Genomic DNA, 57,671 nt, shown 5'->3' with positions numbered 1-57,671 from the left:
TACTCTCAGAGTATCAAAAAAGTACTTGTTGGTTATATTGTAACCAAGTTGCTTTAAACCTTCTGCCAGGGTAACAGTATGTTGGTGAATTTCTAATGCGATCACTTTTAATCCAGCAGCACCATGATATACAGCATACATGCTTGCAATAACTGCCAATAGTACTTGAGCTGTACAAATGTTACTGGTGGCTTTCTCTCGGCGAATGTGTTGTTCTCGTGTTTGTAACGATAGGCGATATGCGATATTCCCATGAGTATCTTTTGATACCCCCACGACCCTCCCTGGAACCTGACGTTTATACTTTTCCTTGGTAGCAAAATAACCAGCATGGGGTCCACCATAGCCCATAGGAGAACCAAAACGTTGGGTACTTCCCACAGCAATATCTGCACCGAATTCACCAGGAGGCTCCAACAAAGTTAAACTCAGAGGGTCGGCTGCTACCGTTACTAATGCACCTTCAGCATGGGCTTGCTCAATAAAAACATGGTACTTATAAATAGAGCCATCACTGGCGGGATATTGTAAGACTGCACCAAATATCGGCTGTGAAAAATCAAAAGTAATATGATTGCCAATTATAATGTTAATCCCTAAAGGTCTGGCACGAGTTTGTAATACGTCAATAGTTTGGGGATGACAATCTTGGGAGACAAAGAAATTATGAGTTTTATGTTTAGTTGCACCATAACTCATGTTCATAGCTTCTGCTGCTGCTGTCCCTTCATCTAGTAAGGAAGCATTAGCAATTTCCAAACCAGTTAAATCAATAATCATAGTTTGGAAATTCAATAAAGCCTCTAGTCTGCCTTGGGCAATCTCTGGTTGATAGGGTGTATATGCAGTATACCAACCAGGATTTTCCAAAATATTACGCTGAATAACTGCGGGGATAATACATTGGTAATATCCCATCCCAATAAATGAACGAAATACCTGATTCTGGGCAGCTATATTTTTTAAATTTCCTAATGCTGCATACTCACTTAACGCTGTGGGTAATTGTAAAAAACGATTCAACCGAATGTTTGGCGGTATAACTTTGTCGATCAAGTCATCCAAAGTTTTCACCTCCAAAACACCCAGCATTTTCTTAACATAATGGGAATCAGGGCCAATATGACGTTGTTTAAAGGTCAAACTTTGTGCACTAAAATTACCATCTGTAGACTGACTACTGCTGCACTCAGGATAAAGAGCTTGCGATGCCACTAAGTTACTCTCCAAATACGACTATTTAATATTTTGCAACAAATAAATTTGGGGTTTTCCTATACGATGATTTGTCCATGTCCTTTTTATTTAGAGAGGAATTAATAAGTGCTTAATACAAGAAGGCAAACTTTTTGTCCATATCCATTCAGTTGAATTTGTCTCTTCTTTCACTCTCCCTCAACCTTAGCGCTATAATCTGCTGCATTCATAGCATCATTTATTTCACTGAGGTCACTCACCTTCACCTTAATCAACCATCCTTCTCCATAAGGATCTTCTGCAATTTTCTCTGGTGAATTCATTAAGGCATCATTGCGTTCAACCACAACACCAGTTACAGGAGATTTCAAATCTTCCACAGCTTTAACCGATTCGATAGAACCAAAACTTTCCTTATTACTCACAGAAACATTAACTTCTGGTAATTCTAAAAAGACAATATCTCCCAATTGCTCCACTGCAAAAGCAGTAACACCAATAGTAGCAATGTCCCCATCTAAACGTATATATTCATGAGTGTCCAGATATTTTAAATATTGAGGATAATTTGACATATTACTTACCTTTTCAAGACAAAACAATTAATTTAAATATCTCCTAGGTGAAGGAGATCAAAATGATGCTAAACCGGTAGATTTCTGTAGAAGTTTTAGATATTATTAGCTAGTCAGGCGGCTTGTAGATCGATAGAATGGCTTTTTGACAACTACTGCTGGATAGTATTTACTGCGGATTTCCACCTCTAACTGCTGCCCCACTTGGGCTATATCTTTGGGTAAATAGGCTAAAGCTACAGGATACCCAAGAGTAAGAGAAATATTTCCGCTAGTAATTTTTCCAACAACTTCTCCTGAGGATAATACTGGATATCCATGACGAGCAATACTACGTCCTTGCATTTGTAGGCCTACCAATTTATGGGTAATACCCTGAGATTTTTGCTGTTCTAAAACTTCACGCCCAATAAAATCACCTTTAGTATCTAGATGAATTAGCCACCCTAATCCTGCTTCAAATGGGGTGGTGCTATCATTAATATCTTGCCCATATAGTGCCATGGATGCTTCCAAGCGCAGAATATCCCTAGCGCCTAGTCCACAGGGAACTACTCCCACGCTGAGCAACTTTTGCCATAGCTCTACTCCTGCCTCGGGATTTATCATAACTTCAAAACCATCTTCTCCAGTATAACCAGTACGAGCAAGAAAAGCTGGCTGATTAAATATACTGGCTCCCAAGTGTCCAAAGGCCTTAATAGAGTTTAAATCTACAGAAACAAATTTCTGTAGGATACCAGTGGCTTTTGGCCCTTGAATAGCTATTAATACCTTATCCTGGGAAATGTCTTGAAACTCGATTTTACTAGTGCCTATATATTTCAGTATCCATGTACGATCCTTGGTAGTAGTGGCAGCGTTTACAATTAATACCCCTCCCTGATCACCATTATTATTTGTGCCTTGGTAGTAAAAAATAATATCATCAATGATGCCACCATTCTCATTTAGTAAAACACTATATTGTGATTCTCCTGGTTGAAGACGGCTGAAATCTGATGGAACTAATCTCTGCAGCTGATCTACTACATTTTTTCCTTGAAATACAAACTTACCCATGTGTGAAATATCAAACATTCCTGCATGATTTCTTACAGCCTCATGTTCTTTGATAATACTGCCAAATCGCACAGGCATTTCCCAAGTGCCAAAGCAAGTAAATCGAGCCTTTAACTCTTGAGCAAGAGGAAACAATGGCGTACGCGTAAGAGATTGGGTAGTTTCTACTAAATGTGCCACAGTATAGTTTTTATATCAGAGCTTAACATATAATTATATATTATTGACTCTTAAGACATGAGATAGAGTAAAAATCATGGTTACCATACTGTATAACCAAACACTAGTTATTATATTAATTACCAATTGAAGCTACTAAAACTTACAAAATTAAGTCCACAGTAACTACACAATATTAGTTATAAAATCACAATAACTAAAATACCTACCCCATATTTGACGAAGTTTTCCAGCGTGAAATGAAAGCATATTTGTGGCAGATATTTACAAGTATCTCTAAATACTTTATTAACTATTTTATGGTAAATACCGGCATGATTTATTTCTTGAAAAATAACTCAGGGGTTAAGTTAAAATTCTGAAAACTCCATTACCTATGAAGTATATTCTATACCGTCAATAAATGAGAGTTCCACAAGCTATTAGCAGTGATATTTCAAAAAGTCAAGTATCATAATACCCACATGGGCTATGATAAAGTACGCTTATAAAACTTGATTATTTCAATGTAATGAGGGTTTAAGAAACTATACATAATTGATTCAAAATTGAATGCTTATTATTTTAATATTATCTTGATTAAATTTAGTACTTTTAGCTCTTACTTAATATTATTTATGAGGATATTACCGTGGGAATTTCCGGTTAACAAAGACCTCAAGCCTTTTTCAATCAGAATGGGACTCAGTGAATCTGCTCATATATTTTCAGGGTTATGAGACTTGTGTTATAAACTTCTTTGAAGTTAACCTTACTAAAAATCAAAATCTCTTTGCTTTGATTATATTTTGGAATAGTATATCCAACTATTTCACTCCAATTAATAATAAATTTCATGATTATATACCAATACTCAATAGGCTGTGCTATTCACTTTTTTTACTTTATATTTTTACAAAATTATCTTCCTATATCAGGTATATTGTAATAATTCCTTATAATTCATAATATATATATTATGATATTTATTTTGATAGCCTTGAAGATCTTTCTGTAAAATTCTTAATTACTTGTATAGGTTACTCTTAGTTCAATACTGAGTATTAAGTAAATACTTTGAGCATCTGATTAATAAATTCATATTAACTATTATTTTGCAACACATTGACTAAAAAAATTGATAATTAGGTTGATATAGATAATCATCGGATAGCCAAAAATCATAGAATATTTAATAAACAGGGTAATATAATAACAAAAAAATAGATAAAATCAGGACAAGTAAAAATTTATATAATCATGTTTTTTCGGAATGTACAGATAAACAACCTAACACCATAAATTTCTAACAATGTAACTTTGTGAAAGTATATTGCCGGTGTTTTAATTGAAAATAAATAGTTTTTTGTTGAGTTAATAAAACTATGATCTAGATTCCAGTTATTTCTCCCAAGAATAAACACATAAATATCTTAATACAGAAATGTACTGCTGCATCTTGACTAAGCATAATTTATATATGTAATGACATGATTTTTTTGCCATTATTTCCTACCCTTATATATACTATCAACTCTTATCAATTATTTTACTGGGAGATATTACTAAAAGGCTCATGATTTTTTAGAAAATAGCAATTATAAAATGCCGCATAATTTTATTGTGTAATAAGATTTAAAGTTTAAATAAATAGATAATACCCCATATTAATTATTGTTTTCTTACTTTTTAATTATGTATACGTTGTCAATCTGCTGAAGACTGCTATAAAATCGGTCCTAATAGATTAGTTTGTATAGTTGATACTCTTGACATGATTGTAAGGGTGATAAGCAAATTTGCCTAGACCTCTTGGCTCATTACTAAAATTTAGCTCTAAATCCTTGTAGTAAAAAGTCATAGTTAGTATGACTTATTGTTATGAAAACTTATGCAAACAATAATAGGTTAGTTATTATAAGAAATAAATATTTATCCTCTTCTCTCATCTTTTTCACTTCCCACCTGTACCCTTGCAATGGATATATTTTGTTTTAGGCAGAATCTCACAAAACAAAATATCAATTTTCTCATACAACTACTTTTATTAAGTAATAGTTACGGATAATATATGATCTCGTTCCGAATTTTACAGGAATTATAATCTTTGCACTACCACCTATAGTAGGATAATGCATTAAATATCAAGAGCTCGATATTCCTGTAATCTCTCCAGTGTAGAATATACCTTCGGGATATACTTAGAGGCTTAATAAAACTCACCTGAACTCAAATTAAAGCCATTTACAGTTTGGCAAATGCTTGCAAACGAAACAAATAAAAATATGCTGTTTTAGCAATTTAGTAATACGGGTTGCCTTTTTTTTCTCTGGATAAGTTGTGCCAGCTATACCTTCATCAGTACAGCGAAATCAGAATACTATGTAAGAGATGAGGAAGGTCTATTGAAACGTAATACCAAGGGTACAAGATGGGAAAACTTTTCCGGTTCTATTTATCATCCTCGGCAACGTTGGTTGATAAATCATCCTCTTGGTAAAGCTGTATTTCTCATAGATAGATTCTCTAACAAGCAGAATTTTGCAAAAATGCCAGTTCTTGCATTCGATTTAGGCAATCCTATGGTGGATCATCTAGAGCCAACCTTTTTGAATAAGTTCCTTACCCTTATTCACCGAGGACAAGAAGAATAAGGCCATCCCTTGATTATTAACTATTACCCTTCTTCCTGACTCTCGTTGTCCGGAAGCATATAACAATTGAGAAACTATAATGGTTACTGTTTCTTCTATAGTGAAAAGTTTGCAATGGCAAAAAATGAGACCGGATAATTCTCGCACTATTATGTTTTTATCAACTATCTTGTCCAATCTCAACTTGTATATTTTATGTCATTACTTACGATGTTCTGGTTGGTGTTCCTACCATAATACTGATAAACCTATACAAATAAGTGGTTATATATTGATGTTCAAACAGAATAAAGAGTAACTATTTTTGACTAAACATGCCTACAATGATTGTTTACTCCTGGTAGATTTTGTCATCACAATAGCAGGAACTGCTACAGAACAATTTATAAGTTCAGGCAAACCAGCTATTATAATTCCTGGTAAAGGTCCACAATTTAATTTTAGGTTTGCGGAAGCTTCAAGCCTATATCTAGGATATTTTGTAATTTTAGTACAACGATCAGAAAATGTATGCAATCGCCCTGATAAGCTTCACCTGATTTTCCAAAATGAAGTGCAGAGAATGGGATAAACAAGAGCAGCAAAGAAAATAGCTAAATATCTGAAACAAAAAATATTTTTGTAATAACAATTAAAAATTGCAAAGTCAAAAAGTTAGAAGTTATATATTTTGCTCCTAAAATCCTGAAAAATTGGCCGAATGGAAAAGAAGAAACTAATTAATGCTGTCGTAAGATACTCATCTAAGTTACAAGTAAATTATCTGGTTAATAATAACTATTTAAAAAAAATTATAAGTAACTGATTTATCCTGCTTCTTTGATATGATTCTCATCAGCATACATGAGTAATTAGAAAAGATTACGAATAGCAATATCAATAATATAAACATACTACTAGAAACCTAGACTTTAAGTCATAAAAAGGTTTGGTAAAAAGTTAAAAAAATGAGGGTGCTATATGAATAATAGATTTTGTAATATTTTTCCTATAGATATTATAAAAAATTGTAAGATAATTGTATTTAGTTGATGTTAATCATTGATTGTTCTATAATAAAATCCCTTAAAAAAATGGTTTAGTGATAAAGCATTAGAACTTGATCAAAATACTATTTAGAAAAAATAATTACTCTGAGGCTTTATATGTTAGGTTGGCAATATATTACAGGAATCATTAAAAATAATGGGGATTTTAATTGGCATAATAATATCAGCTAAAATCCAAGTAGCTAAAATTATGAAGATGTCACTATACAAGATTTTGAGCATACATAGTTAAGACTCAAGAGCCATGATTTCTAATCAAGGTTTGTTAATGATGAATCCTTATGGATATCAAGAAATTATCTAGATATTCAGCTGATTATCCATGAAAATTATTATCTGTATAATAAGCTATTTTATAACTCAAAATTACTAGGGTAGTTCGAGTAATGCCTTACTTTAATATTCTACTATACTATCTATTTTCTAAAAAGTTAATTTATTGTTTGTTTAAATCCAGAAAAATATTATTATACTTCATTTACATCTTAGTTTATCAACACAAAAATGTTCATTCTTTATATATTAGAGTTGATTATTAATTAAATAACCATATAGATTGACTTGTTATGATTATACAGGTTTTTGCATATTCATTCTCATATAAATATCATGAGACACTGAAGAAAACATATGATATATCAGAATAAATGCTAAACATCAAAACTATCAATAAAAATATGCTGAATACTTACACTAAATAATGCTTTACTCTCTATTAGAATAACTGCCATATTCCATATTAAAAAACATGTGAGTTAATTATCTGCTAAGTGATTAATAATAACAATAAAATGATAGGTTGCAATTAATAAAATGATTGTAAGATATAAAGAAACAAACAAATAAGTTAAACAAATGCCTACAATATCTATAAAGTTATCCTTAAATTTTGAACAGTCTAGCCTCTAGTGGCCTGCAGGAAAAATTAGAGATTATAAGACATTAGTAAAAAAAGTTGTTTAATGTCTCAGTGGACTGAGTATTGGCTTTATAATTAATCTCTAACATCATGTAATATTTTAAGAATAATGAACAGAAAATTTTCTTTGGCTCTACTGCAAATTAAAGGTTATTTGAGAGGTTCTCAGAACTTAGAAGAGGATTTCAAATCTAAAGTGGATTCTTTAAAACAAGAGTATCCTAATGAATTTAATGTCGAACACATGTACCATATAGCAGCAGCTTTAGGTATTAATCAACCAGAAAAGTTATGGGAAGAAGAAAAAGAGGGTAATATTAATTTTCAACATCAAGACTATCTCCAGGGTTTGGCCGAAGCCATGGTGGGGGTAGATTGGATGAATGGTGATGAAATTGGACAAACCTTAGATGCAGCTTATGATGATTTATCTGCTAGCTTGAAATCATATTGGACAGATAATAAAACATTCAGAGAAGCAGTAAAATCTAAGATTAGGGATATGGGTCTAGTCAAAGAATTAGCGAATAGAATTAGCAAACCTTAGTATAAAGTGCTGAGGAGTAGCTCTATGACAAGAAGCCGACATTCATAGTATTTGTTATAAAATACTGAAGTTATAACTTGGCAAGATATGTTTTAATTATTTTTTTAAACCTACTCTTAAAATATAGTTGTTTTAGTCTCGCATAATTTATCTCACTAATTGATATTGCATCATCCTGATTATTGTCAAAAAAAATGTTAATTTCTTCTAAGATAGATTGCATTTTTTTAATAATATTTTGCTTTCGGTATTCTGAAAATAACCCTTCTGAAATATTTAAATACTGCCATTTATCTATTACTGCTGTAATTCGCTGAATATCAAATAGGCAAGAATGAGCAGCAATTTTATAACAGTTAAATCCCGGATCTAAATAATCTGCAAGTCCACCATTAACACTAGAAAATACTTGACATCCACAAGCAAGTGCTTCTAATGGTTGCAAACCAAAACCTTCGCTTATACCTCTTTGTGCCCAATATTCAGCAGAATCATAAATATAGATTTTAGCTTGATTAAACAATCTTGGTAAATTATCAACATAGGAGTTAATTATAACTACCTTAAAACGTTGTTGTAATTCAGGGATCAATTTTTTGATTAAATATGTGGATGACTTACGGGCTAAAACTAAAATATCAATATTTCTAGGCTGTCGATAATTATAAAAATCATCAGAAATTTGATTAGGTAAATAATAAATCAACGAATTGGGTGACTTGCTTCCCCAATATCCCATAGAGTTACGGCTAACAGTAATAATGGGAATACTAGTGGGCAAACTAAAACCATAACCTGTTGTATGGGCATGATAAATTACGTTGAGTCTAAATCTTTTTAATTTTACTGAAAGTCTCGGTGCATCAAATCCCCAACTAATTACGAATGCACAATCATCCTGTTGCTTTGTTTGAAGTAAATCATCTAAAAATAGTTTGTCTTTTTCCCTTTTACGATAAGTAACAACCTCAGTACTACAAACCTTTTTTGCCAATTCTATAGTTTTCAATTCTGCCCACAATCCACCGCAAGCAAATTTATCACCAGTACCAGGAATCAAAAAATATAATTTTCTCATAATGAGATAATCTTCCAAGCAACTAATTATCAAACGGAAATATCTATTATAAATAGTAAATTTACTAGAATACGATTACACTTACAAAATCTGAACTTTAGACTAGCTCAATATTGTTACAAACTTGTAGTGCTGACGTATATTTGCCATATTACTCCAATAAACTTCAAATATTTTTGTATATATGTTGTGAATATATACAAGATAATTATCTTCAGTAATTGCCATAAGGTGATAATATGCTTACAAGATTTTTTAAAATTTTCATAGTTTAAAACCTACTCAAATTCGACAAAAAACATTATAGAGAAAGGCTTTCTTAAATATATGTAAATGCTTTGTGAGGTTGACTCATTGACTTCACAATTCATTGATTGATGAGTAGGTTTATGTTTAACCAAAAGGCATAGCGTATACTCTGAAAAAGTTAAAATTTTTCTGTATTGGCTTGTAATTAGCCTATTTTATAAAAATTAAATTTCTCTAGTTAAATATTAGATTTGGATAATGACTATTTCACTGCTATGTAATCGGATAATAGTTAATTAGGAAATATATTAGCAATATTGAGTACTACTATCTATGAGCAACATTTTTTTATACCATAGTAATATACTTCATATAATAGAGATAAACTATATAATAAAATCCCTAAAGTGAAAATTATTTAATATTCCATATTAATTCACATTTTATCTAACCTTTATTTTAGTTCTAGGTTTTGCTCAATCAGTCTACTATTTTATGAACAAATTGCAAGGAGCTATAAAATATACTTTAGACAAGTAATATTACCAGAAGATAAATAAAATAGTACGGAATAATTGAATGAGTATTCTTATAAAGCGAAGCAGGTGATGATTGATAGATTTAGAAGTTCTACTCAACTTAGTAAATATCTAGAAAAATAAGAATTCGACTCTTCTATATGAAAGAATAGGAATCATTACAAGCATTTTCTTCGATTCAATCAAAGGAAAGAAATATCAGTTTTAACAAAGGTAAATCAAGAGAAAAGTTATAATACAGGGTTATATCAATATACAATTATTGAATTAAGTTTACCTGATATTATACTAATGATAAATAATTTATAGCTTCTTAAAGTTGAAAAAATAGTAAATTAACTCCTCAATACCTCTTATTGAAACCACAAAGTGCTTCTATTGTCCTAAGAATAAAAGAATAAACATCGTAATTGAATCAAATATGGTTAGTTTAATATCATTGAATTTAGAGCATTTATCATTTAATACTTAACAACAATGGGAATTTTGTCATATTGCAGTGGAAAAGAGATTTCATAAGTAAATGAGGTGAATTATTTTCAATGCTAACCCCAAATTACTACTTAAAGAACCCAGGCTTCAATTCTATCAAGAATTTAACTAAGTGAATATATGGTGAATTGTATAAATTCCAATGAATCATTAAAGTTTATGTAATGAAAGAGTAAAGTGTATCTATGTAAACACCATTGTCCAACAGTGATCAATTACTTGTTATAGGAGTAGATTAAACCAACTCATCCTAAAGATTTAAAAAATTGATTATTCATGATATTCACTGAAACTACTCTTCAAGGCGCGTTCATTATTGACTTAGAGAAAAGACCCGATCATCGGGGCTTTTTTGCACGGACTTTCTGTGGTAAGGAGTTTGAAGCACATTCTTTAAAGCCTGTGGTTGCTCAATGTAATACATCTTATAACCATAAAAAAGGTACTTTACGGGGTATGCATTATCAAATTCCTCCAGTTGCAGAAACTAAATTAGTCCGTTGTATTCGCGGAGCTATATATGATGTAATCATCGATATGCGTTCTGAATCTCCTACATTTCTTTCCCATATAGGAGTAGAATTATCTGCCGATAACAGCCGTACTTTATATATTCCAGAAATGTTTGCTCATGGTTATCAAGCACTAACTGATGATAGTGAAGTAATCTACCAGGTGAGTGAATTTTACCAGCCAGGATATGAAAGAGGTTTACGTTATGACGATCCTTTTTTTAAAATTAATTGGCCATTAAAGGTAACAGAAATTTCTCAAAAAGATAGTAATTGGCCTTTGTTAAGAATGATGAGTGTAGGTAGTGGCTATCCTAGATAAAAAATTATAAAACTCCGGAAGGTAAAAGAAAAGATATTAATCCATAATCTAAAACTGAATGTGTAGGGAATTAAGTCATGATTATTATTGATCGCGCTTTAGAAGCCCGTGCTGCATCTGGTAAGACTATTAAGGTAGGAATGATCGGTGCTGGATTTATGGGTCAAGGTATTGCTAATCAAATTATTAATTCATTCCCAGGAATGGAGTTAGTAGCTATTTCTAACCGACATATAAATGCTGCCCATCAAGCGTATATACGGGCAGGTATAGAAGATGTACAGGTCGTTAAGACAAAAAACGAATTGTCTACCGCAATCGCCACTGGCAAATATGCAGTAACAGAAGACCCAATGATACTATGCCATGTGGCTGAGATTGATGCCTTAATTGAAGTTACTGGTGCGGTAGAATTTGGAGCTCAAGTTATTATGGAAGGTATTGCCTACCGCAAACATATTGTAATGATGAATGCGGAACTTGACGGAACTATTGGACCAATTTTGAAAATTTATGCAGATAAGGCAGGGGTAGTACTGACAGCCTGTGATGGTGATCAACCAGGGGTACAGATGAATCTTTATCGCTTTGTCAAAAGTATTGGTTTAAAACCTTTATTATGCGGCAATATCAAAGGATTACAAGATCCTTATCGAAATCCTACTACCCAAGCTGACTTTGCACAAAAATGGGGTCAGAAGGCTCATATGGTGACTAGTTTTGCCGATGGGACAAAAATTTCCTTTGAGCAGGCAATTGTTGCTAACGGAACAGGAATGAAAGTTGCCAGACGAGGGATGTTGGGATATGAATTCAAGGGTCATGTTGACGAACTAACAAAAATGTATGATGTAAATGAACTTAAGGAATTGGGAGGTATAGTTGATTATGTAGTTGGTGCTCAACCCAGTCCAGGAGTATTCATATTTGCTACACATGACGATCCCCAGCAATGTCATTATCTAAAATTATATAAATTAGGTGAAGGTCCTCTCTATAGTTTTTATACTCCTTATCATCTTTGTCACTTTGAAGTTCCCATATCTGTAGCCCGTGCAGTTATCTTCAAAGATTATGTACTTGCACCTTTAGATGCGCCTATGGTTGATGTTGTAACTACAGCAAAAATTAACCTGAAAGCTGGAGAAACTATCGACCCAATCGGCTATTACATGACTTATGGACAATGTGAAAATGCTGATATAGTTTATAAACAGAATTTACTACCTATGGGTTTGGCAGCAGGGTGTTGCTTGAAACGTGATATTCCTAAAGATAGTGTTATTACTTATGATGATGTAAGATTACCTTTAGGTAGAGTTTGTGATCGTTTACGTCATGAACAAAGTTCATACTTCCATGCTAGCAAAACTTTAGTCGCAGCAAAACAGTAAAAAGAATATTTTTTAATTATTAACCCCTATTTTTTAGTCGTGAGTAGAGGTGGTTGCATCCTCATCTCAGTTCACGACTCGCTCTTATCTATAAGTTTTACTAATAACTAAGAATGAAAGTTCATCTGGTTTTTCAGATTAATGTAATTTATGAACATATAGTTAATCAGCAGTTTAGTAAAATTCTCATTTAGAAAAATTAGTTCTAATTCATTTGCTAAATTCATAAATGTAATTCTAGGGTTAAATAGGTTAATTTGTATTCATAATAGTTATTAGTAAGCGCAATGAATTATTAGGTTATCAAATAATATGTGGCAGATAAATAGATCTTTACTATATAGGTGATCTGTTTAATAAAACTACTTATTTTTTTATAAACTTCAGGCCAATCTAAGAAAATGTCATGAAAATAGCTCTAGTCCATGATTACTTAACGCAACGAGGGGGGGCAGAGCGAGTGTTTGAATTGCTTTGTAAGCGGTATCCACAAGCAGATATTTTTACGTCCTTATATGCTCCACAACATACTATTAATTTGAATCAGAGGTTAGTTAAAACTACATTTTTACAAAACATTCCTGGAGCAATAAAATTTTTTAGATTAATAGCACCACTATATTTTCCTGCATTCCGTGCCTTAAATTTACAAGATTATGATTTAATTATTAGTAGTAGTTCAAGCTTTGCAAAATCAGTTCAGAAAAGAGATGGGGCACGCCATATTTGTTTTTGTCATAATGTTACCAGATTTTTATGGGATACTGAAACTTACTTGAGAGAATATAAAGATTATAAATTATTTGCTCCTTTTATTAATAAAGTATTTGCATACATGAGAGCAGTAGATATAAAATACTCCCAAGGACCTGATTTATATATTGCAAATTCTCATGTTGTTTCTAAGAGAATTCAAAATATTTATGGTAAACCAACTATTGTTATCAACTTTCCTATTGATACAAGTAAATTCATCTTTTCTGAGAAGAAAGATGAATATTACTTAGCTGCAGCAAGAATGATTAGTTATAAAAGGCTTGATATAATAGTTGAAGCTTTTAATTGGTTAGGATGGCGATTATTAATATCTGGTAATGGTCCAGAAAAGGAAAGATTAAAATCGAAGGCATTAGGAAATATTGAATTTTTAGGGCATACGACTGATGATAAACGTGCTCAATTATTTGCTCATGCAAAATCTATCATTGTTACAGCTTTAGAAGATTATGGGCTAGTTCCTATTGAAGCCAATGCGAGTGGAACACCAGTAATTGCTTATGGGAAAGGTGGTGTTTTAGATACTCAAATACCAGATAAAACAGGGGTTCTATTTTCGAGACAAACCCCTGATTCTTTGCAAAATGCCTTGCTAAGAGGCAAAGCAATAAACTGGGATTACCAGCAAATTCGTAACCATGCTGTAGCTAATTTCTCCGAGGAAAAATTTTTTCGAACAGTAGAACAAGTAGTAACAAGTACTTGTAGGTAGATAAGTTCAACATAAATCATTAGTCATTAAGAGACAAGAACGTGCTGACACAAAATTTTAATTCTCAGATAAATATAGAAACAGAAAAAGAGCCTAATTATGGACAGCTATTTGATGTTTTGATTCGTAGATTACCTTGGCTATTAGTTGTATTTATAACTTCTATTGGAATTTCTGCCATCATGACTTTAGTCACAAAACCCACCTATAAAAGCTCTATGCAAATATTAGTAGAGTCTAATTATCAAGGGAAAGGACAGCTAGAAGGATTTGGCAAGCAAAAAGAGTTTACTGACTCTTACTTTATTGTTGATACTATTACTCAATTGAATTTAATGCGGACTTCCAAATTAATTCAAAAAGCAATTATAAACTTAAAAGATGATTATCCTAATTTAAGTTTAAAAGAAATGCAGCGTTCTTTTTCTTTAACTCAAATTAAGGATAAAGATGATAGGGTAGCAACAAAAATTTTTTTAGCAGAATATTCTGCTAATGATCCAATTAAAACCCAGAAAGTTCTAGAAGCTTTACGTAAAGTTTATATTAACTATAATAAAGAGCAACAAGAACAACGATTGAAAAAAGGTTTAAAAGTTATTAGAGAGCAATTAAAAAAAGTTGGTAAAGAGGTAAGAATTACGGAAGCTAACTTACAAAAATTTCGTAGAAGTAAAAATTTAATAAATCCAGAATCCCAAGCACAGGCTCTAGAAGAATCTCGAAATAAAATTCAGGAAGAACGAAGAAATGCCCGCTCTCAATATGAAGAGGCAATTGCTCGTTATAATTCTTTACAAGAGCAGTTGAAACGTACACCCCAAAATGCCCTGGTTTCTTCTCGTTTAAGCCAGTCTAACCGTTACCAAGCATTACTCAATGAAATCCAAAAAACAGAATTATCTTTAGCTCAGGAAAGATTACGTTTTACAGACGATACCCCTCAGATAACTAAGCTAATTCAACGAAGAAATAGTCAGGTAAAACTATTACAAAAAGAGGTTTTTCGGACTTTAGGAGGTACAACTACCAAAAATGCCAAGAGTGATATCCTTCAGCAAGGACAATTAAGTGAAATTGATCTTAACCTTGCAAAGGAATTGGTAGAAACACAAACCAACATACTAGCCTTGCGGGTGAAAGATGAAAGTTTAGTCAAGAAAGAAAAGTTTTTACGAGAACAAATTAAACAGTTTCCTGCCATTTTAGCTGAGTATAGTAGATTAAGTCCACAAGTCAAATTAAGCCGAGATAGATTCAAACAACTTTTGCAGGCAGAGCAAGAACTTAGACAAGAACTTTCTAAGGGAGGATTTGATTGGCAGGTGGTTGAAGAACCACTAGTAGGGTCAAAAATAGGTCCCAATCTCAGACAAAATTTATTATTAGGGGGAGTTGTAGGATTAGTTCTAGGAACCATAATTGCTTTTATTAGAGATGCATCTGATTCTGCCGTGCGAACCACGGCGGAGATAGAAACAAATATTTCTATCCCAGTATTAGGAACAATACCCAAAACAAGCCTTAAACAATCTCAAAATTTATTGACACAGCTGACTGACAATAACTCCTTAGAAAAATCATCGCAAGCAATTCAAGTATTACAACCTACCATCCATTGGGAGTCATTGGATTTGCTTTATAAAAATATTGAAATGATGAGCCTTAGTTCCAAATCTAAATCTTTAATGATTACTGCAGCCATTGAAGATAGAGGGAAATCAACTATGGCTTTAGGATTAGCTATGAGTGCAGCTCGTTTACATAAAAGGGTTTTACTCATTGATGCAAATCTGCGTTTCCCTAGTTTACATAAACAGTTAGAGTTACCAAATGAGAAAGGACTGTCAACTTTATTAACTGCAGAAGTAACATCGCCAATTCAAATTAGTATTCCTTCTTCTAGCTCATCTTACATTGATATTGTAACTGCGGGACCTATTCCCACAGATCCCGCCCATTTATTAAGTTCACCTCGCATGTTGCAATTAATGGCAGAATTTAAGGAAAATTATGATTTAGTAATAGTTGACAGTTCTCCTGTATTGGGGCGAGTAGATGCAATATTAACAGCATCTTTTTGTGAAAGTGTGGTTATGGTAGCTAGTATAGGTAAAGTTAGTCGTACCCAATTAACCCAGGCTGCAGGGATGTTAAGTCGTTTGAATCTAATTGGGGTTGTAGCCAACAGAAATTCTGGTTTGGATTATAATTATGTTCCATATATTCAACATCAGCCCCTGGCATTACAATCAGTAGTAGAAAAATAAGAAAATGTATATGTATAATATAAACACCCTTATTTTAAAAGCATTTTATTATCTTTGATAAGACCAATATACTCTACATTTATAATATAGGATCACGATACTTAAAATATTAAGTGCTAATAAGGTATTGTGGCCAAATTATAATGAGAGTATATTTTATTATAACTTAATAATAATAATAATACTTAATGCCAGTCATCAATATTAATTGATAAAAGATTTAAGTTATTAATAATGCCCCAGCCTAAGTATTTATTTCTAGGCAAAGGGCAATTCTTTTATAAATGCAAAGATTCGTAAAAGAGCAAGAAGATGGAGGTATTTATATGAATTTAAAAATTTAGACGAAAGTTTTAAGAATTAAAAATCAATCCAGATATTAGACTAAAACACCACCTTACATATTTTGATAAAGAGATTTAATAGCATAATCTTATTATTCACTATAAATTCTTAAATAATCAACAATTTTAAAGAGTTTCAACACTTATATATTAAATGATAAATGTCATCATATGCTATGATAGCATGTGTGACTTTTCTTAGATTAGATAACTATAATGCTGTTTATCCTGCTAGACCCATAACAAATACCATTTTTTTGCTATATCTTAATAAAGAATGAAAACTTTTATAATATTTATCTCCAGATTTATAAACAAATATAGTTACATTATTTAAACCTATATACATATAAATTTGATTTTATCAAAAAAAATCATAATCTGTCGATACCATATACTAAAAATTTGTTAATGATTATTTATATTTTTGCAATATACTGTACTTGTATTTACTATACTATCTTATTTTATCACTGAAATTCAAGACATCCAAAACCTATTTCAATATTCTGCTAGGGACTAAAATTTAATACATCTTATTTCAATATTTTTCCATGTAAAGCTTATTATTCGAGTTTATTGAAATATAATTATTTATTAATTTTTATGAGCATAGGATATTTTAAATAAAAGGTCTACTAAATAGTAAGTTACAGTGAAGAAAAAATAATATAAAATCATTTATTATCGGGTTTATATAAATTATCTTTACGCGTTACTCAAAAATTGCATTGTTTTAGCATTAAATAACTATGATTAATGATCATCATAGTAAGTCAAATGTCCTCATATTTAATCCGAGCTATTGTCCATTTTAGTAACGCTCAGTTTAATAATCACTTAACATGTAGCATATTCTATATCTGACTGCTGATTTTTTATTATCTCTTATTTATTAAACAGCTCTAATATAAAATCTTAACAATACTAAATTCATCTCTTGGTCTTTTAATTAGGAAAAATTTATTGATTTTTTGAGATGATAATATTAACCCATATAATATCTCTATGGAATATTAAATGAATAGTTTTTAATAGGATATAAAGTTATCATAAATAATCTCCCTATATATTTATAGATTCAGACTATAATTTATTCTATTTCAATATAAACATAATTATTAGTTTAAGAAATAAAATAAATTCAAGCTAATTTTAGATATGCTATATATTATTACACACATATTATTCATAACTATTATATCTAATAAGTTATGCTGCTTATACTTCTATACTATTACCTCAGTAATTGTATGTATTACTACTTTTATTAAAAAAATAAGTAAAGTCTTACTCATATATAATTTTATGTTGTGTGTATTATTTCATATAAATTATACTTTGTTTTATAAAAACTTATTAACTAATTCAAATTAGTCTTTTTAAAGAGTATGTAAAGATTTACATTATCATAATTTAATAGTTGATTATTCCCATAGTAGGATATATACTTTGATGAGTTCCAACACTATAAAAAATAATATTTTACTAGTGTAGTATGGAAAACTTTAATTAAAATTTAGCCACGTTCTCTTCATAAAATAGAGAAAATGAATACATCAATTATGAATTGTGTAGCTGGACAGAGGAGTGATATTCAGGTTAAGAAAAAAAATATTATCTATTATGGCGGAGGAATCAGTTATTAGTAAAAGCTGCTGATTATAATAAACAAAATGGATATATTTGTGAATTGGAGGAAAAACAAGATTTAATAAATTGTTTACGTAATTCTCATATTAATTTGATCCGCATTGATCCACAATTAGGTATAGAACAATTACTATTCTGGATAAATGCTTGTCAGGAAGCTAATAAGCCGATATATTTATGTATCCCTAAACAGTATACTAACAACCAATTACTAAATATATTACAATTATTAATTAATAGTTTGTTAGCTTGTATCTTAATCACTCTTTTAATACCATTAACAATAACTGTATTAATATGGATGCAATTTAATTACTATCAATTAACGACTACTTATATATGGTATGTAGGACAGCGTGGGAGATTATTCAAATTAATTAAATTAACTACTAATAATGGTATTGTTAATACACGCATGGATTATAAAGTTGATATTACCCAAATGATCTACAAATATACTTTTGAGATCATTCCCGGATTACTGAATGTAATCCGAGGAAAAATGACTTTGTTCGGTTCAACATCTTATAGTTTGAAAGAAGCAATTAATTTATCTTATCTAGATCAAAAATATCTAAATAAGATACCATCATTATTTGGTTATTTGTTCAAGTAAACCCATGATATTCTATTAATAATGACTAATAAAATATGAAATAATTTAGCGTTTAGAGAGCTGGCAATTATTATAATCAATTACATATATTGAAAAATATGTAATTAGAATACAAATATTGATGTATTGAGTTAATAAAAATATGGTTAAACAGTATGAATATAAAAATTGGAAATTTATCATCCAAAAAATATTAAAAAGAAATTATCTTATACTTAGAGAATTTAAATATTTTTTTATAATTGCAATCCTTGCCCTAGTTTTTTCTATACTTGCAGCAATTTTTGAGGGAGTAAGTATTGGCTTACTTGTGCCTTTTTTGCAAAAACTAACGACCCCAAATGCAGAACCATTCCAAATAGGTATCAATTGGTTTGATACTTTTATTTTAGGTATTGATACGTCAGTTACCAGTCGTTTATACCGGATATCAATCTTAATTTTGGTTGCAACCTGGATTCGTGCAGGTTTTAACTACTTAGCACAGTTGAATACCGAATTAGTTCAGCTAAACCTTGGTGATCGCTTACGTAAACAGGTATTTGAGCAATTGCAATCTCTTCCTATTATTTATTTCAACAAAAATAGTTCCAGTGAGATTGTTAATACCTTAACTATTGAAATTGAACGTGTCAAACAGGGTTTTAGTGGGGCATCATTTTTACTTACTAGGGGGCTAACTACAATTGTATACCTGATATTTATGTTGATTATCTCTTGGCAATTAACTATAGTTTCAGTACTGTTGTTTTCTTTGTTAGGTGTAGGTTTTAAAACATTGAATGCCAAAATTAGAGAGAGAAGTTTTGGTATGTCAACTGCTAATGGTAAGTTCACATCTACTGCTATGGAGTTTATTCAAGGTATTCGTACAGTACATGCATTTACAACCCAAGATTTTGAACGCCAGCGTTATTATCAAGCCAGTGAAAATGTGATCCACGCTTCTAAGAAAGTTGCTCTTACATGGACATTAATTAAGCCATTTGCGGAAGGAATAGCAACTACCATAATTGTGAGCATGATTATATTGGCTTTTAGTCGATATGTAGTAATTGGTAGCTTACAAGTAGCCTCACTATTGACATTTTTCTTTGTTTTATTCCGTCTGGTTCCAATTATGCAGGATGTTAATGCCACTATGGCTTTTATCAGTACTCTCCAAGGCTCAATTAACAATATCCAAGAACTATTAAGAAGAGATAACAAAAATTATTTTCAAAATGGTTCAATACTTTTTCCTGGCTTAAAAAAAGGTATAGATTTAATTTCTGTTGACTTTGGTTATGATAAAAAACATTTAGTTTTACAGAATATCACCTTAAGTATTGAACGGGGTAAAATGACTGCACTTGTAGGAGGGACTGGTGCTGGAAAAACAACTTTAGCAGATCTAATCCCGCGTTTTTATGATGTTACTGATGGAATAATATCTATAGATGGTATAGATATTAAGCAACTAGAAGTAAACTCCCTACGCAACAAAATGGCTGTAGTTAGCCAGGATACATTTATCTTTAATGACTCAGTTTGGAATAATATTGCATATGGAAGAAAAGAGGCAACTCAAGCGGAAATAAAACAAGTTGCAATATTAGCTAATGCTATTGATTTTATTCAAGATATGCCAGAAGGCTTTGATAGTATTTTAGGTGATCGTGGCGTGCGTTTATCTGGTGGACAAAGACAAAGAATTGCGATTGCTCGTGCTCTACTCAGGAATCCTGAAATTCTGATTTTAGATGAAGCTACCAGTGCATTAGATTCTGTCACAGAGAAGTTAATTCAGGAATCTTTGGAAACACTAGCTGTGGGTAAAACAGTAATTGTGATTGCTCACCGTTTATCTACTATTGCTAAAGCTGATAAAGTGATTGTTTTAGAACATGGAAAAATCATTGAACAAGGCAATTATCAGGAATTACTCAAATTACGAGGCAAGCTTTGGCAATATCACAAAACCCAGTATGAAATGCAGTAAAAGTTGAGAAATAACTCCAGCCTTATAACTTCTGGATCAGAATTCACTGAAATCATTAATTAAGTTTAATCATTTTGTTGAAAATAACTTCAATTCCATAGCTATATTTATTTATTCATGAATTTTAATTCAAGCTAATATTAAATCGTTGTCATAATTTTCAATTTAATTACAAAAAACTATGCTTACTTCATCTTTTTTTGTTTTACTCTAACAAAAGTATTTTTAACAACTACGCTTGATTTATATGATTCTAGATTTTAATTTTTGCTTTTGCTTAAATCTAACACTTTTATACTTAGTATGGGCTATTATAACATTATCGTAGTTTTTTTAGAACTTAAAATACTCTTTATTTATTCCAGTTGGAGTTTATAAAGTATACTTTTTGCAATTTATTTAGAGTTGTAGGAATGTTAAAGATAAAATGGTGGGTTTTATCTTTAACACTAATATCTTATTATTTGTATTCGATACTTACAAATACTTACTTTTGACTAAGAGAATTCAACTTTTATTTCTCTGAATGTTATAAGCTTTAAATAGGATATTATATCCCATCAATTAGAGTCCTTAGATTAATCCAATTGCAATAATATATGTATCTTCTATACTACATTAATTTAAATTACTTTATAGCAATGCTATTTTCTTTTAGAAATAACATTATATATCAAACTAAAATATCACTTAATTATATATTGAGTATTTTTTAACTGGAATATTCTATCAAACAATCTATGCTGATGATTGTGTAATTGAATTTTGTATACTAATCGATAAATATGTTGATATGAAAGATAAAATAATCGTTTAATAGATAGTAAATAAATATCAGATAGAGCACAATATCTTTTTATTAATTCTAAAATCGGCCATGCTGACAGGTATTTTTATAATGCTAATCTAGTATTAAAAGTCTTCTTACCTAGAGACTAATATTCTATTGTCTCTTATTTACAAACTCATCTAACAATTCAGTCAATTTAGTTGATTGAGTTAATTTATCTTCGGTTAAACTAAGAAATATGCTAATCAATACAGGAAAATATCAATCTTTAGTTAGTGTTGTTATTCCTACATATAATCGATGTTATTATCTAAAACAAGCAATTGATAGTGCAATCAAGCAAACCTATCAAAATATTGAAATAATTGTTTCTGATAATTGTAGTATTGACGACACTCAGGAAATAGTGGAATCATTCCCTGACCCCAGAATCAAGTATTGGCAACACAACGAAAATATTGGTATGATTGCCAATCAACTTCATGCACTAAAAATGGCAAGAGGTAAATATGTTGCCAGTTTACATGATGATGATATTTGGGAATGTGATTTTTTAGCAAAATTAGTTCCCATTTTAGAAAAAGATGATAATTTGGTTATAGCATTTTGTGATCAATTAATAATTAATAGTGAAGGTATTATTGATACCATTGCCACGGAAAGATATAGTAGGATATATCAGAGATCTCTCCTGGAAGAAGCAACTTATAAACCCTTCATTGAGCTTGGATTAATTAATAAATCTATTCCTACTGCTGCGGCTTGTGTTATTCGTCGAGATTTTATTGATTGGGATAAAATTCCTACAGAAGTAGGAGGAATGTGGGATTTATATTTAACCTATTTATGTTGTATTGATGATTATGGAGCTTTTTATCTTCCACAAAGACTAGCTAAGTATAGAGAACATTTATATACAGACACAATGCAGAGTGGTAGGCGAAATGCTGAAGCTAAAATACGCAAAGCTAAAAGTGAAATTTTTTGTTATCAACAATTTATGGAGGATAAAAAACTAAAAGTTTTTATCCTTATTTCCAAAAAAAATATCTAGATGCTCATACAACTTTAGCTATTGGTTTACTAAAAATAGAACAATTGAAGGCGGCTAGAACCTATATTTGGAAAGTAATTAAATCACATAATTTTAGCTTTCGAAACTTGTCAACTTTAATTCTTAGCTATATACCCCAAAAAATTACTAACCAATTACTAAAATCTTATCGATAAGTAATAATATTACTTTTTGTTCATCAAAAAAATCTTAAAATTCAATATGAAAATATGTATTGTAAATCATAAAATTAAAAAAGGTGACGGGCAAGGAAGAGTCAATTACGAAATAGTCAAAGCATCTGCTAATCAAGGTCATCAAATTACTTTGATAGCTAGTGAAGTTGCATCAGAAATCAGGGATTATCCAGGGTTAGAATTTATCTATATACCAGTTAAGTTTCTTCCTACAGAATTACTAAGAAACTTTTTTTTGCCCAAATAAGTACTATCTGGCTTTACCATAATAGAAAAAAATTTGATGTGATTCAAGTTAATGGTGCTATCACAAATGCTAAAGCAGATGTAAATGCAGTTCATTTTGTCCATAGTTCTTGGTTAAAATCACCTGCTCACATTTTTCGCACACGCTGTAATCTATATAGTGCTTACCAATGGGTATATACTGCCGTAAATTCAATTTTGGAACAACAATCTTTTCAAAAAGCACGATTAATTGTAGCTGTATCAGAAAAAGTTAAACAAGAATTGGTAAAACTTAGCATACCAGTACAAAAAATACGCACTATTACTAATGGAGTGGATTTACAAGAATTTACCCCGGGTAAAACTCCTCGTACTCAATTAGGTTTACCAGTAAATGTAACTTTGGCTCTATTTGCAGGAGATATTCGCACATCCAGAAAAAACTTAGATACTATTCTCTATGCTTTACTTCAAGTTCCTAATATCCATTTAGCAGTGGTTGGCGATGTGGAAACAAGTCCTTTTCCTGGGTTAGCAACCTCCCTAGGTTTAGAAAAACGGGTACATTTTTTGGGCTATCGTCAGGATATGGCAGCAATCATGCGTGCAGCTGATATATTTGTTTTTCCTTCCCGTTATGAAGCTTGTACCCTAGTTTTATTAGAAGCCATGGCTTCAGGGCTACCCGTGATCACAGCGGATACTACCGGGGGTGCAGAATTAGTGACTCCCGAATCAGGCATAGTTTTACAAGATTGTAATAATATTCAAAGTCTAAGTTTAGCAATTTCATTCCTAGTAAATCATCCCTCTCAAATGAAAAGTATGGGAAAAATCGCACGAATTATAGCTGAAGAACACAGCTGGAAAAATATGTCACAAGCCTATTTAAATTTATTTGAAGAGTTGAGTCATCAATGAGAAATACTGTTCTTATTCCAACTTATCGACGTCCTATAGATTTATCCTGCTGCTTGTTAGCAATCCAAGCTCAAACAAAACCAGCAACTCAAGTCATTGTAGTAGTTAGGAATACCGACCAAGAAACCTGGAAATTTTTGCAAGAATTTGACCCCGGTAATTTACCATTAGAAATTGTTACAGTATTCGTTCCAGGAGTAGTTGCTGCTCTCAATACAGGATTATCAGTGGTTCGTGGTGATATTGTTTCTATCACTGATGATGATGCTGCACCTCATCCAACTTGGTTAGCTAAAATTAGCCATCGCTTTGATAATAATAATTCCATTGTTGCTGTAGGGGGAAGGGACTGCATTTACCAAAATAATCAGTTGGAAGATGGTTCCAGTAACATAGTAGGAAAAGTGCAATGGTTTGGACGGGTAATTGGAAATCACCACTTAGGTGTGGGAGGAATTAGAGAAGTAGATGTTCTTAAAGGAGTCAATATGAGTTTTCGTAGTAGTGCCATTTCTGATTTACGTTTTGATAAGAGAATGCATGGCACGGGAGCTCAGGTGCATTTTGAGTTAGCATTTTGTTTGGCATTAAAAAAATCAGGTTGGAAGTTAGTTTATGATCCTCAAATCAAAGTAAATCACTATCCGGCAAAACGTTTTGACGAAGATAAAAGACAGCAATTCCATCAATTAGCTTTTATCAACGCTGTTCACAATGAAACTCTAGGCCTATTAGAGTATTTCTCTCCTGTACAAAATATCGTGTTTATTACTTGGGCTGTATTCGTAGGAACTCGGGATGCTTTGGGTTTAATTCAATGGTTGCGTTTACTCCCCAGCCAAGGAACTTTGGCCACAAGAAAGTGGTTTGCTTCGATTGAAGGGCGTTGGTTGGGGTATTGTACTTGGAAACAATGGGATAAACATCAGAAAATATTTAATGTTGTTCAAATACCTACTAGAAAGGCATTATCTTCCCATAAGGTAAACATAAATGAGTAGGAGAAATTCACTGGTTAGAATCATCAGTATATTTACTTTATGAAAAGGCTAAGAGATATAAGTCAAAAGTTAAATTTTACTCATTATTACGTAGTATTACTTTTAGTTTTAAGTTTAGAAAGTTACTTTTTGAGATTCTCCTCCTTATTGTTTTTTTGAAAGTAGTGATGTCCAGTATCTTTTCAGTACTGTCTAGAAATTATCGTTGGCAAAAACTGTATTTTAATTTAGTGCCATTAGGCCATAAAGCTAACAATATAAAAGTTCAAACTGTAGGTTGAATAGACCCAAATATGATCTTTACTACTCCATTTATTATTCACTTTAATTAACAGATATTATTTTACTCTAATGGCCATTTTTCTAAGTCGCCCGAATGCAAATACTGACCAGCAAGAAAAACCATCGACTTTAGGATGGTTAGCTATTGGTGCTTTAATTCTGTTTACTACTACTTGTATTATTATTGGGGTTGGGAATATTATTCGTCCAGCCTTCCCTTTAGTAGCATTTATTGTAGGCGTATTTTTATATTGGCGTTATCCACTTTTATATTTAGGCTTCACTTGGTGGATTTGGTTCCTAACTCCTTTGGTTCGTCGTCTTGTGGATTATCGAAGTGGTTGGGTAGACCCGAACATTATTCTCCTTGCTCCCTTTTTAGTCACTTTAATTACTGGTATTACCTTTATTAAGTACCTACCTAGGTCCTACCATATGGGTGGTTTTCCCTTCGTAATAGCAATTTTTAGTGTATTTTATGGTTTTTTAGTAGGGCTAATTTATTTTGATAAGATTTTAGTTATTCGAACTATACTCGATTGGCTAACGCCAATTTTGTTCGGCTTCCATCTTTTTGTCAATTGGCGTAATTATCTTCAATATCGGTGCAACATTCAAAATGTATTTACTTGGGCTGTATTAATAACAGGAATATACGGTATCTTTCAGTATTTGATTGCACCAGAATGGGATAAATTTTGGTTAATACAAACTAGGCTTAACACTTTTGGATATCCTGAACCATTGGGGATTAGAGTGTGGAGTACTATGAATTCCCCTGGTCCTTTTGCCTTAGTAATAATGGCAGGATTAATACTTTTGTTCAGCAGGCAAAATTTTCTGCGAATATTTGCTTCTGTGGCAGGTTATTTAGCCTTTTTGCTAAGTATGGCACGTGCTGCCTGGGGTGGCTGGTTAGTGGGAGTAGTTTGTTTATTAACTAATCTTAAACCCAAACTGCAAATGAGGTTGATGGTGACTATTTTAGTTATGGTTTTGTGTGTAATACCTTTAGCAAATACCAAACCATTCTCTGAAGGTATTAGCAATCGCTTTCGAACTTTCACTAATATTGAACAAGACCAAAGCTTTAGTGATCGTTTGAATAATTATGAGAAGAACATCAATATTGCTTTATCTAAAGTTTTTGGGAATGGAATTGGTGGCACTTGGACTATTGATAGAAATGGGAAGTTAATTCAGATTGTCTTAGATAGTGGCATTCTCGATACCTTTTTTGCTCTGGGATGGTTTGGTGCAATTCCTTATCTCGGCTCAATTTTATTGATAATATATGAATTACTACAAGGAGAGGAAAAGCGTAGTGATCCCTTCGCTAGCGCTTCCCTCTCAATTAGTATAGCAATTATTTTTCAATTAGTTTTTAGCAGTTTGATGATTTCTCTGGCCGGTTTAGTATTTTGGAGTTTTCTGGGTATGGGAATGGCTGCAAAGAAGTATCATAAGCATCAACAGTTTTACCTTGTTAAAGAGCAAGAAAAACTGATGTGATTTATTATGGTATTTAATAATATGAAAATATAAAAAATTCTATAGCGATTACAAACAAACGTTTGATAACACCATAAGTGATAACTATTTATACTATTAAAAATATCTAAGAATAATGTTATCTGAAAGATAAGTTTTCTTTTCTCAAAATCCCATTTTTCTAAAACTTTATAAGAAAAATATACTGCCAAGAGATAGTAAATAGTGCAGTATAATCATAAGTAGTTTAGGTTGAACTTATACGAATCATATGAAATATTAACACTGTGAATCAATTGCTAGTCATATTATTGGAACTTAACCAGATAAAAGTAATTATAAATTAGATAATTTTTGATTGATCAGCCCAAACTTCCATACCTTCCCAAAATAATTAATGTTGCTTACTTAGCGAAAAGTTTTCCTGTATCCAAAATTTATCATTTTACTCTTAGGCTTTAGACTTAGGCATAATTGAAAAAGAAATGAAACTACATGAGAATATATTCAAGATAATTATCAACAGTAAAAAATAAAAATGCAGCAGTAGTCAGTCAACATTTGTATTTTAATTATGGTAAGGAAGTTAAAGACCATAAAAGGTTTACTAAGATTGATACCTGAAAATTTAAGTTATATTTTTTAGCTGTATCAGATAATTTGGGATATTATTCTGGAGATCAATCACTTATCATGCGAGTTAAGAATTCTCAGAAATAACCTTGCTTAATAAGTATTTGAGTAGATAATTTCATAGGGGGCTTATTCAAAAACTACCTCAATGTATTTTTCCGAGAATATGAGTTACTAACCTAAATACTAGAGATATTTCCTCTACTACAAATCCTGTCAGAGCGAGATGGTTAAAATAACTTAGCACCTCTAATTACTTTTTAAACATATTATATCCATATCTTTTGAAGGAGTTATAGTTAGATTTATATGAGCAATGTGACAAAAGAAAAATATGCCTTATTTATTTCCAGACTTGCATACATTTTTTGATAGTTTGGCAAGTAATATCAATAATTGAAAGCAACTTATATTGCTGCTTAATCAACTAATTATATTCAAGTTAAGTATGAATTAATAGCTAAGGTAGACTAAAAAAATATCTATAACAGAATTGTAATGCAATCTACACTGCATATATAAAACAATAACTTATAAATGTGTATTAAGATAAGTTTATTATTAAGTAATGTATAATTTGTTATGTATATTCCATTAGTAAAAATTTATTCATATATAATGTATTTGTTAGTATATTAATCTTAGAAATTAATTTGATCTTCTTTTAATTTTATTCTCTAGATAGTAGAATATAGGAAGGTCAAATAATCTGGCAAATAATACAATCTATTCTTATCATCAATAAGATATCTAACAAATTTTGCAACTAGCAACTACATACCAAATTGATGTTACAGACAAGGACTTTTCATATCAGCAGTTATTAAAAATCAAATCGTAGTTGAATATTTCTCCAGGGTCTTTACAAATAGCTCAATAGGAATAGCTGGAACAAAAAGGGTAAATGCAAAAATGCCAGGAATTTAATACCTATGGTTTGGAAAGACTTAAAAAGCATTTAGTCAATTATGTAATCATTAATGGAGTTTTACTGACTATAGATTTGATGGGCGAAGAGGGGCTGTCCTGGGCACTGTATTTTTCCTTTTTGAAATGGACTGGGCCTAGATGCATAGAATACCTTGCAAATACAGGGAGAAGACTATGATATTGCCGTTCAGAGCTAGTATCATCAGTGTCAAGTCAAAAGTTACTGTCAGACTTTAGTTTATAAGTTTTTAAAATCAACTTTGGCCTAGACAAATATATAAAATTATATACTCCCCTGCCATACATCAATATCAGGGTGTGATTTAAATAGAAACATTGAACTTTCTCAGCATGTATTATATTTGTAAGTATTTTTTTGAACTGTTTATCATTGTTACACGGTGTTAAGTCCAATTTAAACTAATAAGCAAGTATAAGATACTATAACGGTAAGAGCTTGATATGTCTCAGGAAAAATTAAATTAATCAAGTGTTTAAGCTGGCTTGATTCACTATTTTCTATACATTGTGTTTCTTTTATCACTAAAGGATGTTAGATTCAATGCTGACACTATATTCCTGATTTTCAGTCAAGAAATTTTTCTGATAGCTTTGAGAACGTCATAAAGATGTAGGCCTGTACACAAAAGAGTAATCGCAGATTGGAGACTACTCCTAGAAGTTGAAATTGGGGCTATATTATTCCCAGGTAAAATATTACTTATCTCTAACAGCATCCCATACTAAAAATAATTATCAGTTAAATTATACAGGTGTATTCTATTTATCAGCTAATCCTGGAGTATCCAATTGAGAAATTACTTTTTACAATAACAATAATAAATACTAAATCTTTATCAGTAAGATAGTGAAAGCCCCATATGTTTATTATCACATTGAAGCTAACCATATTAGTTCTATTATTGTATTCTTATCTGGTTTTAAGTGCTTGACTTGTAATATTGATATAAGATGTAATGGAGAATAAATTAAGCAGGTTAATTTTCAAGTGGGTGAGCTCTGAACCTTTGATTTCTATATATTTATAACATTTCAACATCAGTATACTTATCTAAAAATTAACATTTGCTATATTATACTAGTGAAAATTATTAATATTAGAATTTATAATAACGGTTATCGGTACATAATTATAATATCTATTACCTATTTTTTAATTATTATTTTAGGAGGTAGAAGTAATTGAAAGCTCAATTTTATAATTGTTAATCTTGTTAACTACTACTTCAGATTATGCTTAAGACTAATAATTAAAATAATGTGATAAGTAAGATGTTAAATCTGGTATATTCCAGTTAAATTCCTCTTAAGCGAACAAGATAAAATATTGGTGGTACATACTCAACAATTTGATTAAGCAAAAGTGGTATAAGTTTGAATTATTTTGATGCTGAATTTCAAGTTTTTCCTAAAGATTACCTATAACGGTAGAAAAAACATATAATTAGAATTATATGTTTAATGATGAAATGAAAATATATATATTAATAGTAAAAACTTTTGTAGGCAGACTTCCTACTTAAAATTAAATAATAATTATCTGAATAAATTAGCTAATTATTATTTAATTTTCTATTCAGTTAAGTTAATAATTTGAGTGTAATGCTTTATAAGGCTATTAGTTTTTACATTAGCTTTGACAATATTTATATTTAAGTAGATCTATTCTATTAGAGCTGCTTGTTACGATTAGATATAATTACTAAAAGGATTTTTGTTATTCCGTTTGTATCTGAATTATCTGCAACATATTCTAGCTTTTAACAGCTTATTTTCAGTAAAATCAATTCTAATATAATCAGAATTAATTTTACGTTTGATATGAAATTAATTATTTTAGCCTATCTTTGACTTCCAATCAATAAAAGCAAGGCATGGTATTCTAAAACTATGCCTTGCTTTTGAGTAATTAATAACCTATTTAATTGAAACTTAACTATATTAATAATCCTAGGCTAGGGAGATTCTAATTAAGGAATTAGGCTGCAAGAATTAACTCACAGAAAATAATCTTATATCTATCATTTTGGTATTAATTCAAGTCAATTAGTCTTCTAATTAAGTTCTTATTAAATCATTTAGTTGATCAAGTTTAAATTCTGTGGCTATATTTATTTATATAGCTTGTCATACTTACTGCTTTAATCAAATAAAAACAGCAAGGATAATACTTATCAAAACTATTAGTTCGATTATCATCAACCAAGTCTATCTCGGAATTATGAATTAACTATGGTATTTTTTTTAATCTATTAAGTAGCTAACTTAAATATCTATTTGCATACCACAAATATTATCCAGTGTATTTGCTAATACTTGTTCATAACAGTAGCAAATTTTATTATGGATATTTTCTAAATTCATCTTACTTAAAAATTTATAAACCTTTATTTAAAAATACTGAAAAGCTATTATAATATCTCAGCTATCTAAAAATACTATTTAAGTATTACTTTTCTGATTTTTACGGTAATAAAAATGATATTTAATTCTAATAATTATGATCTATACCATCCCGTAAAAATATGTAGTAAATTATAAAACAATATACTTTTTAAGTGAAGTGATGGTAGTGCTATATCATCAGCAAAAGATATTAAAAGAAAACTTATAATGTCTTTACCCATTAACAGATTCAAGAATTAGTGTATTTTGAATATAAGGTTTCATTTCAATCAGTCAATTGTTAAATAACAATTAGATATACAAAATAGTATAGCTATAGCTGATAATGATGGGCCGTTGACTAAGCTTTATATATTGATAAAAACTATATTAGCTTTTACCTTTACACTTACCATCCCCTACTTTATTGGTACTATACTTCCACAAGAATTTATCACTAGAATATAAAACACTTGAGGCGGTGGTTACTGCATTAGTTACTCTGAACAAGTGACAAATAATAGAGGAATTTACCCTTGTTTATCAAAGAAAGAAAAAATAGTAGTCTTATGTTTACTATGTTGTACTAGTGCATGTGCATTTTACCCTAAAATTTCTCCTACTTGTAGCCGCATACCATTTACAAAATCCCATCCTGATAGAGGACGTTTTCCAGCTACTTGTAATTGTTGAAGCAATAGTAAGCCCTCACCAGTCTGAACAATTGCACCAACACCCTTGACAATTTTGACTATTTCTCCTGTAGTACCAGACAAGATTGATAAATCTGGAATTTTGCGTTCAAGCCCTTGTAACCTTGGTGGTAAAAGGTTCCAATAGCTGGAGCCAATTGGAACTGTAGACATTACTTTCAAGCTTTGATGACGAAAACCAGTAACACAGCTAGGATAGAACCCACGAATTCTATTATGAATAGTAATAGCAGTTTGTGACCAATCTAATTGGTAATCTTCTTTCTTAATTAAAGATGCATAGGTTGCAGCTGTATCATCTTGGGTTATGGCTTTAATTTTCCCTTGTTCTAACCTTACTAATGTTTCTATCAACAAGTCTGCACCAAGGCTTGCTAGCCTTTCAGCCACATCATGGGCATTATCCAATAAACCAATAGTTGTTTTTTCCATTAATAGTATTGCCCCTGTATCCATGCCTGCATCCATTAACATGGTAGTAATGCCTGTTTCCTGTTTGCCATCACAAATACTCCATTGAATTGGTGCTGCTCCACGATACTGAGGTAAAATTGAGCCATGAATATTAATACATCCTAATATGGGTATATCTAAAATCTGCGAAGATAGAATTTGCCCATAGGCTACTACAACAAATACATCTGCACTACTGGCTTGTAGTTGAATTAAGATATCTGTATCTTTTTTTAGTCTTTGGGGTTGTAATACAGGCAAATTATGACTCATGGCAAAGCTTTTTACAGGTGGAGAAATTAATTGTTTTCCTCTTCCCTTGGGTTTGTCTGGTTGAGTTATAACTGCTACTACCTCAAATTTTGGATGACTCAGTAATTTATCTAAAGTAGGAACAGCAAACTTAGGAGTACCGAAAAATACAACTTTCATAGACTGGATGGATTTACAGAATAAACCACGAATATTACAGCCACTATTATTGTGGTGGAGAAATCACTTCAAATTGAGGATTTGGATATATCAATATATCTATCTCTACTAGTATTAAAACTAATTCAGTTTTGTCAAAAATTCACGAGTAGTTACTTGTATTATTAGAGTTTGTTAAAACCATTTTTCATATGTATATTACAACATCCTGTAGTATAATTAATGATGAGGTAATAATGTTAACAATAAAAATTTTTGAATTGTTTATTTTAGTTTTCATTACAATTAAGTTTAATAAAAACATAAAAATTAAGTATATGTCAAATATTATTGATTATCTCCGATATTTTACATCTAGTTTTCAAGCTCCAAGTAATTATGAGCAGGTTGGGAGTAAACTGAAATTTTAGCCTAAATTCCAGGTCTCATTTATTCCTTATGAAATCATCTCTATTTATTTTGGACTTGTTTAGTCAAGTAAATTACTCTCAACGCAGTTGAAGATAGTCCATATATACCTCTTTTTTACATGTTTTTAGGTCAAAAAAACATGTAAAAAATTCACATCATAATCAGTTATCTGGCTTTTTTTTTGGAGACTTCCACCCGAATCTCTGTTTCCTGGCTATCTTATCACTCTACTTAGATAGAAACCCTAACTTATCGGGAGAAACAAGCTGCAAATAAAAAATGTACAAGATCTTTCATTAGTGGGTCTAATTAAATATACTTCTCTATTTTTTCCTTAAAAGTAATAATATTGGTAGTATACTAAATGTCAGCTCTACTCAACACCTCAAAAGCACATAACTATTTCTTTTGTATAAGAAAGTGAAAAATGCAACTCATCAAGTTATAATGCGATGTTAATAGTAGGTTAACAGTTAATGTTAGTCAAGACTGTTGTTGAAATTCAGTTGTTTTAATTACTATTATTTTCGTATTGCCATAGTGATTCTTATTTAGATCTTCATGGGGTATGAGATAAATTATATAACTACTCACACAAAACCAATAGAATGCTTGCGACTCTTATTCTGGTAGGTCAAAATTCAGGGGCTAACTGTTATGGTCGGTAAAGTAAGTGGGATTCAGGTTGTTCCAAGTATAAGTATTTATCATGGTTAACTAAATTCCAGTAATTGAGTAGCTACATTATTAACATGGTGATTCCTTCTGACATTATTTATAGCGTTAGTATTTGTTTGAAGGAAGTAAACAAGTCAACTAATGTACCATAATCTGGTAACTAAACAGTTAAATTCAAATCTTGCTCTTGTTTCTACTAATTTTATATTTGTTGGAAGTACTCCAATTAGTCTGTAGTACTCTTAGTTAAATCGAAATATAAAACTCATACACAAGTTAATATGTCTAATACTAATCAACTATAGAGTAGTAGTCTCCTTAGGATTCGATGAAACAAGATGATTAGGGGTTTTCATTATAACTATTGGCCAATGATAGGTATCTTAAGAATCACGTCATTTTTATAAAAGAGCACTATATTTGTCAATCAGTAGTTATAGTTACCTATTATACATATTATTCATTGCCTGCTTTTGCTTTCTCATAGACGCACCTCCTTACACTCACGGCTTTCTAGAGGGTCAAACAATGTCTAAATCCCCTTTATTTTCAGGATGGTTCAGGGTGCAATCATTCTTTGATTACTCTGTGATCATGCTACTTTTAGCACCCTTGTTATTAGTTTCAGGCTTCACTCATATGGGACAGTCAAAAGCGAAAAAAAATGCTTTAGCAGAGGGATTATCTAACTCAGTAGTTGTGTCAACTGCTGGGGAATTAAAATTTGACTTCATTGTTGAGGCAAAAGTTACAAGGGGATTGAACTACTCACTATCTTCATCAGCAGCTTTGAGAAAAATTCAACTGCAAAGATTAGAACTGGCTGAGAACATGGCAATAGCTGCATTACGTCAAACACCATCAATACAAGCATATGCCGTTGATTTTTTAGCAAGCCAATCAAGGCCCTTGAGCAGGAATCATACAGGACATTCTTTTACTTCAGACTTATTACCTATATTTACAGCACCATCTAGTCAATATGCAAAAGTACAAGATAAATTAGTACAAAAATGGTTGAGAGATTATAATAAAAAAGCTATTAATTTATCAATAGCATCAGCTGAAGGTAAACCCTTACCCAAAGCTCAAAAGATGAAAGTGGTAAAGGAATTAAATGAGACTCAATTAGAAAACCAAGAAGATCCTATTGCTAGCCCTCATCCTATTCCTTGGAAATGGATTCTCTCTACCCAAGAGGCTATTTCCTCAAAGGGTAATTCAGGTATGTTTTATTATAGAAGTACGCCGGTCATTTCACCTGATGTTCGCTATGCAGTGTATAGCCGCATACAGTTACTAGTAGAGCCAAAAATGAATAATACTCGTGTCACCAGCGTGTTATTCATTGAAGATAGACAGAAAAAAACATTAAAAGTACTCAAATCTACTTCCAAGATTAAGGAACCCTTGCTAAAAGTTAACACAACCACAGCCGACTATATACCTAAAGGCACAATTGAGATATTTGTACCTGTTAGTTGGTCAAAAGATGGTTGTCGTTTTTTGACCAGACAATTTCAAGGGCTTATGAATACATCTGATGCCACTGATAGTGCTGTAATTTGGGACAAAGAAAACAATAGTATTAATACTATTGCTCCAAGCCAAAAGGAAGATGAACACCATAAGATGGCAGTATTATTAGGTTGGAGCAAAGCTCAACCCACAAAAGTAATGTTTCGTGCAGGAGAATTAGGTCAAGAGGAATGGCCTTTAGTTACCGTTTCTGATAATGGCAAAACAGTAGCTGCAATAAATGCAGACAGACCTGTGGTTTTTGGCGATCATAATCAAGATATTTGGAGAGTCTCACAAGTAGCCTCTAGATAGAAAAGTTGCTAATAGATTTCTTTCTTTTATCCCTTAAAACCCATGGTTATCACCATGGGTTTTAAGTTCTTACTATAACTTAGCACCGCACTCCGGATCAGAACTATTGCGATGAGAGTTTTTTGCATCACAGTTACTATAATGTAAAAGTCATGTATTTGCCTTATGTTCTTTCTTGGCTAAACCCAACATTTGAGAATTACTTTTACCAGGAGCTACCATAGGATAGCAATTCTCATCCCTTGTGACATAAACATTCAAAATTACAGGGCAATCAGAAGTCAGCATTTGCGTAATTGCGTCAGATAATTCTTCCCGCAATTTAACTACTATGCCTTTAATACCGTAAGCTCTGGTCAACAGTTCAATATCTGGCATTCCTAATTCCATATTAGAACAAGAATAACGTTTACCATAAAATGCTTGTTGCCATTGACGCACCATCCCCTGCCAACCATTATTAATAATGACAGTTTTTACATTAATACTATACTGTGCCAAAGTCCCCAATTCTTGCAGACACATTTGGAAACTAGCATCCCCACTAATACAAATAACTTCATCCTCAGGACGTGCTACCTTCACACCCATGGCAGCGGGTAAGCCAAAGCCCATAGTACCCAAGCCTGCACTAGAAATCCAGCGCCGGGGACCATTTTTTAAGAACTGAGCTGCCCACATTTGATGCTGACCCACATCTGTAGTGTAGTAGGCGTGAGGAGCTTGAAGTCCAACTTCTGCAATTACCTCTTGGGGGGAAATTGTATCATGCTTTTGTGGTATAATTAGGGGGTAATCTTTTTTCCAGGAGTGAATTGAAGCTAACCACTCTTGAGTCTGATTAGGATTAGCAAGGAATTCTGTTTCTTGGCAGCAGTTTAACATATCTGTTAGAACATTTTTAACATCACCCACAATAGGCACATCTGGAACGCGGTTTTTACCTACTTCTGCCGGATCAATGTCAATATGGATAACTTTAGCAAAGGAAGCAAATTCATCTAACTTCCCTGTAACACGATCATCAAACCTTGCACCTACACAAATTAGTAGATCACAATCGCTAACAGCAAAATTTGCATATGCCGTACCATGCATACCCAACATACCTAGGGATAGGGGATGAAGTTCTTCAAAAGCACCAAGACCCATCAAAGTTGTAGTGACAGGAATATTAAACAGCTCTGCCAGCGCTTTGATTTCTTCATGAGCATTAGCCGTAATCACACCACCTCCAACATATAATAGTGGTCGATGGCTCTCTTTGATTAAATGTAAGGCTGCACTTATTTGTTTGGGATTTCCTTTGACTATAAAGTGATACCCTGGTAATTTCACCAAACCAGGTTCCACAGGTATGTAGTCAAATTCCTCCAAAGCAACATCCTTAGGTATATCAATTAATACTGGACCTGGGCGGCCTGTGCTAGCAATATGGAAAGCTTCAGCTACAATATTTGCTATATCTTGTGAATTCCGTACAACATAGGAATGCTTAACAATAGGAAGCGTTATACCATAAATATCTGTTTCTTGAAATGCATCCGTACCAATTGCAGCCCTTGGAACCTGTCCAGTAACGACAACAATGGGGATAGAATCCATATAAGCTGTAGCAATACCTGTAACTAGATTAGTGGCCCCTGGGCCAGAGGTACCAAAACACACTCCTACTTTACCTGTGGCGCGGGCATAACCATCTGCTGCATGGGAAGCGCCTTGTTCATGTCTTACCAAAATGTGTTTGATACTTCCAGTTGCCTCAAATGAATATAATTCATCATAAACAGGTAAAATCGCACCGCCAGGATAACCGAATATACATTCCACCCCATGCCGTTTAAGGCTATCCATTAGGGCAAAACCACCGGATACACGTTTTGGTGTCATAATTGACGATGAAGACACTAGGGTTTGGCTTTGATGCTCAGCAGATGAAGCACCGATAGAATAACCTGTTTCTCTTGGAGAGACACTTCGTGAATGCACAGTCCGAACCTCACGTCTTAAGTTTAAGATGATCAGGATTTCATTTTAATAGAAAAGCTTAAATTAGTTCTTAATAATTAATTTGCTAATATCCTTGAGTGGTGTATTCAATGAATTACCCTACCAAGGCTATAACATATTTTTCAAGACTCGCCTGGTATTTTGCCAAGCCCAGAATCCTACACCTGCTACGATTAGGCTCATACTGATCAAAACGCTACGTAAATCGAAAGCATCAGTTAAAGGACCAGTAATTGCTAGAGGAGCAGATAAAGCAATATTAACGGCATGATTTTGAAAGCCGAAAACTTTCCCATGCATGGAATAGGGGGTACATTGTTGTATTAAAGTTTGCATGGGCACATAAATAAAAGCAGCCCCAATCCCTAAAAAGATACATAAACCCAAAGCTAATATCAGATTATGGGTAAAGGTAAATAATCCTAAAACTAAAGCCATAAACAAAAAGCCAACTAGTGGTAAAGGTTTGTGATGTAAACTGTTGCCAAATTGCCCTAAGATTCCTGCCCCTGTTACCATACCTATACCTGCTGCTGCAAGAAAAAAGCTAAATTCTTCTTGTTTTAAACCAAATTCTGCTGCTAACCTTATAGTTAGTGAAATTAAAGCTGCGAACACACAATAAAGGGTGATTATTTGCAACATGGCATTCAAGATTAATATATTTTGTTTCAAGTAGCTTAATCCTTCCTTAAAATCTACCCAAGGGTGAATTAATGCCTGGCTGTCCAGAAGCTTTTTAGGTTCTTTAAATCTAATAGGTAGCATTGTAAATGCTGATGTTAGGTAAAAGAAAGCAACTACTAATTCCCGACCGAAATCTGTTGCTATCCAGTTCCTTGCCCAGTTTAAAATAGGTACACCTATAGCAAACCCTACAATCATCGCTGTCATCATAGTGCTGCTAAATAAAGCATTAGCTGCCATCAGACCTTCTTTACGGACAATTAACGGCAAAGCTGCATGTTCTGCGGGAGCAAAAAATTGGGTAATTGTGGAAATAGCAAAGACAAGAAGAAGTAGAACAATGAATTCTTGTGGTAAAAACGGTAAAAATAATATTAATAAACCCCTAATAAAATCAGAACCTACCATGATCATTTTTTTGGGGAAACGATCAACAAATACACCTCCTGCAGAACCAAAAAGTATAGCTGGTATAGTAAATGCCATTAATAGAATGTCGTTTGGTTTTGCTGCTAAACCCGCTGGAGGGGAGTAATTCTCTAACAAAGCAACCATTAAGACAAAGAAGATTTTATCCCCTAGTTGGGATATGAGTTGCCCAATCCACAACAGCAGGAAGTTGCGGTTTTTAAGCAATATGGAAAACCCATTATTCACAGCAGCAGGTTCAATAGAAAACATCTAAACATTAAGATAGAGGTCAGGGGTAATGAATAAAGTAAATCTAAGTGTTATTAGTTTATAGGTTTTGCGATACATAATTTGTCGATTTATAACGGAAATAATCGCAGTCCTGTTTTCTTACTCCCAAATTTTTTAGTCAATTTTCCTAACTATTTTTTGTGTATTCTTGCAGGAGTAAGTATAAAAACTCAATTAGACCCAAGCTTTTATTGTAGTTAGACTCATTCATGGGTGAATCCACCCACCAGCCTTTAACAACTTGTGGTGATCGCCACATTTCTAAATGTTCCACAAATGGGTCTGCATAGAAGTTATTGTTACCAATACCAAGCATTCTTGAACTCCAATGAGTAAAATAATCATGGCTAATACGATGAATGGGAAAATTGACACATGATGTAATCAAAGGAACTCCCCATCCATCCATGGCAATAAAGGCTTTAATTTTACCTCCCGAAATTTGCCAATTAAATGCCGCAATAATTGCTCCTAAAACCCCTGCACTAAAGCTAATAAAGATTAATGGAGTAGTGTGTTGATTTCTCAAAGAAAATGAAAAATCGGCATTTAGCCGTTCGTATAAAAACTTGAAGATATGTACGCCCGATAAATTTAACATTCCTCGGTTAGGAAAAACCAGCAATTCTACTGAATTATGGCAACCAAGCTCCTCCATAATGGGCTTGATGCATTGAGACACAAAATTATCAGTCAATTGTGGAGAATGAATTCCAGGACAAATAATAATACTCATTTTATTTTAGATTACTCTTGTGAAAAGCCCCTGCTGCAAACCTATGAATTTTTGATTAGTGATGTTTTCTTCTACTAATTTTTTGGTCAATATCTTCCTATTAGATTAGGTAATTATAAATATTATTTTACCTATGCAAAATTATTTATGCTGTTAATTTTTTCCTAGCTGCATTCCATCATGCAATATTGATGGAATGAAGTTTTGAGCTCTTACTAAATACAATGTAGAAATCATTAGAAGATATAAATCTTCTTATTTCGTTTATCTTTTTTCATGTTGTATCTACTGGAGAGAGATAATAATGTAGTAAAGGAAAACACAAAGCTCTTGTTTATCTCTCCAAACTAGATTGTATTGAGGAATTAACCGTGGTTGCTATTTCAAAAACAGTAGAAAAAGGCTCAGAGCATTTGTCTAATCAGGATAATGTAGCTGTATTACTTATGGGATACGGAGAAGTAGAAAGCTATAATGATTTTGCTAGTTACAATGAACAGGCTTTGAATCTGCTAACGGCAAAATTTGCCCCTGTGCCTGCTTGGGTTTATCCCCCACTAGCAAAATTGTTGGCACTATTTGATCGACATGAATGGGGACATACCCATCATGATTTTATTTCCCCTCATAATGCTATTTTTGAACGGCAACGGGCAGGGATAGAGGAAAACCTACAAGCCAAATGGGGTAATAAAGTTAAAGTCTTTAAGGCTTTTAACTTCTGTGCACCCTTTCTTCCCTCGCAGGTATTAGCAGAAATCAAAGCACAAGGTTTTGAAAAATTGTTGATTTATCCATTATTGGTAGTGGATTCCATTTTCACTAGTGGTATTGCCATTGAGCAAGTCAATCAGGCTCTGGTCAATATAAATGATGGTGAATGCCATTGGGTTAAAAGTCTGCGCTATATTCCTTCTTTCTTCAATGAACCAGATTATATCAATTTAATAGCGCAGTTAGTAGAGGAGAAAATTAACTCTAGCCTAGTCAATAACTATATACCCTCAGAAATTGGCATCATCCTTATGAATCATGGTTGTCCCCATAAAGCTAAAGGATTTACCTCTGGGATAACGGAAAGTCAGGTACTGTACGACTCAGTAAGGGAGAAATTAATCAATCGTTACCCTTTAATTTCTATAGGTTGGCTCAATCATGACACCCCTTTAATTGAATGGACTCAACCTAATGTAACCCAAGCAGCTAGAAATTTAATCCAGTTGGGTGCAAAAGTGATTATTTTTATGCCCATTGGTTTTGCTACAGAAAATCATGAAACCCTCTTGGATGTGGACCATATTATTCACTACTTGGAAAAACAATACACTGAAGTCAATTATATTCAGATGTCTTGTGTGAATGACAACTCAAAATTTTTAGCTATGGCTACAAGATGGACTGAAAATCATATTGAAGCATTGTTTTCAACAAAGGGGATTACAGTCAATGCAAGCAATAACAACCACTACCATAAACATGATCACTAAAAAAAAGTCCTGAAGACAAGTACACTCTTGATTTTTCGGAGCAATATTTAGTACTTCTAGGCTTTATACACTTTCTAGCTATGCAAAGACTACTAATGAAAAATCTTTAAGACATTGGGTTGATGTTTTAAATACTAATGTCAATCAGTGAAATCTAAAGATATTTTTCCAAAAAGCCAGAGTTTTATCTTTGTGAACAAGCAAGTAGTTAACTTTGAATGAAGTCAAAATTGATGGGATTTAATTTATGGGGGGGGGGGAAACATACTACCAGTATATTTGTCTCCTTCTTTTTTATGACAGAATTGACAGTTGGCAATTCTCACTTTTGTGATAAATGCTAGGCAGTGAATTAAAGATAAGTTTCATAGTTATTGAAACTTATGTGTTTAAGCAACTATATGGGAAATCATGAATTATACAATGTAAATTATATTAATATATATCAAAGTATTGAAAATCATTGGTATATATTAATGGGAAAAGATATAGTTGAATATGGGAGTAATTATTTATAAATTTAGACAGTAGCTCTTCACTTATATTGATTTTTCAGGTGGATGTATCTGTAAATAGGCATAAATCTATGCAGTCTACTATATGTAAGATTATTAGTAAAAGCTATATATCGGAAGGCTAGCAGACCTATAGAGAAACTAATAAACATTTAGGATACCTCTAATTGAGGGTACCTAACACATATAATAAAATAACATATTTACAAGTAATTCCTTTGAAATTTGATTAGTGACTTTATCGAAATTCTATAATAAGCAACAAGTGTTTGGTATTATTAAACAGCATACTTGTGAAATAGAGCACAAAAATAATTTCTGCCATCCATACAGCATTTTTTTGCATTTAAATCTCATTGATAAATTTTATAAAATTTATCAATGAGATTTTTATTTATCATAGATAATGCTTTATCTCATGGCTAGATTTACATATTAAAAGTCAATTTATAATTGACTTTAGGTATGGGTTATAATCATTAATTACTGTGAAGTATTTTTAGACCTAAAACCCAGTCTAAATTCCAATAGATACACAACTAATATTTTTTTATTTCTTTTGCAAAGATTATTCATTAGCTTCTTTATCCTATAAGTATTATAGAGCTGGAAAGATTATTATTTTAATTTATGTACTATTTACTTTACAAAGTTCATCACTGAAAATCTAAAAATAACGTGTTGATAAAACTAGGGAAAACTTGCTTATAATTCATATTAATTAAGCTAATAACTATATCTGTAAATTATTTTTCTTTATGGGTAATAACTATTGAAAAAAATATACATATGAGCAGATTTAAGCTTTTCCGTAATTTTACTGAAATACATAAATAAAAATATATTTTTTATTGTGATTAATCACTATTTATTCACCCATAAGATAGAGCCGCTGAAAGTACTTTTTCCAATAAACTATATAAATATTGTTAATCTTACTTTTATGTCTTTACCTACTAATTTAATGTTATGTCGTCCAATTTCTACAATACGAGTACTTATAGTTGACGACCACGAACTCACTCGTTTGACTCTCAAACTGGCTTTTTCTCATCGAACTGATATACAGTTAGTTGGTTTGGGAGCTAATGGTAAGGAAGCTATACAAATGGTTCAAGAATTACATCCAGATGTGATTATCCTTGACTTGCAAATGCCTGTTATGGATGGTTGGGACGCTTCCTGCCAAATTAAAGCTATTGCACCTCAAACACAGATTATTGCCTATTCCTCCCTAGAAAGCAAAAAAACTCCAGAGACAAAACTTATAGGGCAGTGGGACGCTTATTGTCAAAAAGATGTGCCTACTGGGGATTTAATTAATCTGGTTAAGAAGCTAGGAATTAATTTAACGCACTATATAAGTTGTTGCAAAATATATTAATAACAATGTACAAATAAACAATGTACAAATAACTAAAAATCACTCTGAGAGGCTGTCAAAGAGAGAATAACTTCTAAATCATAAAAAAAGCATTGGGTGCAATATATATCGAATCAATAGATAAATTGCCAGCAGAACCTATTCCTAGGTTTACTGCCGGCTATGATTTGTAATTACTACTTATTGTGTATCAAGTATTAGTTATTTTCCTATTGGTAAAAGGTACGTTGAAATTCATCTAGCAATTCATCCATTTCTTCTAAAGCTTGATTTACATCTATTCTCAAGTTGCCCAAATTCGCTTGTTCTAGTAAACTCAACAAATATTCTCTCTTGCTTGCAACTGTTTCGATCCTTTGTTTAATAGTTTTGATGTCCATGGCTTATTATCCATACTTAAGTATCATTATTTCTAAACTTAACTCAAAAAATGGTGCTGAAGTTTGGGATATGCAAAATTATTGGCGGTATTTTCAATGACGAATTAGTCTTTCCCAATTAGTTATCAATCACTAACGATAGGAAAACTGTATTACAAAAATATATACCATTTAAATTATGTTTCGCCGATTTTCTTTAGGTACAATAGGTTTAATTGTAGGCACCACCTTAACTATCATTGGCTTTATTGCCTATGGCCAAGGGAATGCGACCCTAAACTTAGTAGGTTTTCTTTACGGTATTCCCATGTTGTTGGGTGGACTGGCACTGAAAACCAACGAACTCAAACCTATTCCATTCAGTCAACCTACTACTCCGGCAATATCTAAGTTGCGTCAGCAACAAGCAACTACCACTCAAGTTAAAATCCTTCAAGATATCACCCGTTATTGTTACGGTCAAAATGCTCATTTGGAGAGTACCTTAAATTACCTGGGTTTAAGTGTTACAGACCAGGGAAAAACAAAAATTAATAGTTTGCGAGAAATAAATCATAATGGTTCTTATGCTCTTATCTTAGAATTTGACTCTCCTTTTATTCCAATTGAAACCTGGTTGCAAAAACAGGAGAAAATGACGAAATTTTTTGGCCCAGGTATAGAAGTAGAAGTAACACAACCAAGTAAAGAGCGAATAGATTTAATTTTAATGACCTTACCAGAATAGATAATTCATGAAGGGGAGCATGACAGGGAGGAATTTAAAGTAACACGTGGCTTTTCATGCTTACTCCCTACCTTCACTTTACTTTAAATATCTCATGAAAGTTACTTTTCTAGACGTACAGCATACCATTGTAAATATTCACCTTCCCCAATATCCAACTCACAACTTGTATCAATTAAATTCTGGGATCGGGTAAGTACACAATCAAACTTTTGTAAGTCTACTGGTAAATCTTGAAGAGATATTTTTTCTAAAACAGTCTGAAGTTTTTGCCGTAGCTCATATTTCGTGAGAAACTGCTCTGGTTGATTAGTTTCCAGAACCACAAAATACTCTTGTTGGTAACTTAATGAGTCTGACATAGCACATAATTATCATTAACAAAAAATAAACCCTGACATTAAGACTAATTCTACCGCTATTAACCATTAATATTAAAATACTAATTTACAATCTTACGGTAAATCAAGCACTTTTGATTAAGATTACCCACCTGAATTTTATTGCTGGCAAACTATCCTACGATTATCACCTCAAAGGTACTTTAGATTCTCTATCAAATATTTAATAGGAGATTCTGGAAAGTTCTGCTATATGTTTCATTAAGCTATAATTGATCATTAGAAACCCGAAATAAACAATATGTTCAATTATGAACGAAACTTCTTATATTTTGCTAAAATGAGAGAAATGAGAAAGTTTATATAGAAGAGCTGATTTTATTATAGGGAGTATAAACACTTACAATTATTGTAGAAACAGTAGGCAATAGAAACAAATTACTATCAATATTTTGGGGTCGTTATAATAGATTTTAGTTTTAAGCAAGGTGAACTTGGAAAAAGTTCACAATAAAAATTTCTAAGTATCTTAGGATATCATAGTAAAAAATGCCTGCTAATATTACAACAAATAGAGGTTGGGGATTTCCTAAAGTCTAAAAATGTAACGATAATATTTTTGCTATAGTAGGGTTAAAGGTTATGAATTTACTCAAAAGTAAAAGGGTTAAGAATAGAGAGTTAACTTAGCCAAAGTCATATTACTTTATAGACATGTTTCTATTATGGTGAAACCCTATAATGTATGAAGTATAGTTTATCCTAACCCTCATTTAGCTAAAGTCTTTAAATAAGATTAATTAGCTAATAAACATCAATTATGGAATTTTGATTTGATAATTTTACAAAATAATTTCCATAAATAAATTGGGTATAAAACCCCAGATAAGACTACGGACAATTTCCCAACAACTTCAATATGAGAAATTGTAATTATTAATGGGAATATATCAATTTTCTTGTTGCAGTCATCTGCTTTAGCTTTGTAGAATCAGACCACCGATTTTTTGCATTGTATATATTAGGGATACGCTTAACTTATATCGTTCATAAATATGCTGTTAACTTATTCACGGTCTTTACTAGCGAGGCTTTTCTACAATACACTCAATCCCACAAATATCCTTTGAGATTATTAACTGGCAAGAAGTTTCTTAGATGGTGGCTTTAGGAGGTATTTGTTTCTAACTTAAGGGGATACTCTAATTTTGATGATTAAAAGCTTGAATTATCTTCACTTTGTTAAAAGAGTAGTAGAGTTTTTCATATGGAAACAAATAATCTTATTTCCAAATTAACTTTTCCCAGTAGTCTTAAATTACTGCATCATGAGGACCAATACACCGGTCTCAAGGACACAAAAAGTTAGTGAGCACGAATCTGGCTTTACAAGATTGTGCAGACATGGAAATATTAGCAAGTCTTCTTTATTTTAAAAAGGCATCTGGATCTGCATTACTATGAGCATTCTCTTATTTGCTGTGAAGTAGATGACTATAAACTCTAATCGTAATCAGTATGATCATAACGGATAAAACACTCCTGATTTGGTAACATTCTATATTCTTAGATGGATATTTGTTAGTAATTATGCTCAAAAAAATTGAGGTGACAAATACCAATCTTAGCTCTGACTCCAAATCAGCATGTCTTATTCTGATTGCATAGAAAGTTTCTTATCATAACTTTTTACCTTCTACACGTGTGCAATATTGATTCCCATTATTTTTAATTGTAATTACTTGGCTTTCATCCAATTTTCACCTTGGTGTACATCTACTACTAAGGGAACATCCAAGTTTATAGCATTTTCCATCACCAATTTAATTCTGATTTTTAACTCTTCCCACTCATTGGGGGGTAATTCCAGCACCAATTCATCATGAACTTGTAATAATAATCTTGCCTTATAATCCTGAAGGACATTATGCATTTTAATCATAGCAACTTTAATAATATCAGCACTCGAGCCCTGTATAGGTGCGTTGGCTGCAGAACGCAATAATCCAGAATCATAAGCATCTATTTTTTTGATGTCATCGAAGTCAATATCATCTATACGGCTTCCTTTAAATTTTTGCAACCGACTGCTCGCAAATGAAAAGTAGCGTCTTCGTCCCATGATAGTCTCTACAAATCCCTGCGTGATAGCTTGCTTTTTTACTTGTTCTAGATACTTAAACACTCTGGGATATCGGGTATAAAACTTACGAATAAACTCACCGGCTAGTTTTCTATCTATACCTATGGAGCGCGAAAATTTCAAGGAGCCCATACCATATATCACACCAAAGTTTATAGTCTTAGCAATTCGACGATCCTCTACTGTCACTTTGTCTTTTTCAAACATCAATTGCGCCGTCACAGTATGAATATCTTGGTTATTACGGTAAGCTTCCAGTAGTACAGGTTCTTGACTGAGATGGGCCAGTATTCTCAATTCAATTTGTGAGTAGTCAGCAGCTACTATTAACCAGCCGGACTCAGGTAAAAACGCTTTTCGAACTTGACGACTAAATATGGTACGAATGGGAATATTTTGCAAATTGGGATTTGAAGAGGACAATCGACCTGTAGATGTGATGGTTTGATTAAAATTGGTATGTATTCTCTGGGTATCTGAGCGTACTAAGTTAGGCAATGCATCAACATAAGTAGACTTTAGTTTTGCCAGGGCACGGTACTCAATAATGGCATTAATAATCCCAGTTTTATCATCATCACGCATTTTTTCCAAGGTTGCTGCATCTGTAGAATATCCAGTTTTGTTTTTCCGCGAGTATTTCGTACTTAAACCCAACTTTTCAAATAAAATTAGGTTCAATTGTTTAGGAGAGCCCAGATTAAAATCTTCCTCAGCAATTTCATGTACTCGTTTTTCTAACTTTCCTAAGTCTATGACTAACTGTTGAGACAGTTCTTGTAAATATTTATTGTCTATGCTAATTCCTTGGTATTCTGCTTCTGCTAATACTGGTTCAAGAGGTTGTTCAATTTTTAAGAGTAGTTTATGCAAAGTTGGGATTTTGACTAATTCTTCCCGTAATTTGCCTACTAATTGAAATGTGCTATGAACTTGCAAACAACAATAATTTGCAACGCTAATAATGCTTAGATCACCAATAGTTTTATTTTTAGGTACCAAGTCACTGTAGCTTTGCATAGTTAAACCTAAATACCGTAGAGATAAATCGCTTAAATTATGACTGCTATCAGGATTTAGGACATAACTTGCTAACATGGGGTCAAATACTACTCCATTCAACTTAATACCTTGTGCACGAAAGACTAAACGATCAAATTTTACATTTTGGAATGTTTTCGGATAATATGAACTCTCAAGGATATGACGTAGTGCTTTTAATACCTTATAAAGTGGCAAATTATCACCTGTTTCATGTCCTATTGGAATATATGCAGTATCATATATTCCTGTTCCCCAACAACAGCCAATCCCAATCAATTTTGAATCTCGCGGTTCCAAATCGCTAGTTTCCGTATCCCAAGCTACTGGTGCATCATGGCTATTAAATAGCAGTAATTTTTCTACCAAATCATTTAACTTGGTTTCCGTATCAATTATCTGTGGTTGGATAGGAGCATATGTTTGTTCCGAGTTGGCAACAGTATCCTCATTCGGAAAAAACCGCAAGTCATCGTTTTTATTATCTGGAGAAGATTGGGAAGTTTCTATAACTGCTCCACCAAGTTTGTGTTGAATATAATTAACTTGTTCTTGAAAAGACTTAAATTCCAATTTTTCTAAAATTGGTATAAGAAGAGTTGAATCAAAACCTTGGAGTTTGCAACTATCCAAATCAACTTTAATGGGAACATCTAAAACAATGGTTGCTAAGTAACGAGACTTATTTGCATTTTCCTTACCACTAACTAATTTAGTTTTAACAGCACCTTTAATTTCATCCAATGACTTATATATATTTTCCAGGGAGCCATAAGTATTAAGTAGCCTAACTGCAGTTTTCTCACCAATACCTTTGACACCAGGAATATTATCAGACTTATCTCCACACAAAGCCTTATAATCAACTACTTGGGAAGGTAAAACCCCTAATTTAGCTTTTACTTGTTCGGTGAAAAACTCACTAATCCCAGTTCCATGAGTGGAACGCTTGAAACCTTCAGGGCTAAAATACAAAATGCTGATATTCGTATCTACATCCACAAGTTGAAATAAATCTCTGTCTCCAGTAAGAATTTTGACTTGATAACCAGCAGCTGCTGCTTGTTGTGCCAGTGTGCCCAATATATCATCTGCCTCATAGCCAGGTGCAGTGAGTGTTTGTATATTTAACCCAGCTAGTAATTCTCTTAAGTTTTCCAAATCTTGAATAAAATCCTCCGGTGTCTCTTTCCTATCTGCTTTGTAATTAACTTCAGCCTCATGACGAAAAGTAGGTAAACCCATATCAAAGGCTACAGTTATTGCTTGGGGTTGCTGGCTGGAAATTACATCAAACAGACATTTGAGGAAACCAAAACAGACACTTGTGGGAATTCCTGAGGTAGTTCGCAATCCACCATTTTTTCCCTTAGAAAAACCGTAGTAAGAGCGAAATGCTAAAGAATGTCCATCTACAAGAATAAAAAGAGGATGGGTTATAGTGGAAGAATAGAGATTCAATGAATTTATACGTTTTGTTTGGGACATAGCCTTATTTTATCTAGATATTGCTTCATCCCTTAGAATTATTATCAACAAAATAGCTAAAAAAGGCTAAATAATTATATGCCATATTTACCTATAAAATGTTGAGAGTTATACTGTGCAGCTAGTTAATTTCAACCTGGATAACTGTTTTAAAAAGGCTCAAACCAAATTCTTGGAATAATATCAAACTCTGGAAAAGTAGTTGTTAATTTATGTCCAACTTATCTGTAGGTTATTGTCTCGTGATGTTGATTATATTGACATGCTAATTAAATACCCATATTGATCGAAGTCTGCAAAAGATCAATAACTTCATTCCACACTAGTAAAATTTTAATATCACTAATTTAATAGAGAATAAGAAAAAATGGGAATTATTCAGTAATTATAAACCAACTCAGTTATAGCAGTTAACAAAAATCAATAAAAACTAAAATCCTAAGAGCTTTTCTAATTTTTCTAGCCAACTCAAGAGCTAGACTTAACAATCAATTATTAAGGAATTAAGCATTCAAAAATATGTGTTTTACACAAAATTACGAAGTGACTAGCCATAGTTATGATTTTAGGTAAGGCAACCACACTAAAAATGGAGATATATCTGCTTCAAAAGCATAATCTATAAAATACAAAGATTGTAAAAATACAAGTAAATTTCAACTTTCTTTATGAAAATTGCACTAAAACTTAAATCCCTCTACTAAGAGGTGAACTTACATGTTATAAGATGAATTGGCAAGTATAATAAGGAGTTATATTCAAACTTATCAATATAATAACGGGCGTATAATACCCAATACTTTACTATAAATGTTCAAGTATCTATGAAATGACTATCAAAATTAAATGGATCTATATACCAGTTAATAACCTACTAATATTAGGCCTAATAATATTTTTATAGTTAATGCTGTTTACCAGCAAGCTGAAAACCCAATAAGTAGGGGGACACAATAACACGAAATAGTGATGTACTACCTAGGATATATAGATTATTTTGCATTCGGGTATTAAATGTAGACATACTCGATTTAAAATTAAAATAGCGAACATAAAAGTTGATTAAGTTATACGTTCATAGTCAAATTCACTTTTGTCAACATTATAAGCAAAATAGATTGATAAATAAAGATAGATTATGAATCTGCAATGATTAATTTTAACTTCCAAACTAAATTAATATACCTGGGTTAAAGTACAAAAATAATAGAATTAGAAAAACCAAAACTGTGGAGATTGTTAATGGAAATTTTCTCGCAGAATAACTTACAATTATGGAACTTCCATCACCACATTAATATTACTAATTAAATGACCCAAAAACCATAATGGGAAAAAGATACGATAAAAAACTGTTTTCTCTTTTCCATTGGAATGTTTACACCAAGCCATAAGGGCTAAATTGAAAATTGGGAAATTATTACGGTTAGTATGAAACACTAATTATAAATACCCTTTTACTTTAGATGAAATATTCCTCTGAATTCTAATCTTAGAATAATTATATAATATAAAAATACAATTTTAGTAGTTACTTACACGTTGACAACTCCTCTGGAAACTCGTCAAGATTACCCTTGCTAAAAATCAAAAATAAATTTGTAATATAGAATTATATACTCTTCCAAAGAAACTAATATATTCACAGACTAATCCTGTCTAATTGGACTTAAAACTTTACTGGGAGAGTCTCTTATAGAAATAAATATTATTATAATTATTTTTAATATAGAAATATTATAATACCTTTGAGGATAAAAATAGAGCTAATTTCAGAAGATTGGAGTCAAACATTCAAATAAAAATCCATATCAGGAAAGTCCATAATTTTAAGATTTTATTTGGTTTGTAGTAAACAATAAAGAGAGAAAATTGTTCGTGTACACTTATATCCTTACAAATAAAAAGGCTATGAGAAAAAAAAGCTCAAGACAAATGCATATCTGGGCTATACTGTGTCATCTCCTGGCTCTTCTATGGATACCTCTAGCTGGGTTGATATTTCTTGGTATTCCATTGTATTTGCCATTTTTTAATATTCTTGGTCCTTTAATTATTTGGCTATGGAAAAGATCCAATTCTCCTTGGGTTGACTTACAAGGTAGGGAGTCTTTGAATTTCCAATTATCTCTGGTAATTTATAGCCTGATTATAATATTTATATCTTTATTGTTAGTTATCCTAACCTGTGTAATTAATCTAATTATTAGTCACTCTGATCATCATGTAGATGTAGATAATGTATTTGGTATGCTTTCTTCAATCTTATTCGGATTGATTTTTATGATTGCTATTTTACAAGCTATTTTGGTTCCCTTCGCTGCTTTAAAAGCGTATAAAGGAAAATATTACCGCTATCCACTTACTATTAGATTCCTGTAGTATAGAAAATAATTAAATGGCAAATTAGTTAAAATAAATTTAATTCAAGAGTGATTTTTAATTTAGGATTGATCATATCTTTAAATTAAGATAAGTTTGAGCACTTTTATGATGAATAAAGTGTTTCAAAAAGCCTTATAATTATGTATGTTAGCTCATATAAATTAACCAAAGAACTATATTTCAGTTAAGGAAAATACTAAGATAGTATTCATTTAAGATCGTTGAATAACAGCTAAACTTTTGCATATTAAGTTTCTATTAGTATTCAATTAAATTAGTTTAAGAGCAGAATATTTAGGCTAACTAGCAATGTTTATTATTATTAGAATTATATAGATTTAAATGGTGATAATTTTGTTAATCAGCTACAAAAGTATAAATTTTATAATACTCATTTAAGCTTATAGGATTTAAAGTAATGTCAAGCAATTATTTTTAATTCTGCTATTTGTAAATTAAACTGACAACTTTACCAGCATTAGTAACAGCAAATCTAATAAATATGAAAGGAAAAGAATTACTTATTAATTTTCCAATTCATAATCCTAATCTATAAGAATTGCCCATTTAATTTGTACTTCTAAGACTATAAGTTATGATGAATTTCTAATATAATTACACTTTTATCATACAAGTATAATCTTGTATCAAATTAATATTTTACTCTTAAATAAAAAAACCTAACTCTTCTGATATTTGTTATTCATGCCAGAATCAATACTTATTTTTGACTTTTCAGTATATTTACTTATTTACATATTGTCAACTTACTACACATAATATCAGCTTGGTTCGAGTCATTTTTCAAGTTAGTTCTGAGTATACGTGAAATCATATATCTAATCTGTTTATGAGTATAAATTTTAGATTACCTAAATTTAACCCTATTAGCTAATTTCACTCAATAATATTTACAAAGGAACAGAAAATGGAAAGTAATAAGAATATCTATGATATCCATTCCAACAACCAGCCCAAAAATAATTTAAATGGGATAAAACCAGAACATATGAAGGACTCCCTAGTTTTTCAGGGAAATATGCCTGCAAGTGATGCGGGTGAAATCGGCAAAGCTAATCTACAAAGGGTATTAGTAGAGTTACGTGTCCCTAGAAATATAGGCATATTGGGGGCAACTCAGGTAATTGCTAGGATGTATGTATATGGCTTTCAATTGGATACCAGCTACGAACCAATTGCCATTCCAAAAAAATTAGGACAAGCACAAAATCTGGAGGTCGGACAACAACAAATCGTAGTTGTACGTGGGATTATAGAAGAAAGTAAAATACCCCAACTAGAAGCAAGACCTGATGTGATGAAAGTCTATAAAGATGCTACTATTAAACCTTTTGAAGCTATGTCTTTGGAGAAAAGAAATAACCTCTAGAAATAGAAAAGAATAATTTTTTTATTATTACTTGCAATTATGTATCAAAAAATTTAAAGAGAGATATATATAAAAGGTATAGCCAATTTGAGGAGAAATCAATGTTAGTTTGCTAGTCGCAAAGGCAAAGGGATTATCATCGGAATTAAAAATGGTAGAACAACTGCATGGTTTCTTTTAATAGTTTTCTTTGAGATCAAACCCCTGATATTTACCTAATATAATTATTAGATATATAGATAGTTAAAGAACTTAAGGCAGTGCCTGAAAAAATATGGTGGTATTTATGCTGCGGATATGTGTAGGAATGGCTATGGGGGGCGAGTTATAAACTGGTACTATATTCTAATAACGTCTAAATGTTTTACTGATGGATTCAAGTATGCTGAATTGATTAGATGCTTAACATCAATATTTGATATAGTTACCAACAGGTTTATTAAAAAAAAATTCAAACATTTATCATAGTGTTATTTGCTTCTGAAACCTGTGGTGAAGTTTTTACTTAAAATAAATGCCAAAATTAATATAAGTTTAGATAAAAATACTTGAGTTTATAATAAATATCCATTCACAATAATAAGTGATGCAGATGAAGATAAATATTTTTTTGATTAGACTTAGTCAGGTTGCAGTATCTTGAGCTTATGATAAATTCAGATATTGTCTTATTAATAACCTTAGGGTTGATCATTAATAATAATAATAATACATTAGTTACTGCTGATATGGGTACTAATTTTATCACATTATTGAAACAAGTTAAGATCTCTTTTCCTGATTCATAGACTAAAAATGCTCTCAAGAGTACCATCAATAATTTTAATAAAAGCCTCCTAAAATTTAGGTAAATAGTGTATTTAGTCTGAAACCTAAATTTGTATAATATAATCCCAATCACCAGAATGGCAAACTCAGAGAAAACTAGTTGAGAACTGCTCATCTGCCACTAGATAATAGCCTATATAATTTATACTTAGTACAGACAGTACTGTATATCATAAATCTTTAGTTATTAAAATATATATATGGAATTATTAGTCAAGCCTAAATGAGTTTATTTTTCCATCACTAATTTCTAGACCTCATGAAAGAAGGAAGGCTTTAACCTATATGATTTTGGGAGCGAGAGAATTTCTTCTTAGGAAATGTTGAGTTGCAAGTTTTAGACAAGTTTGAAAAGTCGAGAAAGATATTCCTTAGCCCAAGCCTATATTCTCTAGCCTGCAAAATCATATAGGCTTTGATTATCAACAGCTATAACGACACTAATATTAGCTGCTATTATATTTTTCATCATACCATATTTTACTATTAAACTAAAAATAGAATCTTTTCTCTATTTTCAAGTTAGGATGTGAATTATTAAAACCAAAGTATTATTATATTCCGAATCAATGACAGCTACGATCACCTTAAATAATGAATGTATTAATAGTTTAGATTTATCCCCAGCAACAAAAGTAATTGAAAATATACTTGCAAAAGGGGAAATTGCATCGTATGAACAAAAACTAAAATTTATTTTCGACTATGAAAAGGAGTTAGGTGATCCTAGAGAATTATCACAAATACCTGAAGTGCGATTATGGTTTATCCGTCTTGATTCTCTATATCCTTGGTTACCATTTTTACTGGACTGGAAGATGGGAGAATTTATTCGTTACACTGCTATGCTTGTCCCTCACCAGTTTAGCTCACAAGAAGGCATTGAGTATAATGCGGAGGCACTAGAGATATTTTTAATGAATAAGTCATTTGTACTTACCAATTGGTTGGGTCAACAGGAAATACCTTTCCGTCCCCGAATCCATTCTATGGCAAAACTTTTGGGATATGAATTGGATGATGTCTTCTTCGACATCTTCGATAATTGATAGTTAGTGGTAAAAACATAACTGCAGCTATAATTACAGGTAAAATACAGTATGTGTTTATATGTGTACAATACTTAATTAATTTCCCGTTTACCCCCAAGCTGTAAAGTTAATGTTAAACAAAATTGAAGTATTATGTGAGCATATTTGAGTTGTTGTTATCATTGATTAGTTCTTACTAACACATTGGTGAATTTTCAGATTCTGCCCATGGTAGTCAATTTTACTAAGTAATAAGGATAATTTATCTAATATGATTACTCCTAGAATATTACTTTAAAAAAGTATCTTTGATATGTCTAATTTCCCTGTTTAACTTCATAATTTTTCACTCTAGGAATATCATATTATTGTGATTCTAATAGGGATCATCAATAAATCCTCCAGAAATGATTTTGGGGGTGCTGGATTTATCTGTGAATTTAGTTCTTAATCAAATGAACACTTTTATCAGCTATTGATATAGGATTATCTGCCTTGTTTACTTTTAGCTTTTTGCAAAGCCCTATTTCTAGGTTATTATATAATTTCTGTACTAGCACTGCAAACTGGATATGACTTCATATTAATATTTTCCCGGAGACTTTTGACAAAGATAGGTTTTGTCCTTATATACCTAGTGTGTAGTGAAAAATGTGAATAATTTTAGTCATACAATTGTATAATATCTATTATTAGGGGTTTCAGAAGAAACTAATTCTAGTAACAATTAGTAAAATTAGATTTCCAGTTTTATAGATTGTTGAACTATTTTCTATTCAGAAACATATCATACAAGGTATTATAAAACCCATCCAGGTCACTTAAAGCGTTGGATATATGGGGTGAGCGTTATTCATGAAAGATGGCTTTTTAATTTTTAATAATATATGATTACCACCATGAAATTGTCAGGGGTAGTATAAGTATATCTATGCCTGATTTATGTATGCATAAGGTGCCAAGATTATTATATTTTACTACCAATACTTGAGAACGAGCCTGTTGACCATGTAATTGCTCAATTTCCTTCGCAATTACCCTTGTTTGCCGTTTTGTCCTTAATTTTTTGTGCAGGTTGTAATGATTATTCTTGATATTATTTTTTTATCCCCTACAGGTTATGACTTAGCTAAGCCTATCCCAAGTTTTTGGGAATATCCCGAATTTAGTAATTTTTCTAGATTTTGTAACCTGTCTAATTCCTTTAAATCCTTGTTATTAGTAGATTGTCTTATCAGAGAGTCTAGAAATACTTGAATCTACTTTGTTATTTCAGATTCTCTGACAAAAACAAATACCCATGTGTGATATTACCAAAACTATGAAACAGAATGTTTAATACGTATAACTAAGGATGGGGAACTTACAATAATAAACTTTGTTCTAGACAAATTTTTAGTTATGGATTGAACTAATACTGTTTAATTTGACATAAATACTGGAGAAATAGTTACTGTATAGTCCCTGATTTTCTAGTTAAAAGTTACACCCCAATAATTTGATAAGTGGGGATATACATAATTTCCCACTAAGCATCCGGATTGTTACCCGAACGCGATGGTGATTATTTGATCAACTATTGCTTGATCTGGAAAATAAGATTAGTGGTGATCATATTTAATCGTAGAGTAGCAATAAGAAGACAAGTAGGATTAGTTATTTCCGACTCATTACCTGGTATATGAGATGACACTTCCGAAGTATATATTAGAGTAGAGTGTAAATTGTCAGCAGCTTGACTTCTAAACCTCAAGTCATCATAAACTCATATAAAGACTTACTGATCATAAACCAAGATCCAAGTAGAGATTGAAGCGAAGATATAAATTATCATTCCAAATAGAATTTCTTGTATAGGGAGTGTTATTTATACTCATGTTAGCTTAACAAGCAAAAATTAATTTCCATTATCAGAACTTCCAATTGGGTAAATACCACTAATTAAAATAAAATTTTCCGTAGCAATTAAACTTAATCTATTCAAGTGGACAATTATGAAAGAGCAAAATGGACAGTAGATTTTATTATCCAAAGTCTTCCCTTACAGGATAAAATTACTTTTAGACTTAAACTTACATAGATAATTTTCTCTCTATTCTTTTTAGTTTTATGATTAATTGGTAACCATAAGTATCAATTACTTCTGAAATATATATTGTCTAATATGGGTAGTAAGATTCAAATCATACCGTGAATTAATTAAGTATAGGTTAATTTAACCTTACTACCTTATGGCAACTCTATATATAAAAAACTAAGTAGGTAGTTACTAAAAACACAAAATTAATTTATTTAATTTAGAATCTGCTAATCTCTTTCAGAGATCTAATAGAAGTATTCCAATAGACTATTATGTAATGAAAGTGCATAATAGCAAGGTAGTTAAGATGATTAACTTCAAAATTATCGGTTATAATGGGCAGTCGTTTTCAACAGAAAATTAGCATAATCAATCACTAATATATTAATGACTAGAAATTATTACTTCAGATTTTTATCTGAGTCTCTATTTTAGTTAAAAATGTATACTGTATACAAAAAAATATATTAGTTGTTTTCTACTTTTTTAGAAATACCAACTATATTAACCCTTATTTAGGTTGTTTTTACAAACTTTAATTACTGCACTGAATATAACAATTAAATATACTCATAATCAGATTTAACCATAGGTTACTATATTTGCAGATAGAGAGCGAGGATATATTTTTTATATGACTTTAAAATATTTAAATTTAGTAGATTTAAACTAATTTAACTTATTATGTTTAGGGAATTTTACCAATAAAAATTTTATTAGTAATAGTATGAAAATCCTAGGAAAATAAAATGCTTATAGGAT

31 protein-coding genes and 2 pseudogenes (1 of these 33 running past the window's edge) are annotated in these 57,671 nt (G+C 31.7%); 22 read left to right on the top strand and 11 right to left on the bottom strand.

Translation table 11 applies throughout. The annotated features are described in order from the left end of the window. The 3 genes from gcvP to gcvT form a co-directional block, all read right to left on the bottom strand. Nucleotides 1-1,092, bottom strand: the beginning of a protein-coding gene (gene gcvP / locus RINTHH_RS00340; protein ID WP_231291134.1) for an aminomethyl-transferring glycine dehydrogenase. Its footprint begins 1,692 nt before the window's first position; the window shows 1,092 of its 2,784 coding nt (coding positions 1-1,092); the start codon lies at nt 1,090-1,092; its stop codon lies off the left edge, out of view. Between the two features lie 293 nt (nt 1,093-1,385). Continuing rightward, nucleotides 1,386-1,772 carry a glycine cleavage system protein GcvH gene (gene gcvH / locus RINTHH_RS00335; protein WP_008231467.1) on the bottom strand — a complete coding sequence of 129 codons (387 nt, stop codon included), beginning with the start codon at nt 1,770-1,772 and terminating at the stop codon, nt 1,386-1,388. 105 nt (nt 1,773-1,877) lie between these two features. Further along, the gene (gcvT, locus tag RINTHH_RS00330) at nt 1,878-3,014 is read right to left on the bottom strand and encodes a glycine cleavage system aminomethyltransferase GcvT (protein WP_044304264.1); all 1,137 of its coding nucleotides are present in this window, start codon (nt 3,012-3,014) and stop codon (nt 1,878-1,880) included. A gap of 2,384 nt (nt 3,015-5,398) precedes the next feature. On the opposite strand from gcvT, the gene RINTHH_RS00325 reads away from it, so the two are divergent. The 3 genes from RINTHH_RS00325 (at nt 5,399) to RINTHH_RS00315 (ending at nt 8,162) form a co-directional block, all read left to right on the top strand. Further along, complete coding sequence (locus RINTHH_RS00325; RefSeq protein WP_008231463.1) at nt 5,399-5,647, top strand: Lipid A disaccharide synthetase related enzyme; 249 nt, start codon at nt 5,399-5,401, stop codon at nt 5,645-5,647. Between the two features lie 304 nt (nt 5,648-5,951). Further along, entirely contained in the window at nt 5,952-6,218 is a 267-nt protein-coding gene (locus RINTHH_RS00320; RefSeq protein ID WP_008231461.1) for a glycosyltransferase family protein, read from the top strand. Between the two features lie 1,506 nt (nt 6,219-7,724). Further along, nucleotides 7,725-8,162, top strand: a complete 438-nt coding sequence (locus RINTHH_RS00315) for a hypothetical protein (RefSeq protein ID WP_044304263.1) — start codon at nt 7,725-7,727, stop codon at nt 8,160-8,162. Nucleotides 8,163-8,232: 70 nt separating this feature from the next. On the opposite strand, the gene RINTHH_RS00310 is transcribed toward RINTHH_RS00315, so the two are convergent. Then, on the bottom strand, nt 8,233-9,240 hold the full coding sequence (locus RINTHH_RS00310; RefSeq protein ID WP_044304262.1) for a glycosyltransferase: 1,008 nt from the start codon (nt 9,238-9,240) through the stop codon (nt 8,233-8,235). A 1,556-nt stretch (nt 9,241-10,796) separates the two neighbouring features. Between RINTHH_RS00310 and rfbC the strand changes: the two genes are divergently transcribed. The 12 genes and pseudogenes from rfbC (at nt 10,797) to RINTHH_RS11635 (ending at nt 28,806) form a co-directional block, all read left to right on the top strand. Then, nucleotides 10,797-11,354, top strand: a complete 558-nt coding sequence (gene rfbC, locus RINTHH_RS00305) for a dTDP-4-dehydrorhamnose 3,5-epimerase (protein WP_008231449.1) — start codon at nt 10,797-10,799, stop codon at nt 11,352-11,354. A gap of 77 nt (nt 11,355-11,431) precedes the next feature. Then, on the top strand, nt 11,432-12,748 hold the full coding sequence (locus RINTHH_RS00300) for an NAD(P)H-dependent oxidoreductase (protein WP_008231447.1): 1,317 nt from the start codon (nt 11,432-11,434) through the stop codon (nt 12,746-12,748). A gap of 406 nt (nt 12,749-13,154) precedes the next feature. After that, nucleotides 13,155-14,237, top strand: coding sequence for a glycosyltransferase (locus RINTHH_RS00295; protein WP_008231430.1), 1,083 nt, complete (start codon nt 13,155-13,157; stop codon nt 14,235-14,237). Nucleotides 14,238-14,278: 41 nt separating this feature from the next. Then, a complete protein-coding gene (locus tag RINTHH_RS00290; protein ID WP_008231428.1) occupies nt 14,279-16,507 on the top strand; it encodes a GumC family protein in 2,229 nt (742 codons plus the stop codon). 1,968 nt (nt 16,508-18,475) lie between these two features. Further along, nucleotides 18,476-19,120 (top strand): annotated as a pseudogene (hepC, locus tag RINTHH_RS00285) (heterocyst development glycosyltransferase HepC); the annotation flags it as partial. Between the two features lie 142 nt (nt 19,121-19,262). Then, nucleotides 19,263-21,101 (top strand): heterocyst formation ABC transporter subunit HepA, encoded by a 1,839-nt coding sequence (gene hepA, locus RINTHH_RS00280; RefSeq protein ID WP_008231425.1) that lies wholly within the window; start codon nt 19,263-19,265, stop codon nt 21,099-21,101. Nucleotides 21,102-22,129: 1,028 nt separating this feature from the next. Then, nucleotides 22,130-23,121 (top strand): annotated as a pseudogene (locus tag RINTHH_RS00275) (glycosyltransferase family 2 protein). A gap of 46 nt (nt 23,122-23,167) precedes the next feature. Next, nucleotides 23,168-23,389, top strand: a complete 222-nt coding sequence (locus RINTHH_RS11410; RefSeq protein ID WP_008231423.1) for a glycosyl transferase — start codon at nt 23,168-23,170, stop codon at nt 23,387-23,389. Between the two features lie 38 nt (nt 23,390-23,427). Then, complete coding sequence (locus RINTHH_RS00270; protein ID WP_008231421.1) at nt 23,428-24,291, top strand: glycosyltransferase family 4 protein; 864 nt, start codon at nt 23,428-23,430, stop codon at nt 24,289-24,291. Then, nucleotides 24,288-25,292: a glycosyltransferase family 2 protein gene (locus tag RINTHH_RS00265; protein WP_008231420.1), complete on the top strand. Its 1,005-nt coding sequence runs from the start codon at nt 24,288-24,290 to the stop codon at nt 25,290-25,292. The genes RINTHH_RS00270 and RINTHH_RS00265 overlap by 4 nt, the downstream gene beginning before the upstream one ends. Nucleotides 25,293-25,643: 351 nt before the next feature. Next, the gene (locus tag RINTHH_RS00260; protein ID WP_008231419.1) at nt 25,644-27,086 is read left to right on the top strand and encodes an O-antigen ligase family protein; all 1,443 of its coding nucleotides are present in this window, start codon (nt 25,644-25,646) and stop codon (nt 27,084-27,086) included. A 1,516-nt stretch (nt 27,087-28,602) separates the two neighbouring features. Beyond that, the gene (locus tag RINTHH_RS11635) at nt 28,603-28,806 is read left to right on the top strand and encodes a 2TM domain-containing protein (protein WP_008231418.1); all 204 of its coding nucleotides are present in this window, start codon (nt 28,603-28,605) and stop codon (nt 28,804-28,806) included. 2,830 nt (nt 28,807-31,636) lie between these two features. Here the strand turns inward: RINTHH_RS11635 and fmt are convergent. Then, nucleotides 31,637-32,632 carry a methionyl-tRNA formyltransferase gene (gene fmt, locus RINTHH_RS00250; protein WP_008231417.1) on the bottom strand — a complete coding sequence of 332 codons (996 nt, stop codon included), beginning with the start codon at nt 32,630-32,632 and terminating at the stop codon, nt 31,637-31,639. 1,617 nt (nt 32,633-34,249) lie between these two features. Here fmt and RINTHH_RS00245 point away from each other — a divergent pair. Next, a complete protein-coding gene (locus RINTHH_RS00245; RefSeq protein ID WP_044304260.1) occupies nt 34,250-35,554 on the top strand; it encodes a hypothetical protein in 1,305 nt (434 codons plus the stop codon). A 150-nt stretch (nt 35,555-35,704) separates the two neighbouring features. On the opposite strand, the gene ilvB is transcribed toward RINTHH_RS00245, so the two are convergent. The 3 genes from ilvB to RINTHH_RS00230 all read right to left on the bottom strand — a co-directional run bounded on the left by ilvB (nt 35,705) and on the right by RINTHH_RS00230 (nt 39,689). Further along, the gene (gene ilvB, locus RINTHH_RS00240; protein ID WP_408005739.1) at nt 35,705-37,501 is read right to left on the bottom strand and encodes a biosynthetic-type acetolactate synthase large subunit; all 1,797 of its coding nucleotides are present in this window, start codon (nt 37,499-37,501) and stop codon (nt 35,705-35,707) included. Nucleotides 37,502-37,672: 171 nt separating this feature from the next. After that, nucleotides 37,673-38,932, bottom strand: a complete 1,260-nt coding sequence (locus RINTHH_RS00235) for an MFS transporter (protein WP_008231414.1) — start codon at nt 38,930-38,932, stop codon at nt 37,673-37,675. A gap of 148 nt (nt 38,933-39,080) precedes the next feature. Then, nucleotides 39,081-39,689 (bottom strand): hypothetical protein, encoded by a 609-nt coding sequence (locus RINTHH_RS00230; RefSeq protein ID WP_008231413.1) that lies wholly within the window; start codon nt 39,687-39,689, stop codon nt 39,081-39,083. Nucleotides 39,690-40,060: 371 nt separating this feature from the next. Here RINTHH_RS00230 and RINTHH_RS00225 point away from each other — a divergent pair, with 371 nt between their 5' ends. Both RINTHH_RS00225 and RINTHH_RS00220 read left to right on the top strand, forming a co-directional pair. After that, on the top strand, nt 40,061-41,176 hold the full coding sequence (locus RINTHH_RS00225) for a ferrochelatase (RefSeq protein WP_008231412.1): 1,116 nt from the start codon (nt 40,061-40,063) through the stop codon (nt 41,174-41,176). 1,368 nt (nt 41,177-42,544) lie between these two features. Continuing rightward, complete coding sequence (locus RINTHH_RS00220) at nt 42,545-43,075, top strand: response regulator (protein WP_008231410.1); 531 nt, start codon at nt 42,545-42,547, stop codon at nt 43,073-43,075. 209 nt (nt 43,076-43,284) lie between these two features. On the opposite strand, the gene RINTHH_RS10935 is transcribed toward RINTHH_RS00220, so the two are convergent. Further along, on the bottom strand, nt 43,285-43,455 hold the full coding sequence (locus RINTHH_RS10935) for a hypothetical protein (protein WP_196794862.1): 171 nt from the start codon (nt 43,453-43,455) through the stop codon (nt 43,285-43,287). 178 nt (nt 43,456-43,633) lie between these two features. On the opposite strand from RINTHH_RS10935, the gene RINTHH_RS00215 reads away from it, so the two are divergent. Then, nucleotides 43,634-44,182, top strand: coding sequence for a DUF2854 domain-containing protein (locus tag RINTHH_RS00215; protein ID WP_008231408.1), 549 nt, complete (start codon nt 43,634-43,636; stop codon nt 44,180-44,182). A 101-nt stretch (nt 44,183-44,283) separates the two neighbouring features. On the opposite strand, the gene RINTHH_RS00210 is transcribed toward RINTHH_RS00215, so the two are convergent. Beyond that, nucleotides 44,284-44,544, bottom strand: a complete 261-nt coding sequence (locus RINTHH_RS00210) for a chlororespiratory reduction protein 7 (RefSeq protein ID WP_044304259.1) — start codon at nt 44,542-44,544, stop codon at nt 44,284-44,286. 1,717 nt (nt 44,545-46,261) lie between these two features. After that, nucleotides 46,262-49,195 carry a DNA polymerase I gene (gene polA / locus RINTHH_RS00205; RefSeq protein ID WP_008231405.1) on the bottom strand — a complete coding sequence of 978 codons (2,934 nt, stop codon included), beginning with the start codon at nt 49,193-49,195 and terminating at the stop codon, nt 46,262-46,264. A gap of 1,935 nt (nt 49,196-51,130) precedes the next feature. Here polA and RINTHH_RS00200 point away from each other — a divergent pair. The 3 genes from RINTHH_RS00200 (at nt 51,131) to RINTHH_RS00190 (ending at nt 54,847) form a co-directional block, all read left to right on the top strand. Next, a complete protein-coding gene (locus tag RINTHH_RS00200) occupies nt 51,131-51,577 on the top strand; it encodes a DUF4870 domain-containing protein (RefSeq protein WP_231291133.1) in 447 nt (148 codons plus the stop codon). A 931-nt stretch (nt 51,578-52,508) separates the two neighbouring features. Next, nucleotides 52,509-52,970 carry a hypothetical protein gene (locus tag RINTHH_RS00195; RefSeq protein WP_008231399.1) on the top strand — a complete coding sequence of 154 codons (462 nt, stop codon included), beginning with the start codon at nt 52,509-52,511 and terminating at the stop codon, nt 52,968-52,970. A gap of 1,397 nt (nt 52,971-54,367) precedes the next feature. Then, the gene (locus tag RINTHH_RS00190; RefSeq protein ID WP_008231398.1) at nt 54,368-54,847 is read left to right on the top strand and encodes a CRR6 family NdhI maturation factor; all 480 of its coding nucleotides are present in this window, start codon (nt 54,368-54,370) and stop codon (nt 54,845-54,847) included. Nucleotides 54,848-57,671 lie beyond the last annotated feature (2,824 nt).

The organism is Richelia intracellularis HH01 (assembly GCF_000350105.1).
Classification (GTDB): domain Bacteria; phylum Cyanobacteriota; class Cyanobacteriia; order Cyanobacteriales; family Nostocaceae; genus Richelia; species Richelia intracellularis.
This window is presented reverse-complemented; position numbering and strand designations above follow the sequence as displayed.

Coding starts and splice junctions, on each gene's coding strand:
- RINTHH_RS00215 (WP_008231408.1), top strand. CDS start 43,634: ATGTTTCGCCGATTTTCTTTAGGTACAATAGGTTTAATTGTAGGCACC.
- RINTHH_RS00230 (WP_008231413.1), bottom strand. CDS start 39,689: ATGAGTATTATTATTTGTCCTGGAATTCATTCTCCACAATTGACTGAT.
- RINTHH_RS11635 (WP_008231418.1), top strand. CDS start 28,603: ATGCAAAAATGCCAGGAATTTAATACCTATGGTTTGGAAAGACTTAAA.
- RINTHH_RS00310 (WP_044304262.1), bottom strand. CDS start 9,240: ATGAGAAAATTATATTTTTTGATTCCTGGTACTGGTGATAAATTTGCT.
- polA (WP_008231405.1), bottom strand. CDS start 49,195: ATGTCCCAAACAAAACGTATAAATTCATTGAATCTCTATTCTTCCACT.
- RINTHH_RS10935 (WP_196794862.1), bottom strand. CDS start 43,455: ATGGACATCAAAACTATTAAACAAAGGATCGAAACAGTTGCAAGCAAG.
- gcvH (WP_008231467.1), bottom strand. CDS start 1,772: ATGTCAAATTATCCTCAATATTTAAAATATCTGGACACTCATGAATAT.
- RINTHH_RS00315 (WP_044304263.1), top strand. CDS start 7,725: ATGAACAGAAAATTTTCTTTGGCTCTACTGCAAATTAAAGGTTATTTG.
- RINTHH_RS00190 (WP_008231398.1), top strand. CDS start 54,368: ATGACAGCTACGATCACCTTAAATAATGAATGTATTAATAGTTTAGAT.
- RINTHH_RS00260 (WP_008231419.1), top strand. CDS start 25,644: ATGGCCATTTTTCTAAGTCGCCCGAATGCAAATACTGACCAGCAAGAA.
- RINTHH_RS00235 (WP_008231414.1), bottom strand. CDS start 38,932: ATGTTTTCTATTGAACCTGCTGCTGTGAATAATGGGTTTTCCATATTG.
- RINTHH_RS00265 (WP_008231420.1), top strand. CDS start 24,288: ATGAGAAATACTGTTCTTATTCCAACTTATCGACGTCCTATAGATTTA.
- fmt (WP_008231417.1), bottom strand. CDS start 32,632: ATGAAAGTTGTATTTTTCGGTACTCCTAAGTTTGCTGTTCCTACTTTA.
- RINTHH_RS00295 (WP_008231430.1), top strand. CDS start 13,155: ATGAAAATAGCTCTAGTCCATGATTACTTAACGCAACGAGGGGGGGCA.
- RINTHH_RS00200 (WP_231291133.1), top strand. CDS start 51,131: ATGCATATCTGGGCTATACTGTGTCATCTCCTGGCTCTTCTATGGATA.
- rfbC (WP_008231449.1), top strand. CDS start 10,797: ATGATATTCACTGAAACTACTCTTCAAGGCGCGTTCATTATTGACTTA.
- RINTHH_RS00210 (WP_044304259.1), bottom strand. CDS start 44,544: ATGTCAGACTCATTAAGTTACCAACAAGAGTATTTTGTGGTTCTGGAA.
- RINTHH_RS11410 (WP_008231423.1), top strand. CDS start 23,168: ATGAAAATATGTATTGTAAATCATAAAATTAAAAAAGGTGACGGGCAA.
- RINTHH_RS00245 (WP_044304260.1), top strand. CDS start 34,250: ATGTCTAAATCCCCTTTATTTTCAGGATGGTTCAGGGTGCAATCATTC.
- hepA (WP_008231425.1), top strand. CDS start 19,263: ATGGTTAAACAGTATGAATATAAAAATTGGAAATTTATCATCCAAAAA.
- RINTHH_RS00300 (WP_008231447.1), top strand. CDS start 11,432: ATGATTATTATTGATCGCGCTTTAGAAGCCCGTGCTGCATCTGGTAAG.
- RINTHH_RS00195 (WP_008231399.1), top strand. CDS start 52,509: ATGGAAAGTAATAAGAATATCTATGATATCCATTCCAACAACCAGCCC.